This is a genomic window from Metapseudomonas resinovorans (assembly GCF_002003485.1).
Classification (GTDB): domain Bacteria; phylum Pseudomonadota; class Gammaproteobacteria; order Pseudomonadales; family Pseudomonadaceae; genus Metapseudomonas; species Metapseudomonas resinovorans_D.
Genome location: NZ_BDMA01000017.1, coordinates 114,930 through 158,202 on the forward strand (window position 1 = coordinate 114,930; position 43,273 = coordinate 158,202).

At 63.5% G+C, this 43,273-nt stretch carries 42 protein-coding genes and 1 tRNA gene (1 of these 43 running past the window's edge); 17 read left to right on the forward strand and 26 right to left on the reverse strand.

Translation table 11 applies throughout. The features are described 5' to 3' along the window. The 8 genes from hscA to trmJ all read right to left on the reverse strand — a co-directional run. On the reverse strand, positions 1 to 145 hold the start of the coding sequence (gene hscA / locus MnOB_RS05040; protein ID WP_077522648.1) for a Fe-S protein assembly chaperone HscA. Its footprint begins 1,715 nt before the window's first position; the window shows 145 of its 1,860 coding nt (coding positions 1-145); its start codon is at positions 143 to 145; the stop codon falls past the left edge of the window. Positions 146 to 192: 47 nt separating this feature from the next. Continuing rightward, on the reverse strand, positions 193 to 714 hold the full coding sequence (hscB, locus tag MnOB_RS05045; protein ID WP_077522650.1) for a co-chaperone HscB: 522 nt from the start codon (positions 712 to 714) through the stop codon (positions 193 to 195). Between the two features lie 7 nt (positions 715 to 721). After that, positions 722 to 1,045, reverse strand: a complete 324-nt coding sequence (iscA, locus tag MnOB_RS05050; protein WP_077522652.1) for an iron-sulfur cluster assembly protein IscA — start codon at positions 1,043 to 1,045, stop codon at positions 722 to 724. Between the two features lie 25 nt (positions 1,046 to 1,070). Beyond that, a complete protein-coding gene (gene iscU / locus MnOB_RS05055; protein ID WP_028628659.1) occupies positions 1,071 to 1,457 on the reverse strand; it encodes a Fe-S cluster assembly scaffold IscU in 387 nt (128 codons plus the stop codon). 30 nt (positions 1,458 to 1,487) lie between these two features. Next, positions 1,488 to 2,702, reverse strand: a complete 1,215-nt coding sequence (locus tag MnOB_RS05060) for an IscS subfamily cysteine desulfurase (protein WP_077522654.1) — start codon at positions 2,700 to 2,702, stop codon at positions 1,488 to 1,490. 49 nt (positions 2,703 to 2,751) lie between these two features. After that, positions 2,752 to 3,249 (reverse strand): Fe-S cluster assembly transcriptional regulator IscR, encoded by a 498-nt coding sequence (gene iscR, locus MnOB_RS05065; protein ID WP_077522656.1) that lies wholly within the window; start codon positions 3,247 to 3,249, stop codon positions 2,752 to 2,754. 186 nt (positions 3,250 to 3,435) lie between these two features. Continuing rightward, positions 3,436 to 4,212, reverse strand: coding sequence for a serine O-acetyltransferase (gene cysE / locus MnOB_RS05070; protein ID WP_077522658.1), 777 nt, complete (start codon positions 4,210 to 4,212; stop codon positions 3,436 to 3,438). Next, positions 4,212 to 4,985, reverse strand: coding sequence for a tRNA (cytosine(32)/uridine(32)-2'-O)-methyltransferase TrmJ (gene trmJ / locus MnOB_RS05075; RefSeq protein WP_077522660.1), 774 nt, complete (start codon positions 4,983 to 4,985; stop codon positions 4,212 to 4,214). Before trmJ ends, cysE begins: the two co-directional genes overlap by 1 nt. A 151-nt stretch (positions 4,986 to 5,136) precedes the next feature. Between trmJ and suhB the strand changes: the two genes are divergently transcribed. Then, complete coding sequence (gene suhB, locus MnOB_RS05080; protein WP_077522662.1) at positions 5,137 to 5,952, forward strand: type III secretion system regulator SuhB; 816 nt, start codon at positions 5,137 to 5,139, stop codon at positions 5,950 to 5,952. Positions 5,953 to 6,008: 56 nt separating this feature from the next. Here the strand turns inward: suhB and MnOB_RS05085 are convergent, their stop codons facing one another. The 6 genes from MnOB_RS05085 to queA form a co-directional block, all read right to left on the reverse strand. Next, positions 6,009 to 6,593 (reverse strand): glycine zipper 2TM domain-containing protein, encoded by a 585-nt coding sequence (locus tag MnOB_RS05085; protein ID WP_077522664.1) that lies wholly within the window; start codon positions 6,591 to 6,593, stop codon positions 6,009 to 6,011. A 179-nt stretch (positions 6,594 to 6,772) separates the two neighbouring features. Then, complete coding sequence (secF, locus tag MnOB_RS05090; RefSeq protein WP_077522666.1) at positions 6,773 to 7,687, reverse strand: protein translocase subunit SecF; 915 nt, start codon at positions 7,685 to 7,687, stop codon at positions 6,773 to 6,775. Between the two features lie 8 nt (positions 7,688 to 7,695). Further along, entirely contained in the window at positions 7,696 to 9,558 is a 1,863-nt protein-coding gene (secD, locus tag MnOB_RS05095) for a protein translocase subunit SecD (RefSeq protein ID WP_077522668.1), read from the reverse strand. A 63-nt stretch (positions 9,559 to 9,621) separates the two neighbouring features. Beyond that, a complete protein-coding gene (gene yajC, locus MnOB_RS05100) occupies positions 9,622 to 9,963 on the reverse strand; it encodes a preprotein translocase subunit YajC (protein ID WP_077522670.1) in 342 nt (113 codons plus the stop codon). Positions 9,964 to 10,017: 54 nt separating this feature from the next. After that, on the reverse strand, positions 10,018 to 11,133 hold the full coding sequence (gene tgt, locus MnOB_RS05105; protein WP_107504030.1) for a tRNA guanosine(34) transglycosylase Tgt: 1,116 nt from the start codon (positions 11,131 to 11,133) through the stop codon (positions 10,018 to 10,020). A gap of 14 nt (positions 11,134 to 11,147) precedes the next feature. Further along, complete coding sequence (gene queA, locus MnOB_RS05110; RefSeq protein WP_077522674.1) at positions 11,148 to 12,197, reverse strand: tRNA preQ1(34) S-adenosylmethionine ribosyltransferase-isomerase QueA; 1,050 nt, start codon at positions 12,195 to 12,197, stop codon at positions 11,148 to 11,150. Positions 12,198 to 12,306: 109 nt separating this feature from the next. Between queA and MnOB_RS05115 the strand changes: the two genes are divergently transcribed. The 3 genes from MnOB_RS05115 (at position 12,307) to MnOB_RS05125 (ending at position 13,500) form a co-directional block, all read left to right on the forward strand. Then, a tRNA-Leu gene (locus MnOB_RS05115) sits at positions 12,307 to 12,392 on the forward strand. A 292-nt stretch (positions 12,393 to 12,684) separates the two neighbouring features. Next, positions 12,685 to 12,897, forward strand: coding sequence for a cold-shock protein (locus tag MnOB_RS05120; RefSeq protein WP_016491057.1), 213 nt, complete (start codon positions 12,685 to 12,687; stop codon positions 12,895 to 12,897). Between the two features lie 105 nt (positions 12,898 to 13,002). Beyond that, positions 13,003 to 13,500 carry an RDD family protein gene (locus MnOB_RS05125; protein WP_077522676.1) on the forward strand — a complete coding sequence of 166 codons (498 nt, stop codon included), beginning with the start codon at positions 13,003 to 13,005 and terminating at the stop codon, positions 13,498 to 13,500. A gap of 49 nt (positions 13,501 to 13,549) precedes the next feature. Here MnOB_RS05125 and lptG read toward each other — a convergent pair whose 3' ends face one another. Both lptG and lptF read right to left on the reverse strand, forming a co-directional pair. Beyond that, on the reverse strand, positions 13,550 to 14,611 hold the full coding sequence (gene lptG / locus MnOB_RS05130) for an LPS export ABC transporter permease LptG (RefSeq protein WP_077522678.1): 1,062 nt from the start codon (positions 14,609 to 14,611) through the stop codon (positions 13,550 to 13,552). Further along, positions 14,604 to 15,725: an LPS export ABC transporter permease LptF gene (gene lptF / locus MnOB_RS05135; RefSeq protein WP_077522680.1), complete on the reverse strand. Its 1,122-nt coding sequence runs from the start codon at positions 15,723 to 15,725 to the stop codon at positions 14,604 to 14,606. The genes lptG and lptF overlap by 8 nt, the downstream gene beginning before the upstream one ends. Positions 15,726 to 15,867: 142 nt before the next feature. Here lptF and MnOB_RS05140 point away from each other — a divergent pair, with 142 nt between their 5' ends. From MnOB_RS05140 to rlmF, 8 genes are all read left to right on the forward strand, one after another. Beyond that, on the forward strand, positions 15,868 to 17,355 hold the full coding sequence (locus MnOB_RS05140) for a leucyl aminopeptidase (protein ID WP_077522682.1): 1,488 nt from the start codon (positions 15,868 to 15,870) through the stop codon (positions 17,353 to 17,355). Next, complete coding sequence (locus tag MnOB_RS05145; protein WP_077522684.1) at positions 17,352 to 17,768, forward strand: DNA polymerase III subunit chi; 417 nt, start codon at positions 17,352 to 17,354, stop codon at positions 17,766 to 17,768. The genes MnOB_RS05140 and MnOB_RS05145 overlap by 4 nt, the downstream gene beginning before the upstream one ends. A 13-nt stretch (positions 17,769 to 17,781) precedes the next feature. Continuing rightward, positions 17,782 to 18,258: a DNA polymerase III subunit chi gene (locus tag MnOB_RS05150; RefSeq protein ID WP_077522686.1), complete on the forward strand. Its 477-nt coding sequence runs from the start codon at positions 17,782 to 17,784 to the stop codon at positions 18,256 to 18,258. Positions 18,259 to 18,378: 120 nt separating this feature from the next. Further along, the gene (locus MnOB_RS05155) at positions 18,379 to 21,228 is read left to right on the forward strand and encodes a valine--tRNA ligase (RefSeq protein ID WP_077522688.1); all 2,850 of its coding nucleotides are present in this window, start codon (positions 18,379 to 18,381) and stop codon (positions 21,226 to 21,228) included. 54 nt (positions 21,229 to 21,282) lie between these two features. After that, a complete protein-coding gene (locus tag MnOB_RS05160; RefSeq protein ID WP_077522690.1) occupies positions 21,283 to 21,579 on the forward strand; it encodes a winged helix-turn-helix domain-containing protein in 297 nt (98 codons plus the stop codon). A gap of 182 nt (positions 21,580 to 21,761) precedes the next feature. Then, positions 21,762 to 23,591 carry an SLC13 family permease gene (locus MnOB_RS05165; protein WP_077522692.1) on the forward strand — a complete coding sequence of 610 codons (1,830 nt, stop codon included), beginning with the start codon at positions 21,762 to 21,764 and terminating at the stop codon, positions 23,589 to 23,591. 35 nt (positions 23,592 to 23,626) lie between these two features. Next, positions 23,627 to 24,187 (forward strand): VTT domain-containing protein, encoded by a 561-nt coding sequence (locus MnOB_RS05170; RefSeq protein ID WP_077522694.1) that lies wholly within the window; start codon positions 23,627 to 23,629, stop codon positions 24,185 to 24,187. Positions 24,188 to 24,243: 56 nt separating this feature from the next. Next, on the forward strand, positions 24,244 to 25,233 hold the full coding sequence (gene rlmF / locus MnOB_RS05175) for a 23S rRNA (adenine(1618)-N(6))-methyltransferase RlmF (RefSeq protein WP_077522696.1): 990 nt from the start codon (positions 24,244 to 24,246) through the stop codon (positions 25,231 to 25,233). A gap of 183 nt (positions 25,234 to 25,416) precedes the next feature. Here rlmF and MnOB_RS05180 read toward each other — a convergent pair whose 3' ends face one another. Next, a complete protein-coding gene (locus MnOB_RS05180; RefSeq protein ID WP_077522698.1) occupies positions 25,417 to 28,845 on the reverse strand; it encodes an AAA family ATPase in 3,429 nt (1,142 codons plus the stop codon). Then, the gene (gene sbcD / locus MnOB_RS05185) at positions 28,842 to 30,062 is read right to left on the reverse strand and encodes an exonuclease subunit SbcD (RefSeq protein WP_077522700.1); all 1,221 of its coding nucleotides are present in this window, start codon (positions 30,060 to 30,062) and stop codon (positions 28,842 to 28,844) included. The genes MnOB_RS05180 and sbcD overlap by 4 nt, the downstream gene beginning before the upstream one ends. A gap of 111 nt (positions 30,063 to 30,173) precedes the next feature. Between sbcD and MnOB_RS05190 the strand changes: the two genes are divergently transcribed. Both MnOB_RS05190 and yejK read left to right on the forward strand, forming a co-directional pair. Then, a complete protein-coding gene (locus MnOB_RS05190; RefSeq protein WP_077522702.1) occupies positions 30,174 to 31,508 on the forward strand; it encodes a TAXI family TRAP transporter solute-binding subunit in 1,335 nt (444 codons plus the stop codon). Between the two features lie 62 nt (positions 31,509 to 31,570). Continuing rightward, on the forward strand, positions 31,571 to 32,578 hold the full coding sequence (gene yejK / locus MnOB_RS05195) for a nucleoid-associated protein YejK (RefSeq protein WP_077522704.1): 1,008 nt from the start codon (positions 31,571 to 31,573) through the stop codon (positions 32,576 to 32,578). Between the two features lie 236 nt (positions 32,579 to 32,814). Here yejK and MnOB_RS05200 read toward each other — a convergent pair whose 3' ends face one another. The 3 genes from MnOB_RS05200 to MnOB_RS05210 form a co-directional block, all read right to left on the reverse strand. After that, on the reverse strand, positions 32,815 to 33,750 hold the full coding sequence (locus tag MnOB_RS05200; protein ID WP_077522706.1) for a glutathione S-transferase family protein: 936 nt from the start codon (positions 33,748 to 33,750) through the stop codon (positions 32,815 to 32,817). 85 nt (positions 33,751 to 33,835) lie between these two features. Beyond that, on the reverse strand, positions 33,836 to 34,123 hold the full coding sequence (locus tag MnOB_RS05205) for a GIY-YIG nuclease family protein (RefSeq protein WP_077522708.1): 288 nt from the start codon (positions 34,121 to 34,123) through the stop codon (positions 33,836 to 33,838). Positions 34,124 to 34,171: 48 nt separating this feature from the next. Next, positions 34,172 to 34,657, reverse strand: coding sequence for a nuclear transport factor 2 family protein (locus tag MnOB_RS05210; RefSeq protein ID WP_077522710.1), 486 nt, complete (start codon positions 34,655 to 34,657; stop codon positions 34,172 to 34,174). A 116-nt stretch (positions 34,658 to 34,773) separates the two neighbouring features. Here MnOB_RS05210 and MnOB_RS05215 point away from each other — a divergent pair, with 116 nt between their 5' ends. Further along, positions 34,774 to 35,721 carry a GlxA family transcriptional regulator gene (locus MnOB_RS05215; RefSeq protein ID WP_077522712.1) on the forward strand — a complete coding sequence of 316 codons (948 nt, stop codon included), beginning with the start codon at positions 34,774 to 34,776 and terminating at the stop codon, positions 35,719 to 35,721. A 132-nt stretch (positions 35,722 to 35,853) separates the two neighbouring features. On the opposite strand, the gene MnOB_RS05220 is transcribed toward MnOB_RS05215, so the two are convergent. The 5 genes from MnOB_RS05220 to MnOB_RS05240 form a co-directional block, all read right to left on the reverse strand. Continuing rightward, a complete protein-coding gene (locus MnOB_RS05220; RefSeq protein WP_077522714.1) occupies positions 35,854 to 36,486 on the reverse strand; it encodes a helix-turn-helix transcriptional regulator in 633 nt (210 codons plus the stop codon). Between the two features lie 79 nt (positions 36,487 to 36,565). Then, entirely contained in the window at positions 36,566 to 37,690 is a 1,125-nt protein-coding gene (locus tag MnOB_RS05225; RefSeq protein ID WP_077522716.1) for an NAD(P)/FAD-dependent oxidoreductase, read from the reverse strand. Positions 37,691 to 37,700: 10 nt separating this feature from the next. Then, a complete protein-coding gene (locus tag MnOB_RS05230) occupies positions 37,701 to 38,651 on the reverse strand; it encodes an ornithine cyclodeaminase family protein (protein WP_077522718.1) in 951 nt (316 codons plus the stop codon). A gap of 178 nt (positions 38,652 to 38,829) precedes the next feature. Continuing rightward, on the reverse strand, positions 38,830 to 39,834 hold the full coding sequence (locus MnOB_RS05235; protein WP_077522720.1) for a DUF481 domain-containing protein: 1,005 nt from the start codon (positions 39,832 to 39,834) through the stop codon (positions 38,830 to 38,832). 129 nt (positions 39,835 to 39,963) lie between these two features. Further along, positions 39,964 to 40,962 (reverse strand): DUF481 domain-containing protein, encoded by a 999-nt coding sequence (locus tag MnOB_RS05240; RefSeq protein ID WP_077522722.1) that lies wholly within the window; start codon positions 40,960 to 40,962, stop codon positions 39,964 to 39,966. On the opposite strand from MnOB_RS05240, the gene MnOB_RS05245 reads away from it, so the two are divergent. Both MnOB_RS05245 and MnOB_RS05250 read left to right on the forward strand, forming a co-directional pair. Beyond that, positions 40,961 to 41,347, forward strand: a complete 387-nt coding sequence (locus tag MnOB_RS05245) for an MGMT family protein (RefSeq protein WP_077522724.1) — start codon at positions 40,961 to 40,963, stop codon at positions 41,345 to 41,347. The two genes, MnOB_RS05240 and MnOB_RS05245, sit on opposite strands and share 2 nt — an antisense overlap. A gap of 87 nt (positions 41,348 to 41,434) precedes the next feature. Continuing rightward, complete coding sequence (locus MnOB_RS05250; protein WP_077522726.1) at positions 41,435 to 43,174, forward strand: AmpG family muropeptide MFS transporter; 1,740 nt, start codon at positions 41,435 to 41,437, stop codon at positions 43,172 to 43,174. Positions 43,175 to 43,273 lie beyond the last annotated feature (99 nt).

The window sequence follows — 43,273 nt, forward strand, 5'->3', positions numbered from 1 at the left end:
CATCGTCATCCGGCAGGGGTTCGGCGACACCGCTGCGCACGGCAGCGACCAGCGAATTGGTGGTACCCAGGTCGATGCCCACCGCCAGGCGGCGCTGGTGCGGCTGGGGGCTCAGTCCGGGTTCGGCGATCTGCAGTAAGGCCATGCTTGTCTATTTATCAGGCGTACCGGCAACCATGACGGCATCGCGGGTTAATCGTCGAGGCGCTCTTCCAGTTGGCGCACTTCGTGGGTCAGCTTGTCGAGGAACTGCATACGGCGCGCCAGACGCTCGGCATCTTCGCGGCGCTCGGCATCATCCCAGCACTCGGCGAACTCGACATCCAGCTCCGCCTGCGCCACCTTGAGCCGGCGCTTGAACGCACCCGCACCATCAAGGTCCGCGCTGTCGTGCAATTCCTCGAGCTCTTCGCGCCACTGCATCTGCTGCAGCAGGAACTGAGGGTCCTGCACCGTAACTTCCAGCGGCAGCTCCTGCCCCTTCAGCGCCAGCAGATAAAGTGCCCTTCGCGGCGCGCTCTTCAGTGTCTGGTATGCATCGTTGAGCTGCGCCGCGCGCTCCAGCGCCAGGCGCTGTTCACGCTCGGAGGCATCGGCGAAACGGTCGGGATGGACGGTACGCGCCAGCTCGCGATAACGCGCCGCAAGCTGGTCAAGGTCCAGTCGATAACCCGGCTTCAGGTCGAATAGGGCGAAATGACAGGGAGTTCCCACACACGCCTCAGACGTTGAAGCTCTCGCCGCAGCCACACTCGCCGCGCACGTTCGGGTTATTGAACTTGAAGCCCTCGTTGAGCCCTTCGCGAACGAAGTCCAGCTCAGTGCCGTCGAGGTAGGTCAGGCTCTTGGGATCGATGATCACCTTGACGCCATGACTCTCGAAGACCAGGTCTTCCGCAGTCAACTCGTCGACGAACTCCAGCACATAGGCGAGACCGGAGCAGCCAGTCGTACGCACCCCCAGACGGATACCTTCACCCTTGCCGCGTCCGTCGATAGAACGCTGCACGTGACGGGCGGCGGATTCAGTCATGCTGATGGCCATTGCAACTCCTTACTCGTTCGAGCGCTTAGAGCAGACCCTTCTTCTGCTTGTAATCGTGGACGGCCGCCTTGATGGCGTCCTCAGCCAGTACCGAGCAGTGGATCTTCACCGGCGGCAGGGCCAGCTCTTCAGCAATGGTGGTGTTCTTGATGGCAGCCGCCTCGTCCAGGGTCTTGCCCTTCATCCACTCGGTGGCGAGGGAGCTGGAAGCGATGGCAGAACCGCAGCCGTAGGTCTTGAACTTGGCGTCTTCGATCACGCCCTGCTCGTTGACCTTGATCTGCAAGCGCATCACGTCGCCGCAGGCCGGCGCGCCGACCATGCCGGTACCCACATCGGGGTCCTGGGCGTCGAGCTTGCCGACGTTACGCGGGTTTTCGTAGTGGTCGATGACCTTGTCGCTGTATGCCATGGTAACTATTCCTCACTCATCAGGGTGGCGTCAGTGCGCCTGCCATTCGACCTGGGAAAGGTCGACGCCCTCTTTATACATATCCCACAGCGGGGACAGTTCACGGAGCTTGCTGACCGCTTCGCGCACCTTGGCAGCGGCGTAGTCCACTTCGTCCTCGGTGGTGAAACGACCGAAGGTGAAGCGGATGGAGCTGTGCGCCAGCTCGTCGTTGCGGCCCAGGGCGCGCAGCACGTAGGACGGCTCCAGAGAGGCCGAGGTGCAGGCGGAACCGGAGGAGACCGCGAGGTCCTTGAGCGCCATGATCAGCGACTCGCCTTCGACGTAGTTGAAGCTGACGTTCATGTTGTGCGGCACACGCGCGCTGGCGCTGCCGTTCAGATAGAGCTCTTCCATGCCATCGATCTGGGACCAGAAGCGATCAGCCAGGGCCTTGATGCGCACGCGCTCGGTGGCCATTTCCTGCTTGGCGATGTGGAAGGCTTCGCCCATGCCGACGATCTGGTGGGTCGCCAGGGTACCGGAGCGCATGCCGCGCTCGTGGCCGCCGCCGTGCATCATGGCTTCGAGGCGCACACGCGGCTTGCGGCGGACGTAGAGTGCGCCGATGCCTTTCGGGCCGTAGGTCTTGTGGGCGGAGAAGGACATCAGGTCGACCTTCAGCTTCTCCAGGTCGATCTCCACCTTGCCGGTGGACTGGGCGGCGTCAACGTGGAAGAGGATGCCGCGAGCACGAGTCAGCTCGCCGATGGCGGCGATGTCGTTGATGGTGCCGATTTCGTTGTTCACGTGCATGACGGAAACCAGGATGGTGTCGTCACGCAGGGCTGCCTCGACCATGGCCGGAGTGATCAGGCCATCTTCGCCCGGCTCCAGGTAGGTCACTTCGAAACCTTCGCGCTCCAGCTGGCGGGTGGTGTCCAGGACCGCCTTGTGCTCGATCTTCGAGGTGATGATGTGCTTGCCCTTGCCACTGTAGAAGTGCGCAACACCCTTGATGGCCAGGTTGTCGGACTCGGTCGCACCGGAAGTCCAGACGATTTCGCGAGGGTCCGCGTTCACCAGCTCAGCTACCTGACGACGAGCATTCTCCACCGATTCTTCAGCTTTCCAGCCGAACACGTGGGAGCGCGAGGCCGGGTTGCCGAAGTTGCCGTCCACCAGCAGGCACTCGCTCATTTTCTGAGCGACGCGCGGGTCCACCGGCGTAGTGGCGGAGTAGTCGAGGTAGATCGGCAATTTCATCGGGGCTCTCCTATCAGGTATCGGGGCCAATCACGGGCCGGCGCCCTGCTCATTCGATGGCGGACGCTTCAATCTTATCGAGGTGCGGCATCCTGCCATTGCTTCCACAGCGGCGTTGATCCTGCCGCTGTGCGACCTCTTGAACCTCACGGCGGTTGACCAGGTCGGCCAGACTGATGCCGCTGAGGAACTCGTGGATCTGCAAACTCAGATCACACCAGAGGTGGTGGGTAAGACAGGTATCGCCGGAATGGCAATCGCCCAGGCCCTGGCAACGGGTGGCATCTACCGACTCGTTGACCGCATCTATTACCTGGGCGACATGAATGCCATGCATGTCGCGGGAAAGCTGGTAGCCACCGCCCGGGCCGCGCACGCTGCTGACCAGGTTGCCGCGACGGAGCTTGGCAAAAAGCTGTTCGAGGTAGGACAGGGAAATGCCCTGCCGCTCGGAAATATCAGCCAGGGACACCGGTCCATGCTGCGCATGCAGCGCCAGGTCGAGCATGGCGGTGACGGCGTAACGGCCTTTGGTGGTCAGTCGCATGGTGAGTACCACGGGATCGCTGGAATGCAGCGAGTATGCGATTCCCGACTATTTAAGTCAACTATAAGCCTGATCAAAATAGTCGGGATTACATCTTGCAGGGGCGTGCATGATAGCAGAGGCACATCCCGTTAGCACCCTAATAATCCGCCCTGAAACACCGCACCAAAGTCGACTCCGAACGGGTCAGGCGACCGGTTTGCGCTCTTCGTCCTTGACGCCCGCGAAGTCCTCGTCGCGAAGCTCCGGCAATGCATTGGCGCAGTAGTCGCTGCCCAGCGCAGTGAGCGCCTTGCACATGCCATCGAGGCGCTCGTCCACCGCCTGCACATGATCCAGCAACTGGCCGATAGCGCGAGCCACCGGATCGGGCATGTCCTGCCCCAGGCCGTAGGCGTCGAAACCAAAACGCTCGGCAATCGCCTGGCGCTTGGCCTCCTGCTCGGGATCAGCCTTGACGATGACCCGACCAGGAATCCCCACCGCCGTAGCACCGGCCGGCACTTCCTTGGTCACCACGGCATTGGAGCCGATCTTGGCGCCCGCACCAACGGTGAAAGGCCCAAGCACCTTGGCGCCCGCACCTACTACCACGCCATCTTCCAGCGTCGGATGGCGCTTGCCCTGGTTCCAGCTGGTACCACCCAGGGTCACGCCCTGATAGAGGGTAACGTCGTTGCCGATCTCGGCAGTCTCGCCAATGACGATGCCCATGCCGTGGTCAATGAAGAACCGCCGGCCGATCTTCGCGCCGGGATGGATTTCGATACCGGTAAGCCAGCGACTGAAGTTGGACACCAGGCGCGCCAGCCACTTCCAGCCGGAGACCCATAGAGCGTGAGCCACGCGATGCAACCAGATGGCATGCAGCCCCGGGTAACAGGTGAGCACCTCGAAGGCATTACGCGCAGCCGGATCACGGTGGAATACGCTCTGAATGTCTTCTCGAATGCTGTCGAACATCACTTGTCACTCCGCTTGCCTGTTTCGCCCCGCGCGGCTTTCTGGGTTTCCGTGAGGATGCCCCGCAGGATATTCATTTCCAGCTTGCTGATGCCGCTGCGACCGAAGAGCCGGCGCAGACGGGACATCAGGTGTCGCGGCTTTTCCGGGTCCAGGAAGCCGATCTCGACCAGAGTGCTCTCCAGGTGTTCGTAGTAGCGCTCCAGCTCATCGACGGTGACGGGCTGGGCGTTGAGCATGGCGGTGGTTTCCACCTTCTCCACCTTGCTCGGCAAGCCTTCCTGCTCGAGCCACGCCATGCGCACCTCGTACACCAGCACCTGAACGGCGGCCGCCAGATTCAACGAGGAGAACTCGGGATTGGACGGGATGTGCACGTGATACTGGCAACGCTGCAACTCTTCGTTGGTCAGCCCCGCGTACTCGCGACCGAACACCAGGGCAACCTCACCACCGAGCTGCGCCTGCTCCACGGAAGTCTTGCCGCACTCGCGCGGATCCAGCAGCGGCCAGGGAATGCGGCGATCACGAGCACTGGTACCGATGACCAGGCTGCAGCCAACCAGCGCCTCCTCGAGAGTGGCAACTACTTGAGCACCCGCCAGGATGTCATCCGCACCGGAAGCGCGAGCCTGAGCCTCGGGACTGGGGAAGTCTTCGGGATCGACCAGTACCAGCTTCGACAGGCCCATGTTCTTCATGGCGCGGGCGGCACCACCGATATTGCCGGGATGACTGGTATTGACCAGCACCACGCGAATGTTCTGCAGCAACGCTCTAGTCTCCCAGCGGAACCTCAAGGGAGCGGAATATTACCGGAGGCCCCGACGCAACGCCACGAATGACGCCACCTCCCCTGCCTGCCTTGTGCTTTTTCTGCTACTATGTGCGGCTTTCTTCTTTAACGACCCAGGTGAACTCCCCATGCAGCCTATGCTGAATATCGCCCTGCGCGCCGCTCGCAGCGCCGGTGAACTGATTTTCCGCTCTATCGAGCGCCTGGACGTTATCTCCGTCAACGAGAAGGACGCCAAGGACTACGTCACCGAGGTCGATCGCGCCGCTGAGCTGTCCATCGTGCAGGCCCTGCGCAAGGCCTACCCGAACCACGGCATCATGGGCGAGGAAGGCGGCGTACTGGAAGGCAAGGGCGAAGGCGCCGACTATCTGTGGATCATCGATCCGCTGGACGGCACCACCAACTTCATTCGCGGCGTTCCGCATTTCGCCATCAGCATCGCCTGCAAATACAAGGGTCGCCTGGAGCACGCCGTGATCCTCGATCCGGTTCGCCAGGAAGAGTTCACTGCCAGCCGCGGCCGTGGCGCCGCTCTCAACGGCCGCCGCCTGCGCGTCAGCCCGCGCAAGAGCCTGGAAGGCGCCCTGCTGGGCACCGGCTTCCCCTTCCGCGACAGCCAGCTGGACAACCTCGACAACTACCTGGGCATGTTCCGCAGCCTGGTTGGCCAGACCGCCGGCATCCGCCGCGCCGGCTCCGCCAGCCTGGACCTCGCCTACGTCGCCGCTGGCCGCTTCGACGCGTTCTGGGAATTCGGCCTGTCCGAATGGGACATGGCTGCAGGCGCCCTCCTGGTCCAGGAAGCTGGCGGCCTGGTAAGCGACTTCACCGGCGGTCATGACTTCCTCGAGAAAGGCCACATCGTTGCCGGCAACACCAAGTGCTTCAAGGCGGTGCTGACCGCCATCCAGCCGCACCTGCCGCCGTCGCTGAAACGCTGATCGCGCAGCCATGAAAAAACCCGGCCAAGGCCGGGTTTTTTGTGCTCAAGCGCAGCTTATTGCTGCACGCCTGCACCGCCACCCTGGGGCTCGATACCGCCGCCCTGCTGGCTCAGGATCAACTGACCTTCCTTCGTCACCGGAATCTGACGACCCGGGTCATGATCCATGCGAACCTGGCTAACCTTGCCATCCAGCTGGTACTTCACGTCATAGCCAACGAGCCTTTCGCTGGTGTCGGTGACGGTCTTGCAGCGGGTTTCAGTCGTGGTGTAGGTGTCACCTTCCTGCATGCGCTCCTGCACCTTGTTGCCGGCATAACCACCACCTACAGCGCCAGCGACAGTGGCGATCTTCTTGCCGCTACCACCGCCGACCTGGTTGCCCAACAGACCACCTGCAACCGCGCCAAGGACGGTGCCGGCAATCTGATGTTGATCCTTGACCGGACGCTGGCGGGTCACCGCCACATCGTTGCAGACCTCGCGCGGGGTCTTCACGGTTTCACTGATCGGTTGGACAGCGAGCACTTCGGCATACTCCGGGCCGTTGTTGCCTACCAGGTTATAGGTGGCCACGGCACCGCCGGCAGTCACACCAACCGCACCCAATACAGCACCGACGAGCATCGACTTGTTCACTTGAACCTCCTGAATCTTCCATAGCGGGCCTACTTGCCCTGCTCCTCGCCTTGGATAGACGGAAAAAGGCCAAGTTCCCAAACTCACGGGAATATTCCGACAAGTGGGACGGCAGTCTCATACAGCAGAAACGACGAGGCCCGGCATTTGCCGGGCCTCGCTTTCAGCTGTGGAACGCCTCAGGGACGATCATCCGCTTCGGCGGTATTCGCCGGCGGAATCAGGTCCTCGGAAGACAGGCCCAGCCAGATCAGCACCGGGGCGCTGATATAGATCGAGGAGTAAGTACCCACGACCACACCGACCAGCAGCGACAGGGCAAAGCCATGCAGACTGTCACCGCCGAAGATCAGCAGGGCGAACAGCGCCAGAGCGGTGGACATCGAGGTCGCGATGGTCCGCAGCAGGGTCTGGGTGCAGGACACGTCGATGTTCTCGATCAGGTCAGCACGACGCAGCACGCGGAAGTTCTCACGGATACGGTCGAAGATGATGATGGTGTCGTTCAGCGAGTAGCCGATCATCGCCAGGACAGCGGCCAGAACAGTGAGGTCGAAGGGAATCTGGAAGAACGCCAGGATACCCAGGGTGACGATCACGTCGTGGACCAGCGAGGCCACAGCACCAATACCGAACTTCCACTGGAAGCGGAAGGCCAGGTACAGCAGGATGCCGCCCAGTGCCAGCAGCATTGCCAGGCCGCCCTGGTCGCGCAGCTCCTCGCCCACCTGCGGGCCGACGAATTCGACGCGCTTGAGCTCGAACTTGCTCTCGGCATCCACCTTGCGCAGGGCGTCGGCTACCTTGTTGCCCAGCTGCGGGTCTTCCCCGGCCAGACGAACCAGGACATCGGTCGAAGCACCAAAGCTCTGCACGATGGCGTCGGGATATCCGACCTGGCCCAGCTCCTTCTTGATCAGCTCGAGGTTCGCCGGCTTCTCGTAGGCGAGCTCGATTAGGGTACCGCCGGTGAAGTCCAGGCCGAAGTTCAGACCCTTGATGAACAGGCTGCCGATACCGATCAGGCTGATGATCACGGTGATGGCGAACGCAATGTTGCGTATCGCCATGAAACGGATGGTTGACTTGATCATGACAGGCCTCAAATCCACAGTTTCTTGAAGTTGCGGCCACCGAAGATCAGGTTGACCATGCCGCGGGTGAACATGATCGCGGTGAACATCGAGGTGATGATCCCCAGCGACATGGTCACGGCAAAGCCCTTGATCGGACCGGTGCCGAGGGCGAACAGGATGCCGCCCACCAGCAGGGTGGTGAGGTTACTGTCGACGATCGCGGTGTAGGCACGGTCAAAACCTTCGTGGATCGCACGCTGTACCGACAGGCCGTTGTTCAGCTCCTCGCGAATACGCGAGTAGATCAACACGTTGGCGTCCACCGCCATGCCGAGGGTCAGCACGATACCGGCGATGCCCGGCAGCGTCAGGGTGGCGCCGATCACCGACATCAAGCCGACCAGCAGCACCAGGTTGAACGCCAGGGCGATGGTAGCCAGGAAGCCGAAGAAGCGGTAGATGGCCATGATGAACAGCGATACGAAGACCATCGCCCACTCGGTGGACTCGATGCCTTTGATGATGTTCTCGGCACCCAGGCTCGGGCCGATGGTGCGCTCTTCAGCGAAGTACATCGGTGCAGCCAGACCACCAGCGCGCAGCAGCAGGGCCAGCTCGGAGGACTCACCCTGGCCGTTCAGGCCAGTGATACGGAACTGGCTACCCAGCGGCGACTGAATGGTCGCCAGGCTGATGATTTTCTTCTCTTCCTTGAAGCTCTGGACCGCCACTTCCTGCTGGACGCCGTTGACGTCCCGGGTCTCGTAGCGGGTAACCGGGCGCTGCTCGATGAAGATCACCGCCATGCTGCGACCCACGTTGTTGCGAGTGGCGCGACTCATCAGTTCGCCGCCGTGGCCGTCGAGGCGGATGTTCACTTGCGGGCGGCCGTTTTCGTCGTAGCTGGCCTGGGCGTCGGTCACCTGGTCACCAGTGATGATCAGGCCGCGCTCCAGCGGCACCGGCGGACGACCCGGCTCACGGAACTCGAAGGATTCGGTAGAGGCCTTGCTGGCAGTCGGCTCAGCGGCCAGACGGAATTCCAGGTTGGCGGTCTTGCCGAGAATACGCTTGGCTTCGGCGGTGTCCTGCACGCCCGGCAGCTCGACCACGATGCGGTTGGCACCCTGGCGCTGCACGATCGGCTCGGCCACGCCCAGCTCGTTCACGCGATTACGAACGGTGGTCAGGTTCTGCTTGATGGAGTATTCGCGGATCTCGGCCAGCTTGGCCTGGGTCAGCACCAGCAGCAGGACCTGCTGATCACCACGCGCGGTGGTGGTCATCTGGAAATCGTTGAAGCTCTTGCGAATCAGCGACTGCGCCTTGTCCAGGGACTCCTGGTCGGTGAAGCCGAGCTGGAAGCCGTTCTCCTGCGCCGGCAGGCTGCGGTAACGGATCCGCTCCTTGCGCAGCAGGGTACGAACTTCGCCTTCGTAGATCTTCAGGCGCGCATCGACAGCTTTCTCCATGTCCACTTCCAGCAGGAAGTGCACACCCCCGGAGAGGTCAAGACCGAGCTTCATCGGCGCAGCGCCGAGTTTGCGCAACCAGTCCGGCGTGGTCGGGGCCAGGTTGAGTGCGACTACGTAGTCATCACCCAGGGCCTTGCGCACCACATCCTTGGCCGGCAGCTGGTCACCCAGCTTGGTCAGACGCAGCAGGCCGCCGCGCTCGCTGACGCTGGAGGACTTGAGTTCGATGCCCGCTTGCTTCAGAGCTTCGCCGGCCTTGTCCAGATCGGATTGCTGGATCTTCAGCGCGGTACTGGTGCCGCTGATCTGGATCGCCGGATCATCCGGATAGAGATTGGGTGCGGAATAGACCAGGCCGATCGCCAGCACCGCCAGGATCAGCAGATATTTCCACAGTGGATACTTGTTGAGCATGACTCCGCCCGTTATGAAGCGGGGCGCCTGATGGCGCCCCGTCGGTGTTGATCCATGTATCTGTTAGATGGCTTTCAGGGTGCCCTTCGGCAGGGTCGCCGCGATAGCCGCCTTCTGGAACTTCAGCTCTACGGTATCGGACACTTCGATGACCACGAAGTCATCGGTGACCTTGGTGACCTTGCCGGCGATGCCGCCGGAGGTGACCACTTCATCACCTTTTTGCAGGCTGCCCAGGAGGTTCTTGTGCTCCTTGGCGCGTTTGGCCTGGGGACGCCAGATCATCAGGTAGAAGATGACCAGGAAACCGATCAGGAAAACCCACTCGAAACCGGTACCGGCAGGGCCTGCAGCAGCGGCCGGAGCGGCGGCATCGGCATAGGCGGCGGGAATCAGAAAGCTCATTTAGCACTCCTGTTGCGGAAATTTGAAAAAATCGACTGTGAATATGCGGCTTTATCAGTCCAGGGGCGGAGTCGGTAGTCCGCGCTTGGCGTAGAAGGCATCGACAAAGGCGGCCAATTTACCCTGTTGGATAGCCTCGCGCAAACCAGCCATCAGGCGCTGGTAATGCCGCAAGTTGTGGATTGTATTCAACATGCTGCCGAGCATTTCGCCGCATTTGTCCAAATGGTGGAGATAGGCGCGCGAGAAGTGTTTGCAGGTGTAACAGTCGCAAGTTGGGTCCAGCGTTGACTCGTCATGCTTGTGCACCGAGTTGCGGATTTTCAGCACGCCAGTGTCGATGAACAGGTGACCGTTTCGCGCGTTACGCGTCGGCATCACGCAGTCGAACATGTCCACCCCGCGACGCACACCCTCCACCAGATCCTCCGGCTTGCCCACGCCCATCAGGTAGCGCGGCTTGTCCGTCGGCATCTGCCCGGGCAGGTAGTCCAGCACACGAATCATCTCTTCCTTCGGCTCACCTACCGACAGGCCGCCGATGGCCAGGCCGTCGAAGCCGATTTCGCTGAGGCCTTCCAGGGAGCGCATGCGCAGCTCTTCGTGCATGCCGCCTTGAACGATGCCGAACAATGCAGCGGTGCTTTCACCGTGGGCCGTCTTGGAGCGTTTGGCCCAACGCTGGGACAGCTCCATGGAACGCTTGGCCGTATCGAAGTCCGCCGGATAGGGCGTGCACTCGTCAAAGATCATCACGATGTCTGAGCCCAGGGCGCGCTGGACCTGCATGGACTCCTCGGGCCCCATGAACACCTTCGCGCCATCGACCGGCGAAGCGAAGGTCACGCCCTCTTCTTTGATCTTGCGCATGGCACCCAGGCTGAACACCTGGAAGCCACCGGAATCGGTGAGGATCGGCCCCTGCCACTGCATGAAGTCATGCAGGTCACCATGGCGCTTGATCACTTCCATGCCCGGGCGCAACCAGAGGTGGAAGGTATTGCCAAGGATGATCTGCGCGCCGATGTCTTCGATATCGCGCGGCAACATGCCCTTCACGGTGCCGTAGGTACCTACAGGCATGAAGGCAGGCGTCTCGACGACACCCCGGGGAAAGGTCAGACGGCCACGACGGGCCTTGCCGTCGGTGGCCAGCAGCTCGAAGTTCATCCGGCAGGTGCGCGTCATGCTTGGTCCTCGGGCCCGCGAGGGGCGGGATTGCGGGTGATGAACATGGCATCACCGTAACTGAAGAATCGGTAACCCTGCTCCACGGCGGCAGCGTAGGCGGCCATGGTCTCTGGATAGCCGGCAAAGGCGGAAACCAGCATCAGCAGGGTGGATTCGGGCAAATGGAAATTGGTAACCAGGGCATCGACCACATGGAAGGGCCGCCCGGGGTACAGGAAAATGTCGGTGTCGCCGCTGAACGCCTTGAGATGGCCATCCCGCGCGGCACTTTCCAGGGAGCGCACGCTGGTGGTACCAACCGCAATCACCCTGCCGCCACGAGCACGGCAGGCAGCAACGGCGTCGACCACGTCCTGGCCCACTTCGAGCCACTCGCGGTGCATGTGGTGATCCTCAATGCGCTCTACCCGCACCGGCTGGAAGGTCCCCGCCCCGACGTGCAGCGTGACGAACGCACTCTCTACCCCTTTGGCGGCAATGGCGGCCAGCAGGTCCTGGTCGAAATGCAGCCCCGCCGTCGGCGCCGCAACGGCACCGGCATGGCGGGCGTAGACGGTCTGGTAGCGCTCGCGGTCGGCGTCTTCGTCAGGCCTGTCTATATAGGGAGGCAGCGGCATGTGGCCGACCCTGTCCAGCAGCGGCAGCACTTCTTCGGCGAATTTCAGTTCGAACAGCGCGTCGTGGCGAGCGACCATCTCCGCCTCCCCGCCACCGTCGATCTGCAACATCGAGCCCGGCTTGGGCGACTTGCTGGAGCGCACATGGGCCAGCACGCGATGGCTGTCCAGCACGCGCTCGACAAGGATTTCGAGCTTGCCGCCAGAAGCCTTCTGGCCGAACAGGCGCGCGGGAATGACGCGGGTGTTGTTGAACACCATCAGATCGCCGGGCCGCAGGTATTCCAGCAGGTCGGTGAAATGGCGATGGTTCAGTGCACCAGATTCGCCATTCAGCACGAGGAGGCGGCTGGCGCGACGCTCGGCCAGTGGATGGCGGGCAATAAGAGCTTCAGGGAGCTCGAAGTGGAAGTCGGCTACGCGCATGGTGGGGGGTCGTATCGCAGGGGCGCAGATAGTACAGGAAATGCCCGTTTCTGACCACGCAGACGGATTGACCGAGACAGAGCGTCTCCCTATACTCCGCCGCCATCGTGCCTCGGTGGCGGAATGGTAGACGCGGCGGATTCAAAATCCGTTTCTGGCGACAGAGTGAGAGTTCGAGTCTCTCCCGGGGCACCACGATATCTTCAAGCTCTTTCTGAGCCTTCTCCCCCTCAACTTTCCGCCCGTCCGGGGCCCTCCCCCGCCCGTAAATATTGGCCTTTCGGGGCTTGGCATTTCCGGGAAACTTAGCGTAGAGTTGGCCAACTGTGTTTGCATGGGTCGCTGTTGAATCGTGACCTGATGCGGTAGATCACCAGATCCGCTACATCCCGCTCGACTTCTCTTACCTCTTTGCAACCAGTTCCAGCCCTTCTGGCGCATCAGTGAACAGCAGGCTGTCATCAACTTCAGTTTCAAGGAAAAAGATATGTCGAATCGTCAAACCGGCACCGTCAAATGGTTCAACGACGAGAAAGGTTTTGGTTTCATCACCCCGGAAAGCGGCCCGGATCTGTTCGTTCACTTCCGCGCTATCGAAGGCTCCGGCTTCCGTAGCCTGAAAGAAGGCCAGAAGGTTACCTTCGAAGCCGTTCAAGGCCAGAAAGGTATGCAGGCTGACAAGGTTCAGGTAGTTAACTAATTACCTGATCTTCGCCGAAAGCCTCTGATGGAAACATCAGGGGCTTTTTTGTGCCCGCGAATCGGCTGCTAGAATGGCGCGCCTTCCACACGCCAAGAGCCCGCAATGCCGAAACATCAGCTGCGCCCCCAGGGGGAATTCCCCTCCGCCGGGCTGGTTCGCCGCTTCGCCGCGATCTTCTACGACTTCCTCCTCTGCGTCGCCCTGCTGATGGTGGTCACCCTGATCTATCAACAGGTCGTCCTTCGCCTGATTTACGGAGGCGAACGCCTGCGCCAACTGGCCGACCAGGGTGCCCTCTCCGGTGACCCGATACTCTCCACGCTACTGGTATTCGCCCTGTTCGGATTCTTCGCCAAGTTCTGGACCCACAACGGGCAGACCCTCGGCATGCAGGTGTGGGGTATCCGCGTGCAGAACAAGGATGGTTCGGCCATAAGCCTGTGGCAGGCCCTGCTGCGTTTCGTCATTGCCATCGGCTCATGGCTGGCGCTGGGACTGGGTTTCCTCTGGAGTCTCTGGGACAAGGAGAAGCGCACCTGGCACGACATCTATTCGGAAACCCGGGTCGTTCGCGTCCCCAAGGACGCACACAAGAAGTGACCCACAAAAAAGCCGGCAGACGCCGGCTTTTTCTTGGATCGATTCGGAGTCAGCCCGCGCGCCTCAGCAGCCAGACACCCGCCAGGGCGCAGATGCCCGCCGGCACCAGCACCGCGAAGAGCGGCGAGAATCCGAACACCAGGCTCGAAGGCCCGAGCAGATCCTGGCTGATGCGCACCACGAACCCGATCACGACGCCGGTGAACACGCGCTGGCCCAGGGTTACCGAACGCAGCGGACCGAAAATGAAGGAAATCGCCATCAGCACCAGGGCCGCCGTGACCAGGGGCTGCAGCACTTTGGTCCAGAACGCCAGCCAGTAACGGCCGTTGTTCAGCCCCTGCTCCGCCAGGTAGTGGGTGTAACGCCAGAGGCCCGTGATCGACAGCGCCTCGGGCTCCATCACGACGGTGCCGAGCAACTCCGGCTTGAGCTCGATATTCCAACGCTCGGTGACGCTGTTGAGCACTTCGGTGTGATCGCCCCGAAAATGCGTGGTGGTCACATCCTCCAACTGCCAGTAGTCACCCTGGAACAACGCGCGCTTGGCGAAGCTGGCCGACTGCATGTGGCGCTCGCCATCGAAGTGATAGCGCGTCACGCCATAGAGCACGCCATTGGGCTGCACGGCGTTGATGTGGACGAATTCCTCGCCCTGGCGGTGCCACAGACCACGCTTGGAGCTTTGTGCATCCCCGCCGCCCTGGGCCAGGGAACGATTGGCCTGGGCCAGGTTCTCGCTCCAGGGTGCGGCGTACTCGCCAATCAGCACGCCCACGAGCATCAGCACCAGCATGGGCTTCATCACCGCCCAGACGATACGGCCGATGGACACACCGGCAGCACGCATCACAGTCAGCTCGCTGCTGCTGGCCAGGGTGCCGAGACCGATCAGGCTGCCGATCAGGGCCGCCATGGGCAGCATGTCGTAGACCCGACGCGGCAGGGTGAGGAAGACATACCAGGCCGCGGCGAGCACATCGTAGTCGCCCCCCACGTCGCCCAGCTCATCGATGAAAGCAAACAGTGCCGCGAGACTGACGATGATCCCCAGCACCGCGAGGATGCCGAAGAACACGCTAGTGCCGATGTAACGATCCAACCTAACCATGGGCCACCTCACGGGCATCACGACGAGCCGCCCACTTCAGGCGCAGAGGCTCCCAGTACAACAACAACAGGCCTACCGCGATGAACAATGCGTGAACCCACCACAGGCCGAGGGCCATGGGAATGCGCCCCTTGTCCAGCTGTCCGCGCGCGGCGATCAGCAGGGCGAGGTACGCCATATACAGAAGGATGGCCGGGAGCAGCTTGAGGAAGCGCCCCTGGCGCGGATTGACCCTGGACAGCGGCACCGCCAGCAGGGTGACGACGAACACCAGCAGCGGAATCGACAGACGCCATTGCAGCTCGGCCTGATAGCGCGGGTCTGTGCTGCCGATCAACTCGGAAGTGGACACCGCCTCGCGCTCGCCGATTTCCGAGGTAATCTCGGGCTTGGGCAGGAGCACGCCGTAGGTTTCGTAGTGGATGATGCGGTAATCGGCCTTGCCCGGATTGCCGTCATAGCGATAGCCATTCTTGAGGATCAGGTAGCGGCTGCCATCCGGCTGGACCTCCTGGTGGCCCTTCTCCGCGACCAGCACCCCAATGCCACGATCCTTGCCGTCCTGGCGCGAAATGCGCTTCTCGGAGATGAACACGCCGCCCAGCTCACCGCGGTCGGAAGACAGGGTCTCGGTATAGGTCACCCGACCGCCACCCTTGAGCGCCTGGAAACGTCCGGGAACGAGGGTATCCAGCTCCGTCAGGGCATCCTGTTCGTTGAGGATGCGAGCGACCTGACCAACGCCTTGGGGCGCGAGACCCAGGCTCAGCCAAGCCACCAGCAAGGCCACCAGCAGCGCAGGAGCGAGGCTGTAGACCATCAGGCGCTGCTGGCTCATGCCGGTCGCGCTGAGCACGGTCATTTCACTTTCGAGATACAGGCGGCCGTAGGCCAGCAGGAAACCGAGAAACAGCCCCAGAGGCAGGATCAGCTGAAGGAAACCGGGGATCCGAAAACCCATGATCATGAACAGCACGCCGGGGTCCAACGCCCCTTGCGCGGCTTGCGCCAGATACTTGATGAAACGGCCGCTCATGATGATCACCAGCAGCACGGCACTGACCGCACTCAGGGTGACCAGAACTTCGCGGGAGAGATAACGGAAGACAATCAAACCAGACACTCCAGGGTTGTCAGGCTCACGCGGCTACGCTCAAACTAGCCGCTTTATGGCCAGCCCGCCGTTCTGACGGGCCACTGAAAAAATAGCCGGCATTATCCGTCAATCCCGGCTCTTTGTCTTGGGGACACATGTCATGGAATTCCTCGTCAAAAGCGCCCGTCTGGAAACCCTGAAAACCGCCACACTGGTCGTCGCTGTCGGCGAAGGACGCAAGCTTGGCGACGCCGCCAAGGCCGTTGATGCCGCAGCTGGCGGCGCCATCGCCACCCTGCTCAAGCGCGGCGACATTGCCGGCAAGGTGGGCCAGACCCTGCTCCTGCACAGCCTCCCCAATATCAAGGCCGAGCGCGTGCTGCTGGTGGGCAGCGGCAAGGAGCGCGAGCTCTCTGACCGCCAATTCCGCAAAATGATCGCCGCCGCGAATGGCGTACTGAAAGGCCTCGGCGGCGGCGATGCCACGCTGGCCCTCTCCGAGCTGGCCGTCAAAGGCCGCGACGCCTATGGCAAGGCCCGCCTGATGGTGGAAACCCTGGCCGATGGCGGTTACGTCTTCGATCGTTTCAAAAGCCAGAAGGCCGAACCCAGGGCCCTGAAGAAAATCACCCTGCTGGTGGAAAAGGCCGACCAGGCCGAGGTCGAGCGCGGCAGCCTGCATGCCCAGGCGATCGCAAACGGCATGGCGTTCACCCGCGACCTCGGCAACCTGCCGCCGAACCTCTGCCACCCCAGCTTCATCGCTGAGGAAGCCAAGGCCCTGGCCAAGGCGCACAAGAACCTCAAGGTCGAAGTGCTCGACGAGAAGAAGCTCAAGGAGCTCGGCGCCGGCGCCTTCCTCGCCGTGGCCCAGGGCAGCGAGCAACCGCCGCGGATGATCGTGCTCAACTACCAGGGTGGCAAGAAGGACGAGCAACCCTTCGCCCTGGTCGGCAAGGGCATCACCTTCGACACCGGCGGCATCAGCATCAAGCCGGCTGCCGGCATGGACGAAATGAAGTACGACATGTGCGGCGCCGCCAGCGTGCTCGGCACCTTCCGCGCCGTGCTCGAGCTGCAGCTGCCGATCAACCTGGTGGGCCTGCTGGCCTGCGCCGAGAACATGCCCAGTGGCGGCGCCACCCGTCCGGGTGACATCGTCACCACCATGAGCGGCCAGACCGTCGAGATTCTCAACACTGACGCCGAAGGCCGACTGGTGCTGTGCGACACCCTGACCTACGCCGAACGCTTCAAGCCGCAGGCGGTGATCGACATTGCCACACTCACCGGCGCCTGCATCGTCGCCCTGGGCAGCAATACCTCGGGCCTGATGGGCAACAACGACGCGCTGGTGAAGCAGATCCTCAAGGCCGGCGAGTACGCCGACGACCGCGCCTGGCAGCTGCCGCTGTTCGACGAGTACCAGGAACAACTGGACAGCCCCTTCGCCGACATCGCCAACATCGGCGGTCCGAAGGCCGGCACCATCACCGCCGGCTGCTTCCTGTCGCGCTTCGCCAAGAAGTTCCACTGGGCGCACCTGGATATCGCCGGCACCGCCTGGGTCAGCGGCGGCAAGGATAAAGGCGCCACTGGCCGTCCGGTGCCGCTACTCACCCAGTACCTGCTGGACCGCATCAAGTGAGAGTTGAGTTCTACGTGCTCTCTTCGGCCAATCCGGTAGACCGCCTGCGCGCGGCCTGCCAGTTGGCCGCCAAGGGCTGGCGCCATGGGTTGCCAGTCCTCGTGCGTTGCACCGATGCCGCCCAGCGCGACGAGCTGGACAAGCTGCTCTGGCGTTTTCGCGCCGAGAGCTTCATTCCCCATAGCCTGATCGACGACGACGCCAGCGCCCCGGTGGTGCTGGCCCTGGACGAAGCACCCGCCACCCAGCAGGGCCTGCTGATCAACCTCGCTTCGACCATTTCCCCTCACGTCGAGCACTTCAGCCGGATCATCGAGATCGTCAACCAGGAACCCGACCTGCTTGCCGCCTGCCGGGAGAATTTCCGTAGCTACCGGCAGCGGGGCTATGATCCGAAACGAGTCGAACTCTAGCCGTACCGCACCGATGGACACCCCCAAGCATCCCGAAAAGCCGGCGAACCTGCTGGACGACCTCGAATCCATTCGTGCCCTGCTCGATGACGAGCCTGGCGACGCCGAACCACCCTTGCTCACCGAAACCCTGGATGCCGACGGCATCCCGTTGTTGTCGGAAATAGTCGAGCCCGCACCCGTAGCGCCGGCAGCGCCCCTGTCGCCCCCGCAGCAGCCCCTGTTCCAGGCAGCCCCGGTCGCGCCGGAGCCCGCAGCTGTACCAACTCCGGCACCCGCCCCCGCGCCCACGCAGATGGCCGAAGCGATTCGCCAGCGCATGACACCGGCGAGCAACCCGGAACTGGTCCGCCTGGACAGCGAACTGCGCGCCGCCGCGCAGGTGATCCTGCAGGACGTGATCGACGATTTCGTGCCGCAGATCGAAGCCGAACTCAAACGCCGCCTCGAAGCCCGCCTGACCCGCCTGCTGCCGCCACGCCGGCAGTGATCCGGCGCGCCCGGTAACCATCGGGCGGCACCGGCAACGCGCGCCAATTCTTTCGAGGGTCCGTTGCCGTTATACTCTCCCGTTTTCCCGTTCAGACGCCTCTAGGGTCCCCGCCGAACCATGGACAAGACCTACCAGCCCCACGCCATCGAAACTTCCTGGTACCAGACCTGGGAGAAGAACAACTACTTCGCCCCGCAAGGTTCCGGTGACCCGTACACCATCATGATCCCGCCGCCGAACGTGACCGGCAGCCTGCACATGGGTCATGGCTTCAACAACGCCATCATGGATGCCCTGATCCGCTTCCGCCGCATGCAGGGTCGCAACACCCTGTGGCAGCCGGGTACCGACCACGCCGGCATCGCCACCCAGATGGTGGTGGAGCGCCAGCTGTCCGCCCAGGGCGTCAGCCGTCATGACCTCGGCCGCGAGAAATTCCTCGAGAAAGTCTGGGAATGGAAGGAACAGTCCGGCGGCACCATCACCCGCCAGATTCGCCGTCTCGGCTCTTCCGTGGACTGGACGCGTGAGCGCTTCACCATGGACGACGGCCTGTCCGACGCGGTCAAGGAAGCCTTCGTGCGCCTGCATGAAGACGGCCTGATCTACCGTGGCAAGCGCCTGGTCAACTGGGACACCAAGTTCCACACCGCCATCTCCGACCTCGAAGTGGAAAACCACGACGAGAAAGGCAGCCTGTGGAACCTGCGCTACCCGCTGGCCGACGGCCACAAGACTGCCGACGGCAAGGATTACCTGATCGTCGCCACCACCCGTCCGGAAACCATGCTGGGCGACAGCGCCGTTGCCGTGCACCCGGAGGACGAGCGCTACAAGAACCTGATCGGCACCTTCGTCGAACTGCCCCTGGTGGGCCGTCGCATCCCGATCATCGCCGACGAGTACTGCGACCCCGAGTTCGGCACCGGCTGCGTGAAGATCACTCCGGCCCACGACTTCAACGACTATGAAGTCGGCAAGCGCCACAACCTGCCGCTGATCAACATCTTCGACAAGAACGCCGCCGTGCTGGCCCATGCCCAGGTGTTCAACCTCGACGGCAACGTCAATCACGAAGTGGACGGCAGCCTGCCGGCCCAATTCGCCGGCCTCGACCGTTTCGAGGCGCGCAAGCAGATCGTCGCCGCCTTCGAGCAGCTCGGCCTGCTGGAAAAGATCGAAGACCACGCGCTGAAAGTGCCCAAGGGCGACCGCTCCGGCACCGTCATCGAACCCTGGCTGACCGACCAGTGGTACGTCTCCACCAAGCCGCTGGCCGAACCGGCCATCGCCGCCGTGGAAGATGGCCGCATCCAGTTCGTGCCCAAGCAGTACGAAAACATGTACTTCTCCTGGATGCGCGATATCCAGGACTGGTGCATCAGCCGTCAGCTGTGGTGGGGCCACCGCATCCCAGCCTGGTACGACGAAGAAGGCAATGTCTACGTCGGCCGTGATGAAGCGGAAGTCCGCGCCAAGCACAACCTGGGCGACCTCCCCCTGACCCAGGACGAAGACGTGCTGGACACCTGGTTCAGCTCGGGTCTGTGGACTTTCTCCACCCTGGGCTGGCCGGAACAGACCGAGTTCCTCAAGACCTTCCACCCCACCGACGTGCTGGTCACCGGCTTCGACATCATCTTCTTCTGGGTAGCCCGCATGATCATGCTGACCATGCACCTGGTGAAGAACGAGGACGGCACCGCGCAGGTTCCGTTCAAGACCGTCTACGTCCACGGCCTGGTGCGCGACTCTCAGGGCCACAAGATGTCCAAGTCCAAGGGCAATGTCCTGGACCCGCTGGACATCGTTGACGGCATCGACCTCGACACCCTGCTGGAAAAACGCACCAGCGGCATGATGCAGCCGAAGCTCGCCGAGAAGATCGCCAAGCAGACCAAGGCCGAGTTCCCGGAAGGCATCAACAGCTACGGCACCGACGCCCTGCGCTTCACCTTCCTCTCGCTGGCGTCCACCGGCCGTGACGTGAAGTTCGACATGGGCCGCGTCGAGGGCTACCGCAACTTCTGCAACAAGCTATGGAACGCCGCCAACTTCGTCATCGAGAACACCGATGGCCAGGACACCGGTGTCAACGACGAGCCGGTCGAACTGTCCTCGGTCGACCGCTGGATCATCTCCGCCCTGCAGCGCACCGAAGCTGAAGTTACCCGCCATCTGGACGGTTTCCGCTTCGACCTGGCCGCCCAGACTCTCTACGAGTTCATCTGGGACCAGTACTGCGCCTGGTACCTGGAACTGGTCAAACCGGTTCTGTGGGACGAGAACGCCCCCATCGAGCGTCAGCGCGGCACTCGCCGCACCCTGATCCGCGTGCTGGAAGTGGCCCTGCGCCTGGCACACCCCTTCATGCCGTTCATCACCGAAGAAATCTGGCAGCGCATCAAGGGCCAGGCCGGCAAGAGCGGCGCCACCCTGATGCTAGAGCCCTGGCCGGTTGCGGTGGAAGAGCGCATCGACGCTGCCGCCGAAGGCGACATCGAGTGGGTCAAGGCACTGATGCTCGGCGTGCGGCAGATTCGTGGCGAGATGAACATCTCCATGGCCAAGCGCATCGACATCATCCTCGCCAATGCCAACGACGAAGACCGTCGCCGGCTGGCCGACAACGAGCCGCTGCTGAAGAAGCTGGCCAAGCTGGAGACCATTCGCGTCCTGGCCGCCGGTGAAGAAGCGCCGATGTCCGCCACTGCCCTCGTGGGCGACATGCAGGTGCTGGTGCCCATGGCAGGCCTGATCGACAAGGACGCGGAACTGGCCCGCCTGGACAAGGAAATCCAGCGCCTGGACGGCGAAGTGAAGCGAGTCGGCGGCAAGCTGGGCAACGAAGGTTTCGTAGCCAAGGCTCCGCCGGAGGTGATCGAGAAGGAGCGCGCCAAGCTGGCCGAAGCCGAACAGGCCCTGGCCAACCTGACCGAACAGCGCTCGCGAATCGCCAGCCTGTAACACCCGACAAGGCCCGCTACTGCGGGCCTTGTTCTATCTGCTGAAGGACAGTCCATGGAAACCAGCAAGACCAAGACCAGCTTCTACCGCCGCCTCTACGTCGCCTGGCTGATCGACAGCGGCACCGCTGTCAGTGTGCCGGCCATCATGGACGCCACCGGGATGCCCCGGCGCACCGCACAGGACACGCTGCTGGCCCTGGGTGAGCTGGATATCGATTGCCAGTTCCAGCAGGACGCCGGCGAGCGCAACAACGCCGGGCACTATGAGATCCGCGACTGGGGCGCCATCGACAAGCGCTGGATCGCCGCTAACCTGCATCAGATCAAGGCCGTCCTGGGTTACCCCTGAGAACCTGCTCACGATCACCTGCGCGTCGGAATAACTGCGTTGGAAATGGCTTCGGATGTGCTCATTTACAACTCGTAAACTCCGCATCCTCAGCCATTTCCGCCTTGTTCTTCTCTAGCTCGGAAGATCGTGAACAGGCTCTTCTAGCCTGCCGTCCCCGCAAGGAACACTGGGAGTCGCGTTTGAACCTCGATCTGCTGATGGTGCTTGGCCTGCTGATGGCCGCCATCACCCTGTTCGTCCTCAACAAGCCACGCATGGACGTGGTCGCCCTGCTGGTCATCGTCGCTCTGCCACTGACCGGCATTCTCGATATCAGTCATACCCTGGCCGGATTCAGTGACCCCAGCGTGGTGCTGATCGCCGCTCTCTTCGTCATCGGCGATGGACTGGTGCGTACCGGCATCGCCTATCGCCTGGGTGACTGGCTGGTGGCCCGCGCTGGCAGCAGCGAAACACGCCTGCTGGTGCTGCTGATGCTGGCCGCCGCGGCCCTGGGCTCGGTAATGAGCTCCACGGGCGTTGTCGCCATCTTCATTCCCGTGGCCCTGGGGGTCGCTGCGCGGCTGAAGATCGCCCCGGCGCGCCTGATGATGCCGCTGGCCTTCGCCGGCTTGATCAGCGGCATGCTCACCCTGGTCGCCACCGCGCCCAACCTTGTGGTGCACAGCGAATTGCGCCGCGCCGGCCTGGACGGGTTCGGCTTCTTTAGCCTGACGCCGGTGGGGCTTGCGGTATTGGCACTGGGCATCGTCTACATGCTGCTGACCCGGCACTGGCTCACGCCTCGCGGCAGCGACGAGGCCGCCGCCGTGCCGCGTCTGACCCTGTCCGACCTGGCCACGGCCTACGCGCTCAATGAACGGGAGCGGCGCCTCAAGGTGCGCGCCGACTCGCCCCTGGCGCGCCAGGCCCTCAACGAGTTGGAGCTGCGCAAGCAGTACGGCATCAACGTAATCGCCGTCGAGCGCCAGCGCCGCTTTCGCACCCTGCTGCTGATGGCCACCGGCAATACGCTGCTGGAGCCCGGCGACGTACTGCTGGCGGACCTCGCCAGCCCGGCCATCGGCCTGCTGGGCGCGTACCAGGAACTCGGCCTTGAACCCCTGCCGCTGCCCGCTTCCTACTACAGCCTGCACGCCCATTCCTTGGGGCTGGCCGAGGTAGCCCTGCCGCCCGAGTCGAAGCTTCCGGGCAAGACCATCCAGGAACTGGGTTTCCGCTCCCGCCACCAACTCAACGTGGTCGGCCTGCGCCGCCATGGCGAGGCGCTGGAAGGCGTGCTGGTGGACGAGAAGCTGAAACCCTCCGACACCCTGCTGGTGGCCGGCGAGTGGAAAGCCATCCACCAATTGCAGGGGCAAAGTCGCGACTTCCTGGTACTGAGCCTGCCCGCCGAGGTGGACGAAGTGGCCCCAACAGCGCGCAAGGCGCCCTACGCCCTGCTCAGCCTCGCGGTGATGATCTTCCTGATGGTCAGCGGCCTGGTGCCCAACGTGATGGCGGCGCTGATCGGCTGTCTGCTGATGGGCGCGTTCCGCTGCATCGACCTGGACAGCGCCTACCGCGCCATCCACTGGCCCACCCTGATCCTCATCGTCGGCATGCTGCCGTTCGCCCAGGCCCTGCAACAAACCGGCGGCATCGACCTTGCGGTGAAGGGGCTGGTCGCCCTGCTCGGCAATGCCGGCCCCTACGCCATGCTCGCCTGCCTGTTCATCGTCACTGCGCTGATCGGCCTGTTCATTTCCAACACCGCCACCGCCGTGCTCATGGCGCCGGTAGCCATTGCCACGGCCCAGCAACTGGGAATGTCGCCCTACCCCTTCGCGATGATCGTCGCCCTGGCGGCATCGGCAGCCTTCATGACGCCCATTTCCTCGCCCGTGAATACCCTCGTGCTGGAACCTGGGCAGTATCGCTTCGGGGACTTCGTGAAGGTGGGCGTGCCCTTCACCCTGCTGGTGATGGTCGTCAGCGTGTTCCTGGTGCCGCTGGTGTTCCCGCTCTGAGCTTCAATGAAAGGGACAGCTGCGGAGCCCCCGCCATGTACAAGTATCGCCGCCTGATTCTGGTCGCCCTGTTTCTCGCACTGCTGCTGGCGGGCTTCCAGTTCAGCGGCTTGCGCGAGCACCTGAGCCTCCAGTACCTCCATGACACGCTGCTGGCCCACAAGGGCTGGGGCCTGCTGCTCTTCGCCCTGCTCTTCGCTCTGGGTAACCTGATCCAGATTCCCGGCTGGATCTTCCTCGCCGCCGCCGTGCTGGCCTTGGGGCGGGTATGGGGTGGCCTGGCCACCTACCTGGCCGCGACCTTCTCCTGTTGCACGACTTTCGTGGTCATCCGCCTGCTGGGCGGCAGTGCCCTGCGGGAGTTGGACAACCGATTGGCGCGACGCATCATCGCCCACCTCGACGAACGTCCGGTGACCGTCATTACCCTGTTGCGGATGCTGTTTCAGACCGTGCCGGCGCTGAACTACGCTCTCAGCCTCAGCGGCGTGCGATTTCGTCACTACTTGACCGGGACCCTGCTCGGCCTACCGCTGCCCATCGCCGCCTACTGCCTGTTCTTCGATTACCTCGGGCGCGCGCTTCACCTCTCCTGACGCCAGCCCTGCGCCTGTGGGAAAATGCCGCGTTTTCACCTGCCGACACCGCCACCATGCCCCAGCCCCCCAAGCGCTCTCGTAACGCACCAGCCAAGCCGCCCGCCAGCAAGGGGCAATTGCACCCGCGCAATCGCCATCAGGGCCGCTATGACTTTCCCCAACTGATCCAGGGCAGCCCCGAGCTGGCGCGCTTCGTCATCACCAACCCCTACGGCAAGGAGAGCATCGACTTCGCCGATCCGGAGGCGGTCAAGGTCTTCAACCGGGCCCTGCTGCGGCAGTTCTACGGCATCCAGCACTGGGACATTCCCGCTGGTTACCTCTGCCCACCCATACCGGGTCGCGCTGACTACCTGCATGGCCTGGCCGACCTGCTGGCCGCAGATAACGGTGGGCAGATTCCCCACGGCAAGGGCATCCAGGCTCTGGATATCGGTGTCGGCGCCAACTGCATCTATCCGCTGATCGGCCATAGCGAGTACAGCTGGCACTTCACCGGCGCGGACATCGACACGACGGCGCTCGGCTCGGCGCGCGCCATCGTCCAGTCCAACCAACTGGACGGCGCCATCGACCTGCGCCAGCAGACCGGATCACGCAATATCTTCAAGGGCCTGATCGCACCGGGCGAACGCTTCGACCTGACCCTGTGCAATCCGCCCTTCCACAGCTCGCTGGAAGAAGCCACTCGCGGCAGCCAGCGCAAGTGGAAGAACCTCGGCAAGCTCGATCCCAAGCGCAAGCTGCCAGTGCTGAACTTCGGCGGCCAGGGCGCGGAACTCTGGTGCGAAGGCGGCGAAGTCGGTTTCCTGGAGCGGATGGTGGATGAGAGCGTGCAATTCAAGGCACAGGTGCTCTGGTTCAGCAGCCTGGTTTCCAAGGCTGGCAACCTGCCCGGCCTCGAGGCCCGCCTGCGGCGCAGCGATGCCGTGGACATCCGCGTGCTGGAGATGGCCCAAGGCCAGAAGCAGAGCCGCTTCGTCGCCTGGACCTTCTTCGATGCCGCCGGTCGCGAAGCCTGGCGCAAGGAACGCTGGGCCTGATTGCTGGCCTGTAGGGGCGATTTCAATCGCCAGGCAGACTGCAGGTCTGCCCTTGGTAGATCGAGCCTCTTCCAGCTGCCCTCACCCCAACCCTCTCCCGCAAGCGGGAGAGGGGGCTGTCCGTGCCACCTGTGGGAGCGATTTCAATCGCGAATGAATTCGCTCCCACAGTGATCGCCCGATCTACGCCCCAACCGCGAAACAGGCATCCAGCCGGCTGTACCCCATGCCCACGCCCTTGTGCACCTTGAGCTGCACCGGGATGCGCTCCTTCAATGCTTCGACGTGACTGATCACACCGATCATCTTGCCGCTGGCATTCAGTGCATCCAGGGCGTCGAGGGCGATTTCCAGAGTTTCACCGTCAAGGGTACCGAAGCCTTCGTCGAGGAATAGCGAATCGATGCTGGTCTTGTGGCTGACCAGATCGGACAGCGCCAACGCCAGCGCCAGGCTGACCAGGAAGCTCTCGCCGCCGGACAAGGTCTTGCAGTCGCGGACGACATCGGCCTGCCAGGTATCCACCACCTCCAGCTCCAACTCTCCGCCCTGGCGCCGGGCCAACTGATACCGGCCGTGCAAGCGCTGCAATTGCAGGTTGGCCAGATGCACGAGGTGGTCCAGGGTCAGGCCCTGGGCGAACTTGCGGTACTTGGCGCCATCCGCCGACCCCACCAGGCCGTTGAGGCGTTGCCAGAGGTCGTATTCGGCTTCCTGGCGGGCGATGTCGGCGAACAGGGCCTGCTGGTTTTGCCGGCGCTGCTCGTCGCCGGAGAGCTGGGCACGGATTTCGCCCTGTCGCTGGCTAAGCTCGCGCACGCGCTCGCCCAAGGCCTGCCATTCACTCTCCAGCCGCTCGCGGTCGAGCTCGCTCTGGGGCTCAGCCTGCAGGCGTTCGGCCTGGGCCCGAGCGTCAGCCAACAGGGCTTCGGCATCGCCCAGTTCACGGTTCAGCCGCTGCTGCAGCTCATGCAAGGCGTTGCGTTCCGCCTCATCCAGCAAGGCGGCGAGAAAGGCGGCTTCATCGGCAAAAGGACTGGCGGCCAGCCCCTGTCGCCAGGAGTCGAGCTGCACGTGCAACTGGTGCCGGGCTTCCTGGACCCGCTGGTCCTGGCTGCGCTCGCTGCCCTTGAGCTGGTTCAGCCGCTGCTGCGCGGCGTCCAGCTCGGTCTGCACCCGCGCCAGCGCGGCCTGGGGATCATCTACCGGCGCCAGCGGTGTTTGTCCGGTATGCCCGGAAGCCTGCCAGCGGCCTTGCCACAGGCGGGCCAGTTCTCGAGCGGCCTCCAGGGCATGCTGCTGGTCACGCAGGCGGACTTCCAGTTGTTGGCCGGTCGCCTGGTCCTGCTGCCACTGCTGCCACTCGGCTTCGCGTTCGGTGAGCCAGACGTCACCTGCCGTCGGCAGGCCGTAGTCCAATGTCGCCAAGCTGGCGGACAACTGCTCGCGCGCCTCGCCCTGCTCGCGGTCCAGTTGCTCCAGCCGCTGCGCGTTGCCCTGTTCCTGCTGGCGCAGGCTGGCCTGATCCTTCTCCAGCAAGGCGAGCTGGCTGGTGCAGTCGTGCAGGACCTTGTCGCGCTGCTGGCGCAGGTCGCGGGCCGAGGTCAGGCCGGCCTTGAGCTGATCCAGCTGTGCCAGTCGATCCTGCAGCGCGTGCAGCTGCTCGGCATGACCTGACAGCTCGGCCTGCAGCGCTGCCAGGTCCGGCAACTGGAGTTCCAGGGTCTGGCACAGCTCGCGCCATTGCTCCACGTACTGCCGCTGTTCGACTTCGGCGCCCTGCAAGGCTTCGCCCAGCTGAGCCACCTGCGCTTCCAGGGAAGCCAGGCGATTGCTCAGGGTTTCCCCTTGCTGGCGCACCTCGTCCTGCGCTGCCTTGCAATCCAACAGCCCCTGTTGGGTGGCGGAGAGGTTGAGGGCCTGGTATTCGGCGATAGCTGGGTGCTCGTGCGAACCGCACAGCGGACAGGCATCCCCCGGCTGCAAGGCTGCGCGGTAAGCCTCCAGTTGCTGGATACGCTGCTCCTGTTCGAGGAGCTTTTCCTTGTCGGTGATCTGTTGCTTGAGCTCGGCGAAGCGGCGACGTAAGGCATCGCGCTGTTCGACCAGGGTTTTCTGCTCGTCCTGCAACGGTTGCAGCTGCTCACGGGCGCGCGACTGGCGCTCGGCCAGTTGCCGGCGTTGCTGGGACAGCTGGTCAAGGCGCTCTAACAGGCGGCCTCGTTCCAACAGTTGCTGCCACTGCGAGCGAAGGGCAGCGTCATCCAGCCCACCCAGAAGCCCATCGAGCCGGGCCTGGGCTTGCGTCTCGGTGTGAAGCGCCTGCGCCTGTTCGGCCCTGGCACTCTCCAGGGCGCCACGGGCCAGACCGAAGCGCGCTCCCAGGTCGTCGGACTGACACTTCAACTCAGCCTGGGCACGTTGCAATCCGCTCAACTCGTCCTGGCGCCTGGCCAGGGCACCGAATTCCGCCCGCCAGCCCCCCAGGTGCTCAGCAAGACGGGACCGCTGGGGTTGTTCAGCCATCCTCCTTTGCAGGGCTTCTCGCTCGGCCTGGAGGCCTTCAAGGGCACACTGGCGCGCCTCTGCCCATTGCTCGCCAAACTGGGCGCCCTGCCAGAGCTGGTCAAGGATGCGTTCGGCCAGCGTCTGCAATTCGTGCCGGGTGACGCGCAGCTCGCTTTCACCCTGATTGAGCTGTTGCTGCGTCCGCTGCCAGTCGCGATACACGGGCAGCAACTGGCTGGCCGGCTCGCTGGCAGCCAGCCGGGACAATTGCGGCTGCGCCTGATCCAGGGCGGCACGGGCAGCCTGGCCCTGTTGTCCGGCAGCCTGTTGACGGGCCAGGGCCTTGTCCAGCTCATCGCGCCATTGCCGCTGACGTTGCAGATCGGCCTGGCGAGTCTGCAGCTGGCGCTCTTCGTCGGCGAGGATGCCGGCTTCCTGCTGCAAGGCTGCGCGGGTGTCTTCGTTCAACAGCTCGACACCCTCGGCGCGGGCGCGCAGTTGATCCAGCCCGGACTTCACTTCACGGGTGCGCTCGAATACCCGCTGGGATATCCGTCCGTAGATTTCGGTGCCGGTCAGTTCTTCCAGCAGCTCCGCGCGCTGGTTGGCGTTGGCCTCCAGGAAGGCGGCGAAGCCACCCTGGGCCAGCAGCATGGACTTGGTGAAGCGCTCGAAATCGAGGCCGGTGAGGCTCTCGGTCAGCTTGAGCTTGTCGTTGATCTTGTCGGTGAGGATTTCCCCATCCAACACCCGCGCCAGCTCCACCTTGGGCGGCTGCAGGCCGCCGTCAGCCTTGTCGCGGGCACGGCGCTGGCTCCAGAAGGCACGGTAGGCCACGCCCTTCACCTCGAATTCCACCTCTGCCAGGCAGTCAGCGGTATGACGGGTCATCAGCTCGTTGATGCTCGCCGATACGGTGCCCATGCGAGGCGTGCGGTGATAGAGCGCAAGGCAGATGGCGTCCAACAGGGTCGTCTTGCCGGCACCGGTAGGGCCGGTAATGGCGAACAGGCCGTTGCCGGCGAAGGGTTCGCCGGTGAAATCGATCTTCCACTCGCCTTTGAGCGAATTGAGATTCTTCAGGCGCAGGCTGAGGATCTTCATGCCTGGCGCTCCTGCAATTCGGCCAGCACTTCGCGGTGCAGCCCCTGGAGTCGCTGCCGCAGCTCCTGCTCCAGCTCTTCGCTTTCCAGGCGTTTGTCGAACACCTCTTGCGGATTCAGCTCATCGAGGGTTTCCCGTGCCTCACGTTGCAGGCCGGCCTGGGCCGCGCCGCGCTCGCGGCGAATACGCAACACCTCCACCGGCAGGCCCTCGCAGAGCGCCGCAAGACGCGCTTGCAGGTCGTTGAGGTAGTCGTCGGTACTGATCTGCACCTCCACCCAGACGGGCAGCTCCGGGCTGCCATCGCGCGCCACTTCGGCGAACAGGGCCGGCAACTCCGTCAGGCTGCCGCGCAGCGAGTAGAGCGGCTGGAATCGTGGTACCGCGAGGGCTTCCACCTTGTGCAGGCCAATGCTGTCCAGCTCCACCAGCAGCACTTCCTTCTGCTGCCGAGCCTCGTCGAAAGACAGCGGAATGGGCGAGCCGCAATAACGGATGTGCTCCAGGCCGCCCACCTTCTGCGGCCTGTGGATATGTCCGAGAGCGATGTAGTCGGCCGCCGGGAAGGCGCTGGTGGGGAAGGCTTCCAGCGCACCGACGTAGATTTCCCGCACCGACTCGCTCGCGCTGGCGCCCACGGTGGTCAGGTGGCCGGTAGCGACGATGGGCATACCGCCGCCCAGTTCGGCACGACGCTGTTCGGCGAGGGCAAACAATTGCTGATAGTGATCCTGGATCGCCTGCTGCAGGGACAGTTGCTTGTCCGCCGCGCTCTGCCCGGCCTGGCTCTGCAGCACATCGCGCGGACGAATGAAGGGAATCGCGCAGAGGATCGCACCCGGTTCGCCGGAGCGGCGCTTGAGCACCAGCAGTTGCTCGTCCAGATTGACGCCCACCGCCGGCACCACCCGCGTATCCAGTTGCGCCAGCAGCGTGCGGCTCTCGCCGAGCATGGCGACCGAATCGTGGTTACCACCGAGTACCACCAGGCTGGCGCCGGCATCCCGCAGTTCGACGATGAACTGGTTGTACTGCTCGCGGGCGTAGCTGGGCGGTGCGCCGGTGTCGAACACATCCCCGGCGACCAGTACCGCGTCGACCTCGCGTTCACGTACCTGCTCGATCAGCCAGCGGCAGAAGGCCTGGTGCTCGGCCTGGCGGGTCTTGCCCATGAAGTGCTGGCCCAGGTGCCAGTCGGAGGTATGAAGAATGCGCATCGGGAATCACGATGAAGGAACGGAAATGCCGGCAACCCTGTCATTTCCTTCGCGGCCTGGCAACCACGGAGCCGCTATCCTTCCCAGCATTCGCTGCAGACAAGGACTGACATGCAACGCATCTTTCGTGACATCAAGATCATGCTCCTGGCCAACCTCTGGCTGATCCCGGTGATGGCGGCACTGGTGGGTGCGCTCTTCTATTTCGTCGCCCCACCTCCGCCCATGCACGCACGGCTGGCGACCGGTGGCCCCTCGGGCGGCTACAACGCGTTTGGCGAGAAACTCAAGGAGGAACTGGCCAAACAAGGCTTCGAGCTGGAACTCGTGCGCAGTACCGGTTCACTGGACAACCTGAAGAAGCTGCAAAGCGGCGAAGTGGATATCGCCCTGGTCCAGAGTGGCCAGGAACTCACCCTGGGCCCGAAACAGCGTCAGCACCTTCACGGTCTCGGTGTGATGTACCAGGAGCCGCTCTGGCTGTTCAAACGCAAGGAACTGGACATCGACAGCATGGCCGATCTGCTGCAGCTGCGGATTGCCGTCGGCGCACCGAACAGCGGCACCCGCTCGGTCAGCGACGCGCTCCTCGCCGCCAACCAGATCAGCCCCGAGCGCTATCCGCCACAGTGGCAGCCCATCAGCGGCAGCTCGGCGGCCAACGCCCTGCTCGGCGGTGAACTGGACGCCGGCTTCTTCCTCGGGCCGGCGGAAAGCGCCGTGGTGCAACGCCTGGCGGCCAGCCCGGAACTGGACCTGGTCAACCTGCGTCGCAGCGCCGCTTATCGCGCGCGCTTGCCCTACCTGACCAAGCTGGAAGTGGGCGAAGGCCTGCTCAACCTCGCCAGCAATAGCCCTTCGCGTGACATTCGCACCCTCGCCCCGGTGGCCACCCTGGTTGCCAACGACGAGTTCCATCCCTCGCTCACCCCGCTGATCCTCGAAGCGGCCCGCGAAGTGATGAAGAACGGCACCCTGCTCGATCCGCCTGGCACCTATCCGAGCGCCAAGCCGCAGATGCTCGCCAGCCTGGACGAAGCCGATTACTACTACGAGAAGGGTTTGCCGATCCTGCAGCGCTACCTGCCCTTCCGCATCGCCTCGCTGGCCGACCGTTACATCATCCTGCTGATTCCGTTGCTGGTGATCATGATTCCGCTGAGCAAGGCGATAGGCCCGATCTACCGCTGGCGCATTCGCGCGCGCATCTATCGCTGGTACAAGTACCTGCGCGAAATCGACCGTAAGCTGGACGGGGGTACGCCGCCAGAACAACTGGCCAACGAGATCGACCAGCTCGAGAAGCTGGAACAGCGCCTGGCGAAGGTCGAAGTGCCGCTGTCGTACTCCAACGAGCTGTACGACCTGCATGTGCACCTGCGCTATGTGATCGAGCGGCTGCAAGCGGTGCAGAGACGGCAGGCAGCCGAGGAGCAGGTCGGGTAAACTGGCGCACTTTTCCTGCCGGCGCGTCCTCGCGCCGGATGTGCCCCTGAGAGCGAAGATCCATGCCCATCCGCCACTGCATCGTTCACTTCATCGACAAGAAGCCCGACGGCAGCGCCGCCGTGCTGCATGCCCGGGATAGCGAACTGGGCGCGTCCCAGGCCATGGAAAACCTCCTGGCCGATCTCAACGAAAGCTACAACGCCAAGCAAGGCAAGGCCTGGGGCTTCTTCTTCGAGGAGTCCGGCGCCTATCCCTTCGTTGGCTGGTTGAAGGAATACCAGGACGGCGCCCGCGACTTCACGGCCTTCAGCCGCCAGGCCGTGGAGCACCTGCAGAAGCTGATGGAGGAGTCCAACCTCTCCACCGGCGGGCACGTGCTCTTCGCCCATTACCAGCAAGGCATGACCGATTACCTGGCCATCGCCCTGCTGCACCACAGCGAAGGCGTTGCCGTGACCGACTCGCTGGAAGTGACGCCGGCCAAGCACCTGGACCTGGGCCAGTTGCATCTGGCAGCGCGCATCAACATCTCCGAGTGGCAGAACAACCAGCAGTCGAAGCAGTACATCTCCTTCATCAAGGGCAAGAACGGCAAGAAGGTCTCGGACTACTTCCGCGACTTCATCGGCTGCCAGGAAGGTGTCGACCCGCCGAGCGAAACGCGCACCCTGCTCAAGGCCTTCAGCGACTTCGTGGAAAGCGAAGACCTGGCCGAGGAACAGGCCCGCGAAAAGACCAAGACCCTGGTCGACTACGCCACCACCCAGGCCAAGATGGGCGAACCGATCACCCTCGACGAACTGTCCGGTCTGATCGATGAAGACCGCCCGCGGGCCTTCTATGAGCACATCCGCAACAAGGACTACGGGCTGTCTCCGGAGATTCCGCCAGACAAGCGCACCCTGAGCCAGTTCCAGCGTTTCACCGGGCGTGCCGAAGGCCTGTCGATCAGCTTCGAAGCCCACCTGCTGGGCTCGAAGATCGAATACGACGAAGGCCGCGACATGCTGATCATTCGTCAGTTGCCGACCCAACTGAAAGACCAGCTGAAGCGCCGCAAGGATTGACTCTCTGCGGCCCCCCAATGAAAGAAGCCCGGCGATTGCCGGGCTTTGTTTTTTGGTGCTCAAAAACTGGGACTACGACATCCGTAGGGTGGGCTTCAGCCCACCTGGGCGGAAGCCTTGTAGGGGCGAATTCATTCGCCAAGGGCAGCGCAGCTGCCCCCTGGGGATTCGAAGGGCAGACCTGCGGCCTGCTAGGCGAATGAATTCGCCCCTACAGAAGAGCGGTTTGCCCCGGCTCAGCGAGCCTCGATACGGAACCCCAGCCGCGGTACGTGCACATGCACCACGCCGGCGCGCTCGTCCTGGCGGCGCAGGATGATCTCCTCGCGGCCGACGAACACCAGTTCGCCTTCCACCGGATCAACGCCGTAGTCGGTAGCCGCCACCAGTACCTTCTGGCCGGGCGCGAAGCCGTTGGGGTCAATGAAGTCCTCAACGGGCAAGGCAGCTGGCGTGGCATTGCGAGCGATTTCCACCGCCTCGCCGGACGACAACTCGCTCGGCGAGCCGTGACCGAAGCCCAGCACACGCCCCAGCCAGGCCGCCACTTCCGGATAGTCGTCCACCAGCGGCGCGGTCACCGGGGTGCCTTTGAGGAACCACAGGCAATGCGCCAGGGAGAAATCGGCGATGGAGGGCTCGCCAAACAGGAAATCGCCTTCACTGCGCGCCAGTTGCTGCTCGGCACGTCCCATGATGGCCGGCCAATTGTGCTTGGCCTGCTCCAGCGGCACGCGGCTGAGGCTACCGCCACTGAACAGTCCGGCACGGTCGGCCATGAAGGCTTTCACCATTTCTGGTGGCAGCTTGCCGAAGCGAATCGCCACCGACTCCGGCTGGAACACCAGGGAAACGGCATGCTGGAACACCACCGTATCCACCCACAGGGCGAAGCTGGCGACATTGAGTTCCTGACCTTCCGGAAACAACGCCGGGGTCGCTTTCTCCGCTTCCAGGCGGCGCGCGATCAGCGCGGTGTCGCAGTAGATGTCAGCGCCGACCTGCAGCACCGGGGTCTTGCGATAGCCGCCAGTCAGGGCGATGAGATCAGGCTTGGGCATCACCGGCGGGATCATCACCGAACGCCAGGACAACTGCTTGAAGCCCAGCATCAGGCGGGCCTTCTGCGCGAAGGGTGAAGTCGGGTAGTGGTGCAGGATCAGCTCGTGCATGACGGTCTCCGCGTCAGGTCTGTGGATAACGCAGCTTACCCGGCGTAACCGGGGCGGCCCATGCCTTGCGCCTGATAGCGCGGCATCAGCCGGCTGGATAAAGCGTTACCAGGCGCTCCTTCGCCGCCTTGCGCAACTGCTTGATGGCACGTTCGCGGCGCAGGGCTTCGCTCTTGTCGGCGCAGGCCTCGACGAAAACCAGGGCCTGGGCGGGGCTGGAGTGAAAGAACCGTGCGCCCTTGCCGCTCTGGTGCTGGGCAAAACGCCGCTGCGGGTCGTCGCTGATGCCGCAGTAGAGGGCACCGTTCTCGGCGCGCACCAGATAGACGTACCAGGGCTTGGCAGCGGGGGCGGATTCGGATTGCTCGGGCATTGCGGGGTCCTGACAAAAGGCCGCCGCATTAGGCATTGCCTCTGCTGATCAAGACAAGTCCTTCAATGCCCCGGCACGATACGCCGCAAGGCCTCGCGCCGCTTGCGCGCGAATGGCGTTCTGCACCGGCGGCAACCAGCCCAGCAGCGTCCCCTTGGCGCCCAGGGCCTGACGAGCCCAGCGCCAGAGGTCGAAGCTGTCGTGGTGCTCGATGATCTTGCCGTCGGAAAAGAGAAAGCGCGCCTGGATCCGGTTCTCCACCATTCGCCCGGTCTGGCTGAAGAGGTAGGTGGCGACCCAGTTGGCGCGCCCGGAGAGGTCGTCCGCTTCGACGCCATCGAAGGTCAGGCTGAACTGCTGCGCACGGCTGGCGAGCATGCGCCACATGTCAGCGGCTTCCTGGCCATTGAGATCGGTGAACACCGGGTCGCTGAAGTGCACATCCGGGCTGTAGCAGGCGGCCATGGCCTCAGCATCGAGGTGCTGGAAGGCTTGGTAGAAGCGGGTGATGAGTTCAGCATTGGGGTGAGCCATGGACAACTCCGTCAAGACTGTATGACTAGCAGTATTGACCCGAATGGCCCGAAGGGCGATTGGCGGCATCGCCAACTTTGTGTCAATAATCGCCAACCCTATCCTGAGTCCACTCCATGATCCGCGTCGCCCTGTTCGTCTGCCCACAGACTGTCTGCTCCAGCCTGGCAACGGCCGATGACGCCTTTCGCCTGGCCAACCAGTTGGCCGGCGAGCCGTTGTTCCAGGTCCAGCGCTTCAGCCACGATGGCCACGCTGTGGATATCGGCATGGCCGAGGTGCGGGTGGACGGCGACCTGGCACTGGCGGAGGGCGCCGACCTGGTGCTGCTGACAGCGACCGGCCCTGGCGTGGAGAAAACCCTCGCAGCCAATCAGGCACTGCTGCCCTGGCTGGCCGCGCGGCCGGACACCCAGCAACTGGCCAGTCTCTGCAGCAGTGCCTTCCTGTTGGCCGCCTCGGGTCGCCTCGACGGCCGTCGCGCCACGACGCACTGGGCGCTGGCACCGGCCTTCCGCAAACGTTATCCACAGGTTCGGCTGGACGCGGATGCCATGCTGACGGAGGACGGCAACCTGTTCTGTTCGGGTGGTGCCCAGGCGGGGCTGGACCTCTGCTTGCACCTGATCGGCTGGCATGCGGGCGACTGGCTCGCACAACGGGTGGCCAGCGCCATGGTGTTCGACATGCAGCGCGGTCTCCAATCGCGATTCGCTCCGTTGTTGCCAGCCGCCGGCGGTGACGATCCACAGATAGGCCCGCTGCTGCTCTGGCTGCAGCGCAATCTGGCCGAACCGCTGGACGTGGACGCCCTGGCGACCCGCGCCCACTGTTCGAGCCGCACCCTGCTGCGACGCTTCAAGGCCGCCACCGGCCTGACCCCGAATGCCTACCTGCAACGACTGCGTATCAGCGCGGCGCAGATCGCCCTGCGCAACCCGGCGCGGTCCCTGGAACAGGTGGCGACACAGGTGGGTTACGCCGATCGGGCGACCTTCGCCAAGTTGTTCAAGCAATTGTGCGGGGAAACGCCGGGGGCGTTCAGGCGACGCCTGCGCGCGTAGCACGGTGTAGGAGCGAGCTCTGCTCGCGAAGGAGGGCCACCCAATAATCCCGAGGTTGATCTGGCGAGCCTGCGGCCCGCTTGGCGAATGAATTCGCCCCTACAGGGAAATGTCCGGCCAGGAATGAATGCCCTAGACCGACTCTTCCTTCAGTTCCTTGAGGTGCTTGTAGACGGTGGCGCGGCCCATGTTGAGCACGTTGGCCACGTAGTTGGCAGCGCTTTTTCCCTTGAAGGCGCCCTCGGCATGCAGGGCCAGGACCAGTTCGCGCTTGTGATCACGGGTCAGCAGGTTGAGGCCGAGCTGACGCTGCCGCAGCCAGTTGTGCAGGAAGGTGTTGATACGCTCCTGCCAGTCGTCGCGGAACAGCGCGTCTGGCTGGGGAATGAGCTTGCTGGAGGACAGGAACAGGTCGAGGGCCGCCTTGGCCGCCTCGAACATGGAGATGTTCAGGTTGATGCAGAGCATGGCAAGCGGTGCGCCCTGGGCATCGCGCAGCACGGTGCTCACCGAGCGGATCTTCTGACCGTCCCAGTTGAGCTTCTCGTAGGGGCCGATGTTCCGCTCGTCCACTTCCTCGCTGAACAGGTCTTCCAACGCCGCATCGTCGCCCACGCAGCGCTTGGAGATGTTATTGGCGATGTAGTCGATCTTCTGTGTCCGCAGGTCGTGCAGCACCACCTCGGCATGGGGAAAGAACAGCGTGGCGATGGCGTCCGCGATGGCGCGGTAGTTGTCCAGGGCGAGGTCTGGGCGAGAGGTCATGGAGCGGCTCCTGGAGCATGAAGATCGGCGCCGGGCACGAGGCCCGGCGCAGCGAGTGTGGCGCAAAGCGCCAACGTCGTCACCCCAGCCGCGCGGGCGACAGCATGGCCTCGGTCAGGCCGAATTGCGTCAGGTGCTCCGGCAACGGCTGGCGCAGGATCAAGCAGGCACTGGCCTCGCCCATGGCAGCGGAGGTCTGGATACCGTAGCCGCCCTGCCCCGCCACCCAGTAGAAGTCCGGCGCGCGCAAGTCGTAGCCGGACACCAGGTCGCCATCGGGGAAGAACGAACGCAGCCCAGCCCAGACCCGCGCAGGACGGCGAATGGTCATGCTGGTGTGCTCCTCGATCTGGTAGATGCCGAGGGCGATGTCCAGTTCTTCCGGCTGCACATCGTGGGGATCGACCGGGTCGGCGTTTGCCGGCGAGCCCAGTAGCACTCCAGCGTCCGGCTTGAAGTAGAAGGATTCATCCAGGCTGACCAGCGCCGGCCACTTGTGCGCATCTACGCCTTCCGGCGGCGAGAAGATGAACGCAGCGCGGCGCTTGGGTTGCAGCCCAAGGGGCTGGACGCCGGCAAGCTGCGCGAGCCCGTCGCACCAGGCACCGGCGGCATTGATCAGCGTCGCGGCCTGGAAGCTGCCCTGGGAGGTTTCCACCCGCCATTGGTCACCGTCACGGCTCACACCGGTCACTTCGCAGCTATGGCGTACTTCGCCGCCGTTGCGGCGGATACCGCGCAGGTAGCCCTGGTGCAGGGCATCGGTGTCGATATCGGCGGCACTGGGGTCGAGCATGGCGCCCTGCACCTTGTCCCGGCGCAGCACTGGCACCAGGGCGCAGGCCTGGTCAGGTGTGAGCATCTGCATCTCGGGGACGTTCTCCAGCGCACTGTCGAATTGGCGCTGCAGTTCCTCGGCATCACCGGTGAAGTCCACCACCATCTCGCCACGCGGAGTGAGCAGTGGGTGCTCGCTGAAACCTTCCGGCGGCGCGTCGAAGAATGCCCGGCTCGCGGCGGTCAGCGCGCGCACCTGGGGCGTGCCGTAGGCGACGGTATAGAGGGCGGCGGAACGGCCAGTGGAGTGGTAACCGGCGTGCTCCTCGCGTTCCAGCACCAGCACGCGGCCGTGGCGGGAGAGCCAGAAGCCGGTGGAGGCACCGGCGATACCGGCGCCGATGATGATGAAGTCAGCCTGTTGCATGGCGTCTACCTCACTGGCCTTGGCGTTGCAGATGATAGAGGGCGTTGGCCAGGGCCATGTCTTCCAGGCCCAGACCGATGGAGCGGAAGAAGACCGGACGGCTGTAATCAGGGCGCGTCGCCTTGCCACTCACCAGCTCCGGCAGGTCGCCACGGATGGCGTCGCGGCTCCAGCCGTGAAGCTCGGCGGCGAGCAGCATCTCGCCTGCAGAGCCCGGTGTGGTAGCGCGATAGTCGCAATACACATCCATTTCACCCAGCGCCTGCGGTGGCACTTCATGGGCGCGCGGGGCATTGGTGCTGATGGAGGTGACCAGGGCGGGCCTGGCCAGGCTGCGTGGGTCCAGCACCGGGCCGGCGGACGACGTACAGAGCATCACCACGTCGGCTTCGGCGACTGCGTCCTCCAGCGTGGCACTGAATTCCACGCGCGGGTCCTGGGCAGCCAGTTGCGTCCGGGCGTCGTCCGAGAGGGAGGGCGAATAGACGGCGATACGCTGCCAGTCACGCAGGCCTTTCACGTAATGCAGGTGGGCACGGGCCACTGGGCCGCTGCCAACCACGGCGAGTCGACGCGCCTGGGCCGGAGCGAGGGCCTCGACGGCTACGGCGGTGGTCGCGGCGGTGCGTGCGGTGGTCAGCTCAGCGGAATCGCAGAGGAGCAGGGGCTGGCCGCTGTCCATGGACATCAGCAGTGTCCAGGCCGTGACCAGGGCACCATCGGGTTTCTTGATGTAGGGCGAGGTCTTGACGCCGTACACCCCGTCCTTGGCCAGCACGCCCAGGTAGTTGATGAAGTCGCCTGCGGCATTGGGGAACTCCACCAACTGCTGAGCCGGCTGTACCGCTTCACCCGTGGCGAGGTCAAGGAACATGTTGCGCATGGCCTGGTGAACGTCCACCTGCTGGAGCAGGCGGCGAGCTTCGGCTTGCTGGAGAACGATGGGCGGGTTGCTGGACATGGGGATGCTCCCGAGACTGGCATAAACAATTTGTCCATATTGGACTTTTAAGTTTATGCCAGCAAGGGGACAGCCGACCGGATGTACGAGTTTGGCGCCTGGGTATAAGGCCAGGCATCGGGTGTGGGGATTTCATGTCAATCGCGAATGAATTCGCTCCCACAGCAGCGCCGGCTTGTTACCAGCCTACGCCGAAGCCCACGGTGTAGCGGGTTTCGTCGATTTCACCCTCGGCACCGCTGACCTGATCCTTCTCCGCCTTCATGTTGAGCGAGGCCCAGTCGGTGAGCTTGTAGCGCAGGCCCACTTCAGCATCCAGCGCGTAGTCGGCGGTGTTGTCCAGCGGACGGCCGACCTCGCCGCTGGTGAAGAGCTCCACGGTCTTGCCCACCAGGTAGCGGTTGTAGTCCCACTTGGTACTGATGGAGTAGAAGTTTTCCTTCTCCCCGTTGGAGAACTGGTAATCGCTGCGGTTGACCAGCCCTGCCAGGGAGAAGGCCCCAAGTTCGTCGTCCCAGAACTGGTAACCGGGGCCGGTACCCAGGGTGCGCTGGCGTTCGAGGTCTTCGACCTTGTCGCGCTTGTACTCACCGCGGCCTTGCCAGAAGAACTTCTGGGTAATGAAGCGATCGAGGGCGTACTCGGTTTCCCAGTTGTCCGTGGTCTTCACGTCGTCGGTGAATTCGCGGTTGTACTCGCCCGAGGCGTTGTGCCGCCAGCGGCCGTGGCGAGCCTTGGTCTTGAAATCGACGTCGTAGTCGTCGGTGTCCCTCTCGGCGCGCTTGTAGTCCAGGGCCAGATCGACGTTGCCGGTCCAGGTGAGGTCTTCCACCAGGGGCTTGGGCTTCATGATCTGTTCGATGCTGGCCAGTTCGACTTCCTTCGGCGCCTCGCCGTTGGCGAGGATGACCTTGCCTTCCTCAGCGCGATGCAACGACTTGGCGCGTTCGCCGTTGAGATCGTCCTGTTTGATCAGCAACTCGCGATCACTTTCCAGGGTGGCGACTTTCTTCCAGTCCAGCGGGATGGTGCCGCCGTAGTCGGTCTCGAGAACCAGCTTGCCACCATCGAACACCCTGATCGTGCCGGTGAGTTTGTCCCCATTCTTCATCCAGACGGTGTCGGCGAAGGAGGCGGAGGAAGCGGCGGCGAGCGCCATACACAGCAGATTTCTGGACAACATAAAGCGGATTCTTTGCTCGGGTCTTCAAAAAAAGCCGGGCATTATCCTTATGACCGACAGCAGAGCAAGGACTGACCGGCCTGCGTCCGCTGAGTTCCAGAAAATCGATGGGCGTGCCCTTCCCCGGCCCTACCAGCCGATGCCGACGCCAATGAGATAGTGCTTGTCCGAGTCCGTCTGGCCCAGCCCGCGCAGCTGATCCAATTCGTACAGCAGCGACAGGCGCGCCCAGTCGTTCAGGCGATAGCGCAGGCCAAATTCGCTGTCGAGCACGTAGTCGACCTCGTCTATCTGCGGCACCTGCAGCTGGGCCTTGGAATAGAGCTCGAAACGGGTTCCCCAGATCAGTCGCTTGAAGTCCCATTCGAAGGAATAGGCGTTGAAATCCAGGTTGCCCTCATCGCTTTCCAGTTGGAAACGGGACAACTGCGCGATCAGGTCGAAACGGCCCAGTTCGTTGTCCCAGAACCGGTAGCCAGGCCCGAGACCATAGGATCGCTGCCGCTCGAAGAACTGGAACTCATCGTTTTCCTGGTCGTAACTGCCCCGCACGAACCAGTGTTCGGTGAGGAAGCGGTCGAGGTCGTACTCCAGCTCCCAGCTGTCCTCGGTTCGCTCGCCGTTCTTGGTTTCCTTCTCGAACTGGCCGCTCATGACATGCCGCCAGCGGCCATGTTCGACGCGGGTATCGCCCTTGAGCTTCCACTCGTCCGTTTTATCGTCGTTACGCTCCATGTCCAGCTTGGCATCGAGGTTGCCCTCCCAGACCCGGTCCTTGAGGACGGGTCGTGGCGGCACCATCTGCCGAATGCTCGCCAGCGGCACCGTCTCGCTCTTGCCATTGACCAGGTGGACCATGCCTTTGCCCGCCGCACCGAGGCTGCGGCTATGCTGGCTGTCGAGGCCCTCGCGCTTGATCAGCAACGGTTTCTCGGAGCGAAGGGTGTCGATATCCTTCCAGTCGATCAGGACCTGGCCGGCATATTTGGTCTTCAAGGCGAGCTTGCCGCCATCCAGCAGGATGATCTCTCCGGTCAGGCGGTCACCGTTGTTCAACCACACGGTGTCGGCCCAGAGCGGCAGACAGGTCAGCAACACGAACGAAGCAATCAGGCTACGGAGCAGCATGGTCGGTAAGAAGAAGAAAGAAGAAGCGCCAGAGCATGCATGGGCCGACTTGCCGACAGCAAGCACGGACGTCCGCCGCGAAGCGCTCTACCTGACCCTGGGCCAGGTTCCCGAAGGCAAGGTCGTGACCTATGGCCAGTTGGCCGAGCTGGCTGGCCTTGGCCGCGCCGCACGCTGGGTCGGTCGTACCCTGAGCCAGCTGCCGACCGGCACCCAGTTGCCCTGGCACCGGGTGCTGGGGTCTGGCGGACGCTTCAGCCTGGCGCTGGGCACGCCTTCGGGCAATGAGCAGCGGGCACGTTTGCGCGCCGAAGGGGTCAGTATCCAGAACGATCGGGTGGACATGCGTCGGCACGGCTGGCATCCCATACCGCCCAAGGGTTAGAGTGCGCCCTGCCCTGTTTTCCGCTCCCACCATGGACGCCGCGAGCAGCCTCATGCCCAGCACCACGCTTTCCGGACCACACCGCTAATGCCCCATCGTTCCTGGCGCGCAGCCATCGCCGCCTACGCCACACCGGCCACGCTTTCGCTATTGCTGCTCGGGTTCGCCGCCGGCCTTCCCTACATGCTGGTGTTTTCCACCCTTTCCGTCTGGCTTCGCGAGGCAGGTGTATCTCGCGAGACCATTGGCTTCGCCAGCCTGATCGGCCTGGCGTACGCCTTCAAATGGATCTGGTCGCCGCTGCTCGACCAGTGGCGCCTGCCGCTGCTGGGCCGACTCGGCCGGCGCCGCTCCTGGCTGGTGCTGTCCCAGGCGCTGGTGGGCGTCGGGCTGGTGGGCATGGCCCTGTGCGATCCCAAGACCAACCTCACCTGGCTCATCGCGCTGGCGGTGCTGGTGGCTTTCGCCTCGGCCACCCAGGACATCGCCATCGATGCCTATCGCCTGGAAATCGCCGAAGACAGCCGCCAGGCCGCCCTGGCCGCAAGCTACATGACGGGCTACCGCGTCTCCGCACTGCTCGCCACCGCAGGCGCGCTCTACTTCGCCGAATGGTTCGGTTCCACCGCCCAGGTCTATGAATACGGCGCCTGGGCCGGCACCTACCTGCTGTTCGCCCTGCTGATGCTGCCAGGACTGATCACCAGCCTGTGGATGCGTGAGCCACCGGTGGACCTCCCCGCAACCAGCACCACCTCTCGCTTCAAGCTCAAGCACCAGCTCTCTTCGGTGCTGATCCTGCTGGTCATGCTGATCTCCCTGCCGGCGATGATCACCGGCCTGCTCGACCGTGCCTGGCCACGCGCCGCGCTGTACGCCATCTTCCTGGTCACCTGCCTGTCGCCCTGGGGCATGCGCCAGATCCTGCCGGTGCGCGAACTGCTCAGCCAGCAGCGCCGCCAACTGCTGGTAGCCGCGCGGGGCAAGGTGATGCCCAACTTCGACTTCGTCCACCAGGCGGTTTCGATCATTGTCCTGATCGTGATCCTGGTGACCATCGCCGCCGCCGCCAAGGCCTTCTCGACCGGCGCCTGGCCACGCGGGACGATGTTCCTGCTGATCACCCTGGCGTGCTTCTCCGCCGCCGGCCGTCTGTTGATGGCGCCGGTGCTCACCCCGATCAGCGAGTTCGTCCAGCGCTACCGCTGGCAGGCGTTGCTGTTGCTGGGGCTGATCGCCACTTACCGCATGTCGGACACCGTCATGGGCGTGATGGCCAACGTGTTCTACATCGACCAGGGCTTCACCAAGGAGCAGATCGCCAGCGTCAGCAAGCTGTTCGGCCTGGTGATGACGCTGCTCGGCGCGGGGGCGGGCGGTGTGCTCATCGTGCGCTTCGGCATCCTGCCGATCCTGTTCATCGGCGGCATCAGCTCGGCAGCCACCAACCTGATGTTCGTGGCCCTGAGCGACATGGGTGCCCACCTGAACATGCTCATCCTGACCATTTCCTGCGACAACTTCAGTGCAGGGTTGGCCACTTCGGCGTTCGTCGCCTACCTCTCGAGCCTGACCAACCTGAAGTTCTCCGCGACCCAGTACGCCCTGCTCAGCTCAATCATGCTGCTGCTGCCACGACTGATCGGCGGTTACTCGGGCGTGATGGTGGAAAGTGTGGGCTACCACAATTTCTTCCTCATCACTGCGTTGCTGGGCATTCCCACCCTGGTGCTGATCGCCATCCAGTGGGGCCGCGACCGACAGCAGCCGAAGGAGAATGGCTCCTCCGACGCATCGGCGACGCCCGGTTCTACCGAGCAGCCCTGATTTATCCACAGTGTCTAGTCCTGAAATAGGTTTACACCTTTCAGGCTAACCTCCAGACCTCAAAACGCCCGATGCACCGCATCGGGCGTTTTGTATTTC

What these genes read in the sequence shown, in the direction of transcription:
- MnOB_RS05225 (WP_077522716.1), bottom strand. Translation starts at nt 37,690, where the DNA reads ATGCAACAGGCTGACTTCATCATCATCGGCGCCGGTATCGCCGGTGCC.
- MnOB_RS05205 (WP_077522708.1), bottom strand. Translation starts at nt 34,123, where the DNA reads ATGCCCGAGCAATCCGAATCCGCCCCCGCTGCCAAGCCCTGGTACGTC.
- iscA (WP_077522652.1), bottom strand. Translation starts at nt 1,045, where the DNA reads ATGGCCATCAGCATGACTGAATCCGCCGCCCGTCACGTGCAGCGTTCT.
- MnOB_RS05180 (WP_077522698.1), bottom strand. Translation starts at nt 28,845, where the DNA reads ATGAAGATCCTCAGCCTGCGCCTGAAGAATCTCAATTCGCTCAAAGGC.
- MnOB_RS05190 (WP_077522702.1), top strand. Translation starts at nt 30,174, where the DNA reads ATGCAACGCATCTTTCGTGACATCAAGATCATGCTCCTGGCCAACCTC.
- MnOB_RS05170 (WP_077522694.1), top strand. Translation starts at nt 23,627, where the DNA reads ATGTACAAGTATCGCCGCCTGATTCTGGTCGCCCTGTTTCTCGCACTG.
- MnOB_RS05150 (WP_077522686.1), top strand. Translation starts at nt 17,782, where the DNA reads ATGGACACCCCCAAGCATCCCGAAAAGCCGGCGAACCTGCTGGACGAC.
- MnOB_RS05215 (WP_077522712.1), top strand. Translation starts at nt 34,774, where the DNA reads ATGATCCGCGTCGCCCTGTTCGTCTGCCCACAGACTGTCTGCTCCAGC.
- iscR (WP_077522656.1), bottom strand. Translation starts at nt 3,249, where the DNA reads ATGCGACTGACCACCAAAGGCCGTTACGCCGTCACCGCCATGCTCGAC.
- MnOB_RS05210 (WP_077522710.1), bottom strand. Translation starts at nt 34,657, where the DNA reads ATGGCTCACCCCAATGCTGAACTCATCACCCGCTTCTACCAAGCCTTC.
- rlmF (WP_077522696.1), top strand. Translation starts at nt 24,244, where the DNA reads ATGCCCCAGCCCCCCAAGCGCTCTCGTAACGCACCAGCCAAGCCGCCC.
- secD (WP_077522668.1), bottom strand. Translation starts at nt 9,558, where the DNA reads ATGCTCAACAAGTATCCACTGTGGAAATATCTGCTGATCCTGGCGGTG.
- secF (WP_077522666.1), bottom strand. Translation starts at nt 7,687, where the DNA reads ATGATCAAGTCAACCATCCGTTTCATGGCGATACGCAACATTGCGTTC.
- yejK (WP_077522704.1), top strand. Translation starts at nt 31,571, where the DNA reads ATGCCCATCCGCCACTGCATCGTTCACTTCATCGACAAGAAGCCCGAC.
- MnOB_RS05125 (WP_077522676.1), top strand. Translation starts at nt 13,003, where the DNA reads ATGCCGAAACATCAGCTGCGCCCCCAGGGGGAATTCCCCTCCGCCGGG.
- suhB (WP_077522662.1), top strand. Translation starts at nt 5,137, where the DNA reads ATGCAGCCTATGCTGAATATCGCCCTGCGCGCCGCTCGCAGCGCCGGT.
- MnOB_RS05240 (WP_077522722.1), bottom strand. Translation starts at nt 40,962, where the DNA reads ATGCTGCTCCGTAGCCTGATTGCTTCGTTCGTGTTGCTGACCTGTCTG.
- yajC (WP_077522670.1), bottom strand. Translation starts at nt 9,963, where the DNA reads ATGAGCTTTCTGATTCCCGCCGCCTATGCCGATGCCGCCGCTCCGGCC.
- lptG (WP_077522678.1), bottom strand. Translation starts at nt 14,611, where the DNA reads ATGGTTAGGTTGGATCGTTACATCGGCACTAGCGTGTTCTTCGGCATC.
- queA (WP_077522674.1), bottom strand. Translation starts at nt 12,197, where the DNA reads ATGCGCGTAGCCGACTTCCACTTCGAGCTCCCTGAAGCTCTTATTGCC.
- MnOB_RS05120 (WP_016491057.1), top strand. Translation starts at nt 12,685, where the DNA reads ATGTCGAATCGTCAAACCGGCACCGTCAAATGGTTCAACGACGAGAAA.
- MnOB_RS05200 (WP_077522706.1), bottom strand. Translation starts at nt 33,750, where the DNA reads ATGCACGAGCTGATCCTGCACCACTACCCGACTTCACCCTTCGCGCAG.
- MnOB_RS05140 (WP_077522682.1), top strand. Translation starts at nt 15,868, where the DNA reads ATGGAATTCCTCGTCAAAAGCGCCCGTCTGGAAACCCTGAAAACCGCC.
- tgt (WP_107504030.1), bottom strand. Translation starts at nt 11,133, where the DNA reads ATGAACTTCGAGCTGCTGGCCACCGACGGCAAGGCCCGTCGTGGCCGT.
- MnOB_RS05235 (WP_077522720.1), bottom strand. Translation starts at nt 39,834, where the DNA reads ATGTTGTCCAGAAATCTGCTGTGTATGGCGCTCGCCGCCGCTTCCTCC.
- cysE (WP_077522658.1), bottom strand. Translation starts at nt 4,212, where the DNA reads ATGTTCGACAGCATTCGAGAAGACATTCAGAGCGTATTCCACCGTGAT.
- MnOB_RS05230 (WP_077522718.1), bottom strand. Translation starts at nt 38,651, where the DNA reads ATGTCCAGCAACCCGCCCATCGTTCTCCAGCAAGCCGAAGCTCGCCGC.
- sbcD (WP_077522700.1), bottom strand. Translation starts at nt 30,062, where the DNA reads ATGCGCATTCTTCATACCTCCGACTGGCACCTGGGCCAGCACTTCATG.
- MnOB_RS05155 (WP_077522688.1), top strand. Translation starts at nt 18,379, where the DNA reads ATGGACAAGACCTACCAGCCCCACGCCATCGAAACTTCCTGGTACCAG.
- MnOB_RS05160 (WP_077522690.1), top strand. Translation starts at nt 21,283, where the DNA reads ATGGAAACCAGCAAGACCAAGACCAGCTTCTACCGCCGCCTCTACGTC.
- iscU (WP_028628659.1), bottom strand. Translation starts at nt 1,457, where the DNA reads ATGGCATACAGCGACAAGGTCATCGACCACTACGAAAACCCGCGTAAC.
- MnOB_RS05245 (WP_077522724.1), top strand. Translation starts at nt 40,961, where the DNA reads ATGGTCGGTAAGAAGAAGAAAGAAGAAGCGCCAGAGCATGCATGGGCC.
- MnOB_RS05220 (WP_077522714.1), bottom strand. Translation starts at nt 36,486, where the DNA reads ATGACCTCTCGCCCAGACCTCGCCCTGGACAACTACCGCGCCATCGCG.
- MnOB_RS05250 (WP_077522726.1), top strand. Translation starts at nt 41,435, where the DNA reads ATGCCCCATCGTTCCTGGCGCGCAGCCATCGCCGCCTACGCCACACCG.
- MnOB_RS05060 (WP_077522654.1), bottom strand. Translation starts at nt 2,702, where the DNA reads ATGAAATTGCCGATCTACCTCGACTACTCCGCCACTACGCCGGTGGAC.